This is a genomic window from Pseudomonas cavernicola (assembly GCF_003596405.1).
GTDB classification, from domain to species: domain Bacteria; phylum Pseudomonadota; class Gammaproteobacteria; order Pseudomonadales; family Pseudomonadaceae; genus Aquipseudomonas; species Aquipseudomonas cavernicola.
Map to the genome: position 1 here is coordinate 458,177 of NZ_QYUR01000006.1, position 56,457 is coordinate 514,633.

At 61.1% G+C, this 56,457-nt stretch carries 54 protein-coding genes and 2 tRNA genes (2 of these 56 only partly in view); 29 read left to right on the top strand and 27 right to left on the bottom strand.

Annotation, left to right across the window (positions count from 1 at the left end):
• The 3 genes from D3879_RS18210 to D3879_RS18220 all read right to left on the bottom strand — a co-directional run.
• Window positions 1-1,401 carry the 5' portion of a cation acetate symporter gene (locus tag D3879_RS18210; protein ID WP_119955671.1) on the bottom strand. The gene continues 258 nt to the left of window position 1, outside the view, so only the first 1,401 of its 1,659 coding nucleotides appear in the window; it begins with the start codon at window positions 1,399-1,401; its stop codon lies off the left edge, out of view.
• Complete coding sequence (locus D3879_RS18215; protein ID WP_119955672.1) at window positions 1,398-1,709, bottom strand: DUF485 domain-containing protein; 312 nt, start codon at window positions 1,707-1,709, stop codon at window positions 1,398-1,400. The genes D3879_RS18210 and D3879_RS18215 overlap by 4 nt, the downstream gene beginning before the upstream one ends.
• A gap of 191 nt (window positions 1,710-1,900) precedes the next feature.
• Complete coding sequence (locus D3879_RS18220) at window positions 1,901-2,752, bottom strand: glycine betaine ABC transporter substrate-binding protein (protein WP_119955673.1); 852 nt, start codon at window positions 2,750-2,752, stop codon at window positions 1,901-1,903.
• 331 nt (window positions 2,753-3,083) lie between these two features.
• On the opposite strand from D3879_RS18220, the gene D3879_RS18225 reads away from it, so the two are divergent.
• A complete protein-coding gene (locus tag D3879_RS18225) occupies window positions 3,084-3,308 on the top strand; it encodes a DUF2061 domain-containing protein (protein WP_119955674.1) in 225 nt (74 codons plus the stop codon).
• Between the two features lie 158 nt (window positions 3,309-3,466).
• Complete coding sequence (locus tag D3879_RS18230) at window positions 3,467-5,020, top strand: glycoside hydrolase family 17 protein (RefSeq protein WP_119955675.1); 1,554 nt, start codon at window positions 3,467-3,469, stop codon at window positions 5,018-5,020.
• Between the two features lie 104 nt (window positions 5,021-5,124).
• On the opposite strand, the gene D3879_RS18235 is transcribed toward D3879_RS18230, so the two are convergent.
• Window positions 5,125-5,496, bottom strand: coding sequence for a hypothetical protein (locus D3879_RS18235; RefSeq protein ID WP_119955676.1), 372 nt, complete (start codon window positions 5,494-5,496; stop codon window positions 5,125-5,127).
• 195 nt (window positions 5,497-5,691) lie between these two features.
• Between D3879_RS18235 and D3879_RS18240 the strand changes: the two genes are divergently transcribed.
• From D3879_RS18240 to D3879_RS18250, 3 genes are all read left to right on the top strand, one after another.
• Entirely contained in the window at window positions 5,692-6,180 is a 489-nt protein-coding gene (locus D3879_RS18240) for a GNAT family N-acetyltransferase (RefSeq protein WP_119955677.1), read from the top strand.
• Window positions 6,181-6,265: 85 nt separating this feature from the next.
• Window positions 6,266-7,564, top strand: coding sequence for an alpha/beta fold hydrolase family protein (locus D3879_RS18245; protein ID WP_119955678.1), 1,299 nt, complete (start codon window positions 6,266-6,268; stop codon window positions 7,562-7,564).
• Window positions 7,557-8,324 carry an MlaA family lipoprotein gene (locus tag D3879_RS18250; protein WP_119955679.1) on the top strand — a complete coding sequence of 256 codons (768 nt, stop codon included), beginning with the start codon at window positions 7,557-7,559 and terminating at the stop codon, window positions 8,322-8,324. The genes D3879_RS18245 and D3879_RS18250 overlap by 8 nt, the downstream gene beginning before the upstream one ends.
• Before the next feature lie 245 nt (window positions 8,325-8,569).
• Here D3879_RS18250 and D3879_RS18255 read toward each other — a convergent pair whose 3' ends face one another.
• Together D3879_RS18255 and D3879_RS18260 are read right to left on the bottom strand one after the other, a co-directional pair.
• Entirely contained in the window at window positions 8,570-9,757 is a 1,188-nt protein-coding gene (locus D3879_RS18255; protein WP_119955680.1) for a patatin-like phospholipase family protein, read from the bottom strand.
• 87 nt (window positions 9,758-9,844) lie between these two features.
• Window positions 9,845-10,777: a lipid A biosynthesis lauroyl acyltransferase gene (locus D3879_RS18260; protein ID WP_119955681.1), complete on the bottom strand. Its 933-nt coding sequence runs from the start codon at window positions 10,775-10,777 to the stop codon at window positions 9,845-9,847.
• A 334-nt stretch (window positions 10,778-11,111) separates the two neighbouring features.
• Between D3879_RS18260 and minC the strand changes: the two genes are divergently transcribed.
• The 5 genes from minC to D3879_RS18285 all read left to right on the top strand — a co-directional run bounded on the left by minC (window position 11,112) and on the right by D3879_RS18285 (window position 15,245).
• Entirely contained in the window at window positions 11,112-11,852 is a 741-nt protein-coding gene (gene minC / locus D3879_RS18265) for a septum site-determining protein MinC (protein WP_119955682.1), read from the top strand.
• Window positions 11,853-11,963: 111 nt separating this feature from the next.
• Window positions 11,964-12,776, top strand: a complete 813-nt coding sequence (gene minD / locus D3879_RS18270) for a septum site-determining protein MinD (RefSeq protein ID WP_119955683.1) — start codon at window positions 11,964-11,966, stop codon at window positions 12,774-12,776.
• Complete coding sequence (gene minE / locus D3879_RS18275; RefSeq protein WP_090447406.1) at window positions 12,776-13,030, top strand: cell division topological specificity factor MinE; 255 nt, start codon at window positions 12,776-12,778, stop codon at window positions 13,028-13,030. The genes minD and minE overlap by 1 nt, the downstream gene beginning before the upstream one ends.
• Window positions 13,031-13,122: 92 nt before the next feature.
• Window positions 13,123-13,758: an RluA family pseudouridine synthase gene (locus D3879_RS18280; protein WP_119955684.1), complete on the top strand. Its 636-nt coding sequence runs from the start codon at window positions 13,123-13,125 to the stop codon at window positions 13,756-13,758.
• 197 nt (window positions 13,759-13,955) lie between these two features.
• Entirely contained in the window at window positions 13,956-15,245 is a 1,290-nt protein-coding gene (locus D3879_RS18285; RefSeq protein ID WP_119955685.1) for a M18 family aminopeptidase, read from the top strand.
• Window positions 15,246-15,370: 125 nt separating this feature from the next.
• On the opposite strand, the gene D3879_RS18290 is transcribed toward D3879_RS18285, so the two are convergent.
• Window positions 15,371-16,333, bottom strand: coding sequence for a GlxA family transcriptional regulator (locus tag D3879_RS18290; protein ID WP_238474281.1), 963 nt, complete (start codon window positions 16,331-16,333; stop codon window positions 15,371-15,373).
• An 84-nt stretch (window positions 16,334-16,417) separates the two neighbouring features.
• On the opposite strand from D3879_RS18290, the gene D3879_RS18295 reads away from it, so the two are divergent.
• Window positions 16,418-17,239 (top strand): MBL fold metallo-hydrolase, encoded by an 822-nt coding sequence (locus tag D3879_RS18295; RefSeq protein WP_119955686.1) that lies wholly within the window; start codon window positions 16,418-16,420, stop codon window positions 17,237-17,239.
• 102 nt (window positions 17,240-17,341) lie between these two features.
• Here D3879_RS18295 and D3879_RS18300 read toward each other — a convergent pair whose 3' ends face one another.
• On the bottom strand, window positions 17,342-18,058 hold the full coding sequence (locus tag D3879_RS18300) for a UTRA domain-containing protein (RefSeq protein ID WP_119955687.1): 717 nt from the start codon (window positions 18,056-18,058) through the stop codon (window positions 17,342-17,344).
• A gap of 332 nt (window positions 18,059-18,390) precedes the next feature.
• Here D3879_RS18300 and D3879_RS18305 point away from each other — a divergent pair, with 332 nt between their 5' ends.
• The 6 genes from D3879_RS18305 to D3879_RS18330 all read left to right on the top strand — a co-directional run bounded on the left by D3879_RS18305 (window position 18,391) and on the right by D3879_RS18330 (window position 23,826).
• Window positions 18,391-19,449 carry an ABC transporter substrate-binding protein gene (locus D3879_RS18305; RefSeq protein WP_119955688.1) on the top strand — a complete coding sequence of 353 codons (1,059 nt, stop codon included), beginning with the start codon at window positions 18,391-18,393 and terminating at the stop codon, window positions 19,447-19,449.
• A 308-nt stretch (window positions 19,450-19,757) separates the two neighbouring features.
• Window positions 19,758-20,564 carry an alkaline phosphatase family protein gene (locus D3879_RS18310; RefSeq protein WP_119955689.1) on the top strand — a complete coding sequence of 269 codons (807 nt, stop codon included), beginning with the start codon at window positions 19,758-19,760 and terminating at the stop codon, window positions 20,562-20,564.
• A 5-nt stretch (window positions 20,565-20,569) separates the two neighbouring features.
• Window positions 20,570-21,403, top strand: coding sequence for an ABC transporter permease (locus D3879_RS18315; RefSeq protein ID WP_119956346.1), 834 nt, complete (start codon window positions 20,570-20,572; stop codon window positions 21,401-21,403).
• A complete protein-coding gene (locus D3879_RS18320) occupies window positions 21,390-22,187 on the top strand; it encodes an ABC transporter permease (protein WP_119955690.1) in 798 nt (265 codons plus the stop codon). The genes D3879_RS18315 and D3879_RS18320 overlap by 14 nt, the downstream gene beginning before the upstream one ends.
• Window positions 22,184-23,173, top strand: coding sequence for an ABC transporter ATP-binding protein (locus D3879_RS18325; protein ID WP_119955691.1), 990 nt, complete (start codon window positions 22,184-22,186; stop codon window positions 23,171-23,173). Before D3879_RS18320 ends, D3879_RS18325 begins: the two co-directional genes overlap by 4 nt.
• A complete protein-coding gene (locus D3879_RS18330; protein WP_119955692.1) occupies window positions 23,173-23,826 on the top strand; it encodes an HAD family hydrolase in 654 nt (217 codons plus the stop codon). Before D3879_RS18325 ends, D3879_RS18330 begins: the two co-directional genes overlap by 1 nt.
• 281 nt (window positions 23,827-24,107) lie before the next feature.
• Here D3879_RS18330 and D3879_RS18335 read toward each other — a convergent pair whose 3' ends face one another.
• Window positions 24,108-25,070 carry an NAD(P)H-quinone oxidoreductase gene (locus D3879_RS18335; RefSeq protein WP_119955693.1) on the bottom strand — a complete coding sequence of 321 codons (963 nt, stop codon included), beginning with the start codon at window positions 25,068-25,070 and terminating at the stop codon, window positions 24,108-24,110.
• Between the two features lie 138 nt (window positions 25,071-25,208).
• Here D3879_RS18335 and D3879_RS18340 point away from each other — a divergent pair, with 138 nt between their 5' ends.
• Together D3879_RS18340 and D3879_RS18345 are read left to right on the top strand one after the other, a co-directional pair.
• The gene (locus D3879_RS18340) at window positions 25,209-27,290 is read left to right on the top strand and encodes a carboxy terminal-processing peptidase (RefSeq protein ID WP_177412471.1); all 2,082 of its coding nucleotides are present in this window, start codon (window positions 25,209-25,211) and stop codon (window positions 27,288-27,290) included.
• Between the two features lie 93 nt (window positions 27,291-27,383).
• Entirely contained in the window at window positions 27,384-29,144 is a 1,761-nt protein-coding gene (locus D3879_RS18345) for a bifunctional diguanylate cyclase/phosphodiesterase (protein ID WP_119955695.1), read from the top strand.
• Window positions 29,145-29,147: 3 nt separating this feature from the next.
• On the opposite strand, the gene D3879_RS18350 is transcribed toward D3879_RS18345, so the two are convergent.
• The 7 genes from D3879_RS18350 to D3879_RS18380 all read right to left on the bottom strand — a co-directional run bounded on the left by D3879_RS18350 (window position 29,148) and on the right by D3879_RS18380 (window position 32,368).
• Window positions 29,148-29,615 (bottom strand): SEL1-like repeat protein, encoded by a 468-nt coding sequence (locus tag D3879_RS18350; protein WP_119956347.1) that lies wholly within the window; start codon window positions 29,613-29,615, stop codon window positions 29,148-29,150.
• A 3-nt stretch (window positions 29,616-29,618) separates the two neighbouring features.
• Complete coding sequence (locus D3879_RS18355) at window positions 29,619-29,984, bottom strand: hypothetical protein (RefSeq protein ID WP_119955696.1); 366 nt, start codon at window positions 29,982-29,984, stop codon at window positions 29,619-29,621.
• The gene (locus tag D3879_RS18360; protein WP_119955697.1) at window positions 29,981-30,310 is read right to left on the bottom strand and encodes a helix-turn-helix domain-containing protein; all 330 of its coding nucleotides are present in this window, start codon (window positions 30,308-30,310) and stop codon (window positions 29,981-29,983) included. Before D3879_RS18360 ends, D3879_RS18355 begins: the two co-directional genes overlap by 4 nt.
• A gap of 185 nt (window positions 30,311-30,495) precedes the next feature.
• Complete coding sequence (locus D3879_RS18365; protein WP_119955698.1) at window positions 30,496-30,930, bottom strand: YkvA family protein; 435 nt, start codon at window positions 30,928-30,930, stop codon at window positions 30,496-30,498.
• Between the two features lie 365 nt (window positions 30,931-31,295).
• Window positions 31,296-32,003: a BamJ family beta-barrel-assembly machinery protein gene (locus tag D3879_RS18370; protein WP_119955699.1), complete on the bottom strand. Its 708-nt coding sequence runs from the start codon at window positions 32,001-32,003 to the stop codon at window positions 31,296-31,298.
• Between the two features lie 194 nt (window positions 32,004-32,197).
• Window positions 32,198-32,274 (bottom strand) — tRNA-Asp (locus D3879_RS18375).
• 18 nt (window positions 32,275-32,292) lie between these two features.
• A tRNA-Val gene (locus D3879_RS18380) sits at window positions 32,293-32,368 on the bottom strand.
• Between the two features lie 160 nt (window positions 32,369-32,528).
• On the opposite strand from D3879_RS18380, the gene rdgC reads away from it, so the two are divergent.
• Window positions 32,529-33,449: a recombination-associated protein RdgC gene (rdgC, locus tag D3879_RS18385; protein ID WP_119955700.1), complete on the top strand. Its 921-nt coding sequence runs from the start codon at window positions 32,529-32,531 to the stop codon at window positions 33,447-33,449.
• Window positions 33,450-33,658: 209 nt separating this feature from the next.
• Complete coding sequence (sugE, locus tag D3879_RS18390) at window positions 33,659-33,973, top strand: quaternary ammonium compound efflux SMR transporter SugE (RefSeq protein ID WP_119955701.1); 315 nt, start codon at window positions 33,659-33,661, stop codon at window positions 33,971-33,973.
• Window positions 33,974-34,026: 53 nt separating this feature from the next.
• On the opposite strand, the gene D3879_RS18395 is transcribed toward sugE, so the two are convergent.
• From D3879_RS18395 to D3879_RS18420, 6 genes are all read right to left on the bottom strand, one after another.
• Window positions 34,027-35,901, bottom strand: a complete 1,875-nt coding sequence (locus D3879_RS18395) for an MFS transporter (protein ID WP_119955702.1) — start codon at window positions 35,899-35,901, stop codon at window positions 34,027-34,029.
• Window positions 35,902-36,048: 147 nt separating this feature from the next.
• Complete coding sequence (locus tag D3879_RS18400) at window positions 36,049-38,133, bottom strand: TonB-dependent receptor family protein (RefSeq protein WP_119955703.1); 2,085 nt, start codon at window positions 38,131-38,133, stop codon at window positions 36,049-36,051.
• A gap of 116 nt (window positions 38,134-38,249) precedes the next feature.
• Window positions 38,250-38,579 (bottom strand): AzlD domain-containing protein, encoded by a 330-nt coding sequence (locus tag D3879_RS18405; RefSeq protein WP_119955704.1) that lies wholly within the window; start codon window positions 38,577-38,579, stop codon window positions 38,250-38,252.
• Entirely contained in the window at window positions 38,579-39,292 is a 714-nt protein-coding gene (locus tag D3879_RS18410; protein ID WP_119955705.1) for an AzlC family ABC transporter permease, read from the bottom strand. Before D3879_RS18410 ends, D3879_RS18405 begins: the two co-directional genes overlap by 1 nt.
• A 328-nt stretch (window positions 39,293-39,620) precedes the next feature.
• The gene (locus tag D3879_RS18415; protein ID WP_119955706.1) at window positions 39,621-40,511 is read right to left on the bottom strand and encodes an AraC family transcriptional regulator; all 891 of its coding nucleotides are present in this window, start codon (window positions 40,509-40,511) and stop codon (window positions 39,621-39,623) included.
• A 2-nt stretch (window positions 40,512-40,513) separates the two neighbouring features.
• Window positions 40,514-41,083, bottom strand: a complete 570-nt coding sequence (locus tag D3879_RS18420) for a GNAT family N-acetyltransferase (RefSeq protein WP_119955707.1) — start codon at window positions 41,081-41,083, stop codon at window positions 40,514-40,516.
• Window positions 41,084-41,402: 319 nt separating this feature from the next.
• Between D3879_RS18420 and D3879_RS18425 the strand changes: the two genes are divergently transcribed.
• The gene (locus tag D3879_RS18425; RefSeq protein ID WP_119955708.1) at window positions 41,403-44,882 is read left to right on the top strand and encodes a hybrid sensor histidine kinase/response regulator; all 3,480 of its coding nucleotides are present in this window, start codon (window positions 41,403-41,405) and stop codon (window positions 44,880-44,882) included.
• A gap of 170 nt (window positions 44,883-45,052) precedes the next feature.
• On the opposite strand, the gene D3879_RS18430 is transcribed toward D3879_RS18425, so the two are convergent.
• Entirely contained in the window at window positions 45,053-45,865 is an 813-nt protein-coding gene (locus D3879_RS18430; RefSeq protein ID WP_119956348.1) for a MerR family transcriptional regulator, read from the bottom strand.
• A gap of 263 nt (window positions 45,866-46,128) precedes the next feature.
• On the opposite strand from D3879_RS18430, the gene D3879_RS18435 reads away from it, so the two are divergent.
• From D3879_RS18435 to D3879_RS18445, 3 genes are read left to right on the top strand one after another with little or no spacing between them, the layout of a single operon-like run.
• Window positions 46,129-47,007, top strand: a complete 879-nt coding sequence (locus tag D3879_RS18435) for a M24 family metallopeptidase (RefSeq protein ID WP_119955709.1) — start codon at window positions 46,129-46,131, stop codon at window positions 47,005-47,007.
• Entirely contained in the window at window positions 47,004-48,782 is a 1,779-nt protein-coding gene (locus tag D3879_RS18440) for an SDR family oxidoreductase (RefSeq protein WP_119955710.1), read from the top strand. Before D3879_RS18435 ends, D3879_RS18440 begins: the two co-directional genes overlap by 4 nt.
• Window positions 48,783-48,800: 18 nt before the next feature.
• On the top strand, window positions 48,801-49,688 hold the full coding sequence (locus D3879_RS18445) for a metal-dependent hydrolase (protein ID WP_119955711.1): 888 nt from the start codon (window positions 48,801-48,803) through the stop codon (window positions 49,686-49,688).
• A gap of 39 nt (window positions 49,689-49,727) precedes the next feature.
• Here D3879_RS18445 and D3879_RS18450 read toward each other — a convergent pair whose 3' ends face one another.
• The 4 genes from D3879_RS18450 to D3879_RS18465 all read right to left on the bottom strand — a co-directional run bounded on the left by D3879_RS18450 (window position 49,728) and on the right by D3879_RS18465 (window position 53,516).
• Window positions 49,728-51,215 carry a DNA recombination protein RmuC gene (locus D3879_RS18450; RefSeq protein ID WP_119955712.1) on the bottom strand — a complete coding sequence of 496 codons (1,488 nt, stop codon included), beginning with the start codon at window positions 51,213-51,215 and terminating at the stop codon, window positions 49,728-49,730.
• A gap of 53 nt (window positions 51,216-51,268) precedes the next feature.
• Window positions 51,269-51,670 (bottom strand): SEL1-like repeat protein, encoded by a 402-nt coding sequence (locus D3879_RS18455; protein ID WP_119955713.1) that lies wholly within the window; start codon window positions 51,668-51,670, stop codon window positions 51,269-51,271.
• Between the two features lie 621 nt (window positions 51,671-52,291).
• Window positions 52,292-53,044, bottom strand: coding sequence for an RES family NAD+ phosphorylase (locus tag D3879_RS18460; protein ID WP_119955714.1), 753 nt, complete (start codon window positions 53,042-53,044; stop codon window positions 52,292-52,294).
• Window positions 53,045-53,144: 100 nt separating this feature from the next.
• Complete coding sequence (locus D3879_RS18465; RefSeq protein ID WP_119955715.1) at window positions 53,145-53,516, bottom strand: antitoxin Xre/MbcA/ParS toxin-binding domain-containing protein; 372 nt, start codon at window positions 53,514-53,516, stop codon at window positions 53,145-53,147.
• Between the two features lie 280 nt (window positions 53,517-53,796).
• Between D3879_RS18465 and D3879_RS18470 the strand changes: the two genes are divergently transcribed.
• The 4 genes from D3879_RS18470 to tcyN form a co-directional block, all read left to right on the top strand.
• Window positions 53,797-54,801 (top strand): D-cysteine desulfhydrase, encoded by a 1,005-nt coding sequence (locus D3879_RS18470; RefSeq protein ID WP_119955716.1) that lies wholly within the window; start codon window positions 53,797-53,799, stop codon window positions 54,799-54,801.
• A 111-nt stretch (window positions 54,802-54,912) separates the two neighbouring features.
• The gene (tcyJ, locus tag D3879_RS18475) at window positions 54,913-55,713 is read left to right on the top strand and encodes a cystine ABC transporter substrate-binding protein (RefSeq protein WP_119955717.1); all 801 of its coding nucleotides are present in this window, start codon (window positions 54,913-54,915) and stop codon (window positions 55,711-55,713) included.
• The gene (gene tcyL, locus D3879_RS18480; protein ID WP_177412472.1) at window positions 55,713-56,378 is read left to right on the top strand and encodes a cystine ABC transporter permease; all 666 of its coding nucleotides are present in this window, start codon (window positions 55,713-55,715) and stop codon (window positions 56,376-56,378) included. Before tcyJ ends, tcyL begins: the two co-directional genes overlap by 1 nt.
• Window positions 56,379-56,385: 7 nt before the next feature.
• Window positions 56,386-56,457: the beginning of an L-cystine ABC transporter ATP-binding protein TcyN gene (tcyN, locus tag D3879_RS18485; protein ID WP_119955719.1), read on the top strand. Its footprint extends 708 nt past the window's final position; the window shows 72 of its 780 coding nt (coding positions 1-72); its start codon is at window positions 56,386-56,388; its stop codon lies beyond the right edge, outside the window.

The window sequence follows — 56,457 nt, forward strand, 5'->3', positions numbered from 1 at the left end:
GCCGATCATGGCGCCACGGGTAGTCAGGTTTTTCCAGTACATGCTGAGGAACAGCACCGGGAAGTTGCAGCTGGCGGCAATCGAGAACGCCAGGCCGACCATGAAGGCGATGTTTTGCTTCTCGAACAGGATACCCAGACCGATGGCGAGTACGCCGAGGGCCACGGTAGTGATCTTCGAGACGCGCAGTTCATCCTTCTCGTTGGCTTTGCCCTTCTTGATCACGCTGGCGTAGATGTCATGCGACACCGCCGAAGCACCAGCCAGGGTCAGGCCGGCAACCACCGCGAGGATGGTGGCGAACGCCACCGCCGAGATGAAGCCTAGGAACAGGCTGCCGCCAACGGCGTTAGCCAGGTGCACCGCTGCCATGTTGTTGCCGCCCAGCAGGGCGCCGGTCGCATCTTTAAACATCGGGTTGGTGCTGACCAGCAGGATCGCGCCGAAGCCGATGATGAAGGTCAGGATATAGAAGTAGCCGATAAAGCCAGTCGCATAGAACACGCTCTTACGGGCTTCTTTGGCGTCGCTCACGGTGAAGAAGCGCATAAGGATGTGCGGCAGACCGGCAGTACCGAACATCAATGCCAGACCGAGGGAGATCGCCGACACCGGATCTTTCACCAGCGCGCCGGGGCTCATGATGGCCTGACCTTTGGCGTGCACTTTCACCGCTTCGGAGAACAGCGTGCCGAAGTCGAAGTTAACGTGCTTCATCACCATCAACGCCATGAACGAGGCGCCGGAGAGCAGCAGCACGGCTTTGATGATCTGCACCCAGGTGGTCGCCAGCATGCCGCCGAATAGCACGTAGAGCACCATCAGGATACCAACCAGGATCACCGCGACGTGGTAGTCGAGGCCGAACAACAGTTCGATCAACTTACCGGCACCGACCATTTGCGCGATCAGGTAGAACGCCACCACCACCAACGAACCGCTGGCAGACAGGGTGCGGATTTCTTTCTGCTTCAGGCGGTAGGACGCCACGTCAGCGAAGGTGTACTTGCCGAGGTTACGCAGGCGCTCCGCGATCAGGAACAGAATGATCGGCCAGCCGACCAGAAAGCCGATCGAGTAGATCAGGCCGTCGTAGCCAGAGGTGAACACCAGGGCGGAAATACCCAGGAAGGACGCCGCCGACATGTAGTCGCCGGCAATCGCCAGACCATTCTGGAAGCCGGTGATCTTGCCGCCGGCAGCGTAGTGGTCAGCCGTCGAGTTATTGCGCTTCGAGGCCCAGTAGGTGATGAACAAGGTGGCGCCGACGAAGGCGACGAACATGACGATGGCCGAGACGTTCATCGGCTGGCGTTGAACGTCGCCGGTCAGCGCTTCGGCGGCCCAGAGAGCCGGAGCGAAGGCGAACAAGCCCAGCGTGGCAAGCAGACGCGCGATCATTTCTGCACCTCATCCAGAATGGCCTGGTTCAGCTCGTCGAATTCACCGTTGGCACGGAATACATAGATGCCAGTCAGGATGAAGGCCGAGACGATCAACCCTACTCCCACCGGAATGCCCCAGGTCGTGGTCGAGCCCGGGCTGATCGGCGTACCAAACAGCTGCGGATCGAACGCGATGATCAGGATGAAGGCCACATACAGGCCGAGCATGATGGCTGAGAGTATCCAGGCGAATCGCTCGCGCTTGGATACCAGTTCTTTGAAGCGCGGACTTTGTTCAATCCGCTCGTAGATGCTGTCGTTCATTTTGTTGTTGTCCTCCGCAGCACGGGTTGCTGGTGAGGTAACTCTAGAGCGCTTGGGTGCGCGCGACAGACGACCTTAGTCTTAGTTGAGACCATAGTCTTAGTCGCCGAAACAGCCACAAGGCCCAAAAACAAACAAGCCGCTCAGTGCAGGCACTCAGCGGCTTGGGTAACGCGTCTGTTAGCTACAGTTTATTGCAGCCATTCCTTGACCCGATCCGGGTGCTCGCTCACCCACTTCTGCGCAGCCGCCGCGGGCTTGGCGCCCTCTTCGATGGCCAGCATTACTTCGCCGATTTCACTGGGTTTCCAGGTGAATTTCTTCAGGAAGGCCACCACTGTCGGCGCCTTGGCCTCTAGACCTGGGTTGGCAATGCTGTCGACGTGCTCGGCAGCGCCGTAGACGCCTTTCGGATCGTCGAGAAAGCGCAGCTTCCACTTGGCGAACATCCAGTGTGGAATCCAGCCGGTGACGGCAATCGGCTTCTGCGACTTGATCGAACGCGCCAGCTCGGCGGTCATGGCGCTACCGGAACTGGCCTGCAGTTTGTAGTCCAGAGCGTAGTCCTTGATCGCCTGTTCGGTCTTGAGCATCACACCCGAGCCGGCATCGATGCCGACGATGCGCCCGGCAAAGCCGTCTTTCTGCCCTTGCAGGTCGGCGATGCTCTTGGCCGCGACATACTCCGGCACGATCAGGCCAATCTTCGCGTCATTGAAGTTCGGGCCGAGGTCGACCACTTGATCCTTCAACTTCTCGTAATAGGGCCCATGGGTGACCGGCAGCCAAGCCGAAAGCATGGCGTCCAACTGCCCTTTCGCCACGCCCTGCCACATGATGCCGGTGGCCACAGGCATCAACTTCACCTCATAGCCGAGCTTCTGCGTAATGATCTCAGCCGCCACATGGGTAGTCGCCACACTGTCCGACCAACCCTCCACATAGCCAATTTTGAGGGTTGGCTTTTCCGCCGCAGCTGCCAAGCCCGCACTCAGTGCCAGTGCCAGACTGGCGCCGAAACCCAAGAGCCGTCGCATTCTCATTGTTTTTCCCCGAAAGTAGCGCGCCCGACCGATGTCGAGCAGCTGGAGTGGTGTTTTCGTTTGGGATTCGCCCCCGTCACGCCCCAAGCAAGCCCTGCCTCTTATCAGTGGAGTGCTGACCGTTCGATGATCGACTTGGGGCAAAATCGCACATGCTCTGATAACGACCTCAAGCCAGCGAGAAGCGACATTTGCCCAGCAGATCGGGAACTCAAAAGACCGATGGCCATTTGTAACGCCTATAGCCGTCATACATAAGCGCCATTTCCTTCACAGCAGCGAGGTCACTAGCCTGCACACAACAAAGAATATTTCTCATTTGAGGTGCGCCATGCTCAAGACCATAACCTTCACCATGATGCACTTTTGTATTGCCTTCAGCGTGGCCTACGCGCTGACCGGCAGCATTGCTGTCGGCGGTCTGGTGGCCGCAGTCGAGCCGCTGGTGAACTCGGTGGGTTTCTACTTTCATGAGAAAATCTGGCAGCGCTTTGAACATGGCAAGAGCCTCAAGACCGAGCGCCCGGCACATGCCTGGTTACATCATCACGCCTGATTGCGCCTAGCCCGCGGCATGGCCGTTGGCGCTCAGCGTGCCGCACGCGGTCGAGGCTAGCGAGTTAGCCAACGCTGCAACTGTCCCCTGCTCAGCTATGCGCGAAATGCCGGGAATGCAGGTAAGATGCGCGGCTTTGCTCCCAGACGCGCCCGATCATGCCCGCTACCGCCCGCTTCCCCGTCCTAGCCTATTTATTCGCCTGTCTGCTCGCCCTGTTTGCCCTCACTGGGCTCTGGTATGGCCTCGGTCAGCCGATTGTCCTGCCGGATGCGGCGACGCCGACGCACAAGTTGCAGTGTGCCTCTTACACGCCGTTCGATAAGGATCAGTCGCCCTTCGACCAGCCTTTCGCCCTGCGCCCGGAGCGGATGGATGCGGATCTGGCGCTACTGGCCACGCGTTTCCACTGCATACGCACCTATTCCATGACCGGTCTCGAAGCCATTCCCGCGTTGGCTCGAAAGCATGGTTTGAAGCTGATGCTGGGTGCCTGGGTTAACGGCAACCCCCTGGACACCCAGAAAGAAGTCGAGGCGCTGATCAAGTCCGCCAACGAGAACCCCGACGTCGTACAGTCGGTGATCGTCGGCAATGAAACCCTGCTGCGCAAAGAAGTCACCGGCGCCCAACTGACAAAACTGATCGGCCAGGTGAAGGCTCAGGTCAAACAACCGGTGACCTACGCCGACGTCTGGGAGTTCTGGCTGCAGTATCCGGAAGTCGCGCCCGCCGTGGACTTCCTGACCATCCACCTGCTGCCTTACTGGGAAGACGACCCTGCGGGGATCGACAAGGCCCTGGCGCACGTCGCCGAGATCCGCCAAGTGTTTGGCAACAAATTCGCCCCGAAGGACATCCTGATCGGCGAAACCGGCTGGCCAAGCGAAGGCCGGCAGCGTGAAACCGCACTGCCGAGCCGGGTCAACGAAGCCAAATTCATCCGTGGCTTCGTCGCCATGGCTGAACAGAATGGCTGGCACTACAACCTGATCGAAGCCTTCGATCAGCCCTGGAAGCGCGTCAGCGAAGGCGCCGTGGGTGGTTATTGGGGTCTATTCGATGCCGATCGCCAAGAAAAGTCCGTACTCGCCGGCCCGGTTTCCAACCTGCCGAACTGGACTGTTTGGCTGAGCGTCGGCGGGCTGATCTTCCTCGCCACCCTGCTGCTGGCCGGGCGCCCGGCTTCCACCCGCGCCGCCCTGATTTTGCCGCTACTGGCCGCCCTCGGCGCCGCCTGCATCGGTCTCTGGGGCGAGTTGGCGCGAGTCACCAGCCGCTTTGCCGGTGAGTGGCTGTGGGCTGCGTTCCTGGTGGGCTTGAATCTTCTGGTGCTGGCACATGCCGCGCTGGCACTGTCAGCCAAAGTGGGCTGGCGCGCCCGCATCTACGCCTGGCTACAAGCACGCGGCGGCTGGTGGCTGGCCGCCGCCGGCTTCGCCGGTGCGGTACTGATGCTCAGCCTGGTATTCGACCCGCGCTACCGCAGCTTCCCCAGCGCAGCGCTGGTGCTGCCGGCCGTGGTGTACCTGTGCCGCCCGGTAGCGGGCCCACGCCGTGAAATCGCCGTACTGACCTTGATCATCGGCGCCGGCGTCATTCCGCAGCTGTACCAGGAGACCCTCGGCAACCTGCAAGCCATCGGCTGGGCGCTGGTCAGCGTGCTGCTGGTTGCGGCGCTTTGGCGCAGTTTGCGCTTCAGAACAAAGTGACTCTCACCTAGCCCGGCCTGGGGTATTCCTGGAATGCATCCGGGCCAGGGCAGGCAAAACAAAAAAGGGATGACTCAGTCATCCCTTTTTTGTTTTCAGCGGATTCAGACCATTGGACGTGGAGCCCGAACCAAACGCAGCGCGGCGAGCACCACGGCAAACACCCCCAGACTGGCGCTATACAGCACCAACGCCGGCAACGCGAACAGCAGCGCCAACACAGCCAAACCCCAACCCGGTCGACCCGGCACAAAGAAGGCCACGACCGCACAGCTCAATGCCGCCCAGGCGATCACCCGGAAGTGAATCAGCAGCCCCAGCCCGGAGCGCACTTGGCACTCCCAGCGTTGCGCCTCATCCACACACAGGCCGACCCACTGGCCATCCTCCATCAGCGCAAAACGCAGCCCATAGCTGGCGGCCAACCACAGTGGCAGTACGATCAGCAGCACGATCAAGGGCAAACGGCGGGACATAGGGTTCTCCGAGGGATGAAAACGGCGCCCAGCATAATCGCCCGCCCGCCGTATGCAAGCCTAAATCCGCGCCTTTATAGAGGCGCGGCGCTGGCGAGTGAATCGGCTCGAGCACTTCACCCTTCTGCATTAGCCTGCTTGCCGACAAGGGCTCGAGCACGGCAAGCTCAGGCATCCATCACGAAAGGAATCCGTATGTCCCGCATTCAGCTACGCCCCGCCCAGCGCGACGACATCCCACTCATCCTCGGTTTGATCCGTGAACTCGCCGAGTACGAAAAACTCAGCGAGCACGTCGTCGCCGACGCGGCGCAGATGGCCGAACACCTGTTCGGCTCGCGGCCGTTTGCCGAAGTGCTGATCGGTGAGCTGGATGGCGAGCCCGTCGGTTTTGCGCTGTTCTTCCACAACTATTCGACCTTCCTCGGCAAACCCGGCATTTATCTGGAAGACCTCTATGTGCGCAGCAGCGCCCGTGGTACGGGACTGGGCAAGGCGCTGCTGGCGGAGCTGGCGCACTTGGCCGTGAGTCGCGGTTGTGGTCGGTTGGAATGGGCTGTGTTGGATTGGAACGAGCCCGCGCTTGGCTTCTATCACAGCCTTGGCGCTCGCCCGCAGGATGATTGGACGGGCTATCGCCTGAGCGGTGCCGCCTTGAGCGAGTTGGCGCAGCACGCAGGCTAAACCTGCACCTCGGCACTCGAGAGGCTTGCAGTTGTCATAGCCAGCGTATTCACTCAGCACCTTTCTCTTCTAAAGGGACTCTGCAATGCCCCGTCTTCTAGGTCTTGCTACGCTCTTGAGCGGCCTCGCCTTGAGTGCGCCGCTGCTGGCGGCCGATATCGATGCCGCCAGCTATGGTTACCCTCTGAGCAACCCGTTCGAGGCGACCATCGCCACCACCCCGCCGGAACTACGCCCGGAGCTGCCCGCCGACGCCGATATCGACCAGGCGGACTACGACCTCAAGCTGCGCCCGGAGCGCGAGTTCGAGCTGCCGGACAACTTCTGGCCGGTGACCAAGTTGCGCTATCGCCTGGCTGAGCAGGAAGGCCCGGCGCCCCTGGTCTTCATCATCGCCGGCACCGGCGCACACTATTCCAGCAGCCTGACCGAATACCTGAAAAAGCTGTTCTACGGCGCCGGCTACCACGTGGTGCAACTGTCCTCACCGACCAGTTATGACTTCATGACGGCAGCCTCGCGCCATGCCACCCCAGGTGTCTCGACTGAGGATGCCGATGATCTGTACCGGGTCATGCAGGCCGTCCGCGCCCAGCACCCTAAGCTTGAGATTACCGATTTCTACCTGACCGGTTATAGCCTCGGTGCCCTGGATGCGGCCTTCGTCAGCCACCTCGATGAAACGCGGCGCAGCTTCAACTTCAAAAAAGTGCTGCTGCTGAACCCACCGGTCAACCTCTACACCTCGATCACCAACCTCGATCGCCTGGTGCAAACCGAGGTCAAAGGTATCAACGACAGCACCACCTTCTATGAGCTGGTCCTCGGCAAGCTGACCCGTTACTTCCAGCAAAAAGGCTATATCGACCTCAACGATGCCCTGCTCTTCGACTTCCAACAGTCCAAACAGCACTTGTCGAACGAACAAATGGCCATGCTGATCGGCACCTCGTTTCGCTTCTCCTCGGCGGATATCGCCTTTACCTCCGACCTGATCAACCGCCGTGGCCTGATCACCCCGCCGAACTACCCAATCACCGAAAGCACCAGCCTCACACCCTTCCTCAGGCGTGCGTTGCTGTGCGACTTCGACTGCTATATCGGCGAACAACTGGTGCCGATGTGGCGCGCCCGCACGGATGGCGGCAGCCTGCTGCAGTTGATCGACCAGGTCAGCCTCTACGCCCTGAAGGACTACCTGAAAACCAGCAGCAAGATCGCCGTGATGACCAACGCCGACGACCTCATCCTCGGCCCTGGCGACCTCGGCTTTCTACGCCGCACCATGGGTGAGCGCCTGACCGTCTACCCGTATGGCGGGCACTGCGGCAACCTCAACTACCGCGTCAACGCCCACGACATGCTGGAGTTCTTCCGTGGCTAAGAGATCATTCCTGCTTGCCCTGCTGCTCGCCAGCAGCCTGGCCCACGCTGAACGGACGGCTGATCCGGATGGTTTCACCGAACCGCTGAAGGAGCTGAAATTCAACCCAGGCCTCGACCAGCGTGAATTCGAGCGCTCGAGCCTCGACGCCCTGAACGTCTACGACCCCCTGGAGTCGTGGAACCTGCGCGTCTACCAATTCAACTACCGCTTCGACGAGTGGGTGTTTCTGCCCGTGGTGCACGGTTACCGCTACATCACCCCCGGTTTCCTGCGCAGCGGAGTGAGTAACTTCTTCAGCAACCTGGGCGATGTTCCCAATCTGCTCAACAGCCTGTTGCAGCTCAAAGGCCAGCGTTCGATGGAAACCACAGGGCGGCTGCTGCTCAACACCACGCTGGGAGTCGCCGGCCTGTGGGACCCGGCAACGATGATGGGCCTGCCCAAGCAGAGTGAAGACTTCGGCCAGACCCTGGGCTTCTACGGCGTGCCCGCGGGCCCTTATCTGATGCTGCCGATACTCGGCCCGTCCAACCTGCGCGACACCGGCGGGTTAGTGGCGGATTTCAGCGTGGAGAGTCAGATCAACTTCCTCAACGTCGCCGAAGTCAGTGGCGGTCACCCGGAAATCAGCGCGCTACGCGCCGTCGACAAGCGCTACACCACCAATTTCCGCTACGGCCAGACCAACTCACCGTTCGAGTACGACAAAATCCGCTACGTCTACACCGAGGCGCGCAAGCTACAAATCGCCGAATAAGACCAACCACCAAGGCACTAGTGGCCTGTGTGGCTAGTTCAATTAGTCAATTTCGGCGCCTGAAGCCCTGATACTGCGTTGCCGCGGATCAAAGTAGCCCAGCTATGACTCGTCACGGCGCCTTGTCTCAGGACTCCAGGCATCCGAACTTGAGTTAACCAACTAGGCGTACAGGCCACTAGCCTTGACCTGAGGGCCGCCCCAGACTTCCAACCTGGGCCGGCCCTTGGCTTTTCAGAAATGGCTCACGGATTGAGCGTGGCAAGCGGATCTAGACCGAGAAAGCTGACCAGCGCGGCCTTCTGCGCCATGGCATCCTGATAACCCAGCTCAATCAGCTCATTGCAGTAGCCCGGCTCGAATAGCAAATAGCTGAGCACCCCAGCGCCACTGACCTTGGTCGCGCCAGGTCCACGCAGGAACATCCGCAGCGTCCGCGGTAGCTCGTGACGATGGCGTGCGGCAATCTGATCCAGTGGCTGACTCGGGGCGATCACCAACACCTCCACCGGCTTCGGAACCAAGCCCCGCGACGGTAGCTCGGCGGGCAGCAAACGGCTCATATGATTGAGCCGCTCCAGCAGTTCGATGTCACCTTCCAAGCTGTCGATAAAGGTGCTGTTGAGCAGATGTCCGCCGATCTGCGCCAAGCTTGGCGGACGCCCGGTTTTCGGCCGGATGATGATCGCATTCGCATCGCCACTCTGCGGATTCCCGCTGACCCCGACCACCAGTACACGGTTGGCGCCCAGGTGCAGCGCCGGGCTGATCGGCGCGGACTGCCGTACAGCGCCATCGCCAAAGTATTCGCGATTGATCTTCACCGGCGGGAAAATCAGCGGGATCGAAGCACTGGCAAGCAAGTGGTCGAGCTTCAGACGGGTGGGCACGCCAACCCGGCGATGGCGAAGCCAGGGATCGATGGTCGCGCGCCCCTGATAGAAGGTCACAGCCTGGCCGGACTCATAACCGAACGCGGTGATGGCCACCGCGCGTAACTGACGCATCCGCACCGCCGCGGCGATCCCGGAAAAATCCAGCTCCCGCGCCAGCAATTCACGCAACGGCGAACTGTCGAGCAGCGCGACGGGTAAACTCTTACCCAGACCGAGCAGACTGTGACCGAGAAAACGATAGGACTGACGCAGTACACCAGGCAGATCGCTGCGATAGACATGATGGGTATGGAAGTTTTGCCAAACCTGGGTCAGCCTGCGAACCGCCTCGGTAAAGTGCAATGCGCCACACGCCAGCCCCACCGCATTCACCGCGCCGGCGGAGGTGCCGACTATTACCGGGAAGGGATTTTGCGTGGCATCCGGCAGCAGGTCGGCAATCGCCGCCAACACCCCCACCTGATAAGCCGCCCGAGCCCCACCGCCGGAGAGAATCAGCCCGGTGACCGGCTTGGCAGGGCTGTCTGCTTGATTCATCGGCGGTCTCTCGGGGCATTTTTGCGAGTATAGGAGCGGCCTGTTCAGGCGGTATAACCGAGCGCAGTAGTTTTCACACGGCCTGTGCTAACGGCGCTTTTTGTACAACGTAGGTTCACCTTCCGGCCGGGTCTTGAAACGTCGGTGAGCCCACAAATACTGCTCAGGGCATTCGCGAATAGCGCTTTCGGCCCATTGGTTGATACGCAGGCAATCGGCTTCCTCGCTCTCGCCGGGGAAATCCTCCAGCGGCGAGTGGATCACCAGGCGATAGCCAGCGCCATCATCCAGACGTTTCTGGGTGAAGGGCACGACCCGTGCCTTACCGAGCCGAGCAAACTTGGTGGTCGCGGTCACTGTCGCAGCGGAAATCCCGAACAAAGGCACGAACAGACTCTGCTTAAGGCCGTAGTCCTGATCCGGCGCATACCAGATAGCCCGCCCCGCACGCAGCACCTTGAGCATGGCGCGCACATCTTCCCGCTCGATGGCACTGGCATCCAGGTTGTGGCGCTCACGGCCACGCCGCTGGACGAAATCGAACAGCGGATTTTTGTGCTCGCGGTACATGCCATCGATGGTGTGCTGTTGACCAAGAAGCGCGGCGCCGATTTCCAGTGTGGTGAAATGCACGGCCATCAGAATCACACCCTGCCCTTCAGCCTGGGCCTGTTTCAGCTGCTCCAGCCCTTCGATATGCGCCAGCGGCGCCAGACGCTCCGTGGGCCACCACCAACTCATCGCCGTCTCGAAGAAGGCGATGCCGGTAGAGGCGAAGTTTTCTTTCAACAGGCGCTTACGCTCAACCGCAGGCAGGTCTGGAAAGCACAGCTGCAAATTACGTGCGGCAATCTGTCGACGCGAACGGGCGCCCCAATACATCAACGCGCCCAAGCCGCGCCCACACTTCAGCAACACCACGTAGGGCAATTGGGTGATCAGCCACAGCAAACCAAGGCCCAGCCACAGCAACCAGAAGCGCGGATGGAGAAAATAGGCACGAAAACGCGGACGATCCATCTCAAATTCCGGACAAACAACAAGGCCGCGCATTCTACAGGACTCCGCCTGGCTTGCGGCCCAACCGCGTTCTCGCTATAAATCCCGACTTCTTTCGCCCTCAGAGCCTGTTCAATATCTGCTGCGTTTGGTCATGCTGCGTTGAAAACAGGCTCGGAATACTCATTTACAACTCGTAAACTCCGCTTCCTCGCCTGTTTGACTCGTTACGCCTTGTGACCCATATGGATGTGGGGAATGCCGCTACCCGTAGGGAGCGGGTGCGGCCCTGACCTGCACTCGCGACGATCTTGAACAGGCTCTCAGCAAACTACCAAGGCGCATCAGGCAAACCATGAGCCAAGCCGATCTTCTCAACCAGGACCCCGTGTTCCAGCTCAAGGGCAGCATGCTTGCCATCACGGTGCTGGAGCTGGCACACAACGACCTCGCCCGCCTCGAGCTGCAACTGGCCGAAAAGGTGGCCCAGGCGCCGAACTTCTTCAGCAACACCCCGCTGGTACTGGCGCTGGACAAGCTACCAGATGGTGAAGGCCTGCTCGACCTAAGCGCACTGATGGCCGTCTGTCGCCGCCACGGCCTGCGTACCCTGGCCATCCGCGCCAGCCGCGAAGAAGACATCGCCGCCGCAACCGCTCTCGATCTGCCGGTCTTACCGCCCTCAGGTGCGCGCGAACGGCTGGTCGAGCCAGTCGAAATCATCGCCGCGCGAAAAAAAGCGGAAAAACCTGCAGAACCTGTCGCCAAGCCGACCAAAGTCATCACCACCCCGGTGCGTGGTGGCCAGCAGGTGTATGCCCAAGGCGGCGACTTGATCGTACTGGCACCCGTCAGCGCCGGCGCGGAACTTCTCGCCGATGGCAATATCCATGTTTACGCCCCGATGCGCGGTCGAGCTCTAGCCGGCGTTAAAGGCGACACTAAAGCACGAATTTTTTGCCAGCAAATGGGTGCAGAAATGCTCTCCATTGCCGGTCAATACAAGGTCTCGGAAGACCTCCGGCGCGACCCGCTATGGGGCGACGCAGTACATGTCAGCCTATCGGGTGACGTGTTGAACATCACCCGTCTTTAACGGATACTGCCGCGGATTTTTAATTTAAGTCCACAAGGGCTTTACGGGGACCCGCGCAGCCGCAATACGGCTTATGAGTTCCCGATTTATTTACATTTGGGGTGAATCACCTTGGCCAAGATCCTCGTAGTCACTTCCGGCAAGGGTGGCGTGGGTAAAACCACCACCAGCGCCGCCATCGGTACCGGCCTTGCCCTGCGCGGGCACAGGACTGTCATCGTCGACTTCGACGTCGGCCTGCGTAACCTCGACCTGATCATGGGTTGCGAACGCCGCGTGGTGTACGACTTCGTCAACGTCGTCAACGGCGAAGCGACCCTCACCCAGGCCCTGATCAAGGACAAACGCCTGGAAAACCTTTACGTCCTGGCCGCCAGTCAGACTCGCGATAAAGACGCGCTGACCCTGGAAGGCGTAGAAAAGATCATCAACGAACTGCGCGAAACCTTCGAATACGTGGTCTGCGACTCACCGGCCGGGATCGAAAAAGGTGCGCACCTGGCCATGTACTTCGCCGATGAAGCGGTTGTCGTGACCAACCCGGAAGTCTCTTCCGTACGTGACTCCGACCGTATGCTCGGCCTGCTGGCGAGCAAGTCGCGCCGTGCCGAGAAAGGCGAAGAGCCGATCAAAGAGCACCTGTTGCTGACCCGCTACAACCCAGAGCGGGTGACCAAGGGTGAAATGCTCGGTGTGGAAGACGTCGAGGAAATCCTCGCCATCCGTCTGCTCGGCGTGATTCCGGAGTCGCAAGCGGTGCTGAAAGCTTCTAACCAAGGCGTACCGGTGATCCTCGACGACCAAAGCGACGCCGGTCAGGCGTATAGCGATGCCGTCGATCGTTTACTCGGCAAGGAAGTGGGGCATCGCTTCCTCGACGTGCAGAAGAAAGGCCTCCTGCAACGCCTGTTCGGAGCTCGCTAATGAACATTTTTGACTTCTTTCGAGAACGTAAGAAGGAATCCACCGCGTCCATCGCGAAAGAGCGCCTGCAGATCATCGTCGCCCACGAGCGCGGTCAACGCAGCCAACCTGACTACCTGCCAGCCTTGCAGCAGGAACTGGTCGAGGTCATTCGCAAATACGTGAACATTGATTCGGATCAAGTACAAGTCGCACTGGAAAACCAGGGCAGCTGCTCGATTCTGGAGCTCAACATCACCCTCCCGGATCGTTGATTCAACTATCCCCCTCTCCCTCCGGGAGAGGGGCTAGGGGTGAGGGAAACACGGACTCACCGTCATCTACCCCCTCACTTCTCGCGACCCCCATGCCGCTGTCGAATATTGAAATAATCCACCAGGATGCAGCCATTCTGGTGATCAACAAGCCGACCCTGCTGCTTTCAGTGCCTGGCCGCGCCGACGATAACAAAGACTGCTTGATCACTCGGCTACAGGAACATGGTTTCCCGGAGGCCCGCATCGTCCATCGCCTGGATTGGGAAACCTCTGGGCTGATCCTCTTGGCCCGGGATGCTGACAGTCACCGCGAACTGTCACGGCAATTCCACGACCGCGAGACGGAAAAAGCCTACACCGCGCTGTGCTGGGGCGAACCGGAGTTGGACAGCGGCCGGATCGAATTGCCCTTACGTTACGACCCCCCCACCAAGCCGCGACACGTGGTCGATCACGAACTGGGGCGGCACGCCCTGACCTTCTGGCGCGTATTGGAGCGCTGCGGCCATTACAGCCGAGTCGAGCTGACCCCGATCACCGGTCGCTCGCACCAGCTACGGGTACACATGCTCTCGATCGGCCATCCGCTACTCGGTGATCGCCTGTATGCACCTGAGCAAGCCCTAGCCGCCCATGAGCGGCTATGCCTACACGCCAGCATGCTCGCCTTCAGCCACCCGCAAACCGGCGAACGCCTGCGCTTCGACTGCCCGGCGCCGTTCTGAATAGCGTCATTCCCGGATTGCATCCGGGCCACAGGCTGCCTGTGTAGGAGCGGATTTATCCGCGATACGATCCACCGCCGAGCTTCGCGGATAAATCCGCTCCTACAGGTTCACGCCGCGGAGTCCCTCGCGACGTATCCAGCCCAACGACCCAAGCCAATACGGTAAACTCCCGAGATTGCCGCCTGGAGCGCCCTATGCGTGAAGAATTGAACCAAGGCCTGATCGATTTCCTCAAGGCCTCACCCACCCCTTTTCACGCCACCGCCGGTCTGGCCCAACGCTTGGAAGCCGCTGGTTTTCAAGCGTTGGACGAGCGTGAGTCCTGGGCCACTGAGCCGGGCGGCCGTTACTACGTGACGCGCAATGACTCCTCGATCATCGCCATCAAGCTCGGCAAGCGTCCGCCGCTGGACGGCGGCCTTCGCCTGGTTGGCGCGCACACCGACAGCCCCTGCCTGCGGGTGAAACCACAACCGGAGTTGCAGCGCCAAGGCTTCCTGCAACTGGGGGTGGAAGTCTACGGCGGCGCCCTCCTCGCACCCTGGTTTGACCGCGACCTGTCGCTCGCCGGACGCGTCACCTTCCGCGAAGGCGGCAAGGTGCAGAGCCAGCTGATCGACTTCCAGCTGCCCATCGCGGTAATCCCCAATCTGGCGATCCACCTCAATCGCGAAGCCAATCAGGGCTGGCCGATCAATGCGCAGAACGAACTGCCGCCGATTCTGGCCCAGGTCGCCGGTGATGAGCCTTATGACTTCCGCGCCCTGCTGGCCGATCAGCTGAGCCGCGAACATGGCCTCAACGCCGACGCGGTGCTGGATTTCGAACTGAGCTTCTACGACACCCAAAGTGCGGCCGTGATTGGTCTGAACGGCGACTTTATCGCCGGCGCGCGACTGGACAACCTGCTGTCCTGCTATGCCGGCCTGCAAGCGCTGCTCAACAGCGAGGGCGATGAAACCTGCGTCCTGGTCAGCACCGACCACGAAGAAGTAGGCTCCTGCTCTGCCTGTGGCGCCGATGGCCCGATGCTCGAGCAAGTGCTACGGCGTTTACTGCCGGAAGGCGATGCGTTTGTGCGGATCATCCAGAAATCCTTGCTGGTATCCGCCGACAACGCCCACGGCGTACACCCGAACTACGCCGACAAACACGACGCCAACCATGGCCCCAAGCTCAACGCCGGTCCGGTGATCAAGGTCAACAGTAACCAGCGTTACGCGACCAGCAGCGAAACCGCCGGCTTCTTCCGCCACCTATGCTTGGCCGAAGAAGTGCCGGTGCAGAGCTTTGTGGTGCGTAGCGACATGGGCTGTGGCTCGACCACCGGCCCCATCACCGCCGGCCAGCTCGGTGTACGCACAGTGGATATCGGCCTGCCGACCTTCGCCATGCACTCGATCCGCGAACTAGCCGGCAGCCATGACCTGGCGCATTTGGTGAAGGTACTGACGGCGTTCTACGGCAGCGCCGAACTGTCCTGAGCGGCTTACTTCCCCACTGCACATCTGCGCAGTGGCCGGAGGACAGTGCCTGTAGGGTGCGGCTCACCGCGCCATAGCGCGCCCATCGAGCAGCGTTGGCGCGATAAATCGCCCCCTACGAACAACTACAGTTTGAACTGCTGCCGATAGGCTACCGCTGTCTGCCCGGTGACGCGCTTGAAGCTGCGGCGGAAGCTGGACTCGTCGCTGAAGCCCAGACTATCGCTGATCAGGCTGACCGAGTCGGAGGTCAGGATCAGCCGCTCGCCGGCCTGGTTGAGCTTGATCAGGCGTATCTGGTCGGCCACTGAGTTACCCGTCAGCGCCTTGATCCGGCGCGCCAGGGTGCGCGCCGTCACGGCCAGCTCATCCGCCAGTTGCTGCACGTTGAGCTGTTGCGCCGGTCGCTTTTCCACCAGCAGATGCAGCCTGCGCAACAGCGGGTCAGTCTGCTCCATCAAGCTGATGGCGCTAAAAACCGGAGCGGCTGGCTCCGGCCGCGGCAGCACCATCAGTTTCGCGATGTCGCGATAGACCGCTACCCCCAGTAGCCCCTCGATCACTGCCTTGGCGATCGGCAGGTAGCCGCTGGCCCCGGAAGCCGTGGCGGTCTGGCGGTTGAACACCTGGGTGCGCTGCAACTGCCAGTTCACTTGGGGAAAACGCGCCTGCACGCTGTCCGCCAGCCACCAGGTGGCGGTCGCCGCCTCGCCGTTCAAACGCCCGCTCTGGGCCAGCAGGCACACTCCCGTGCAATAGCTCCACAGCTGGGTCTTCTTATCCAATTGGGTCAATGCGCGGATCAATGAGCGATTGCTCTCCAGCACCCGGGCCATCTTGGCCTCCGAATCCGCCCAGAGCCCGGGGATCAGCAGGGCCGTGCAGTCTGCCTCGGCCAGCGCAGTGTCCGGCTGCAGGCGCATGCCATGAACACAGTCGACCGGCTCGCTATCCAGCCCTACCCAGCACACTTCAAAGTGCCGCTCGCCGACCCGGCGATTGGCCGAGAGCAGCAGGTCGGCAAAGGTGAACAAGCCGGCCGGCATGCAGCCGGGATAGAGCAGCAAGCCTATTTTCTGGATCGGCATGAAATGTCCGTTTTATGGCAATTTCTGCCATCCTCCCGTGACGGGCATATTTTTACAATGGCAGCACCTGAATCGGAGCTCGCCATGAAAATCACTCAGCTGCGCAACGCCACCCTTATCGTCGAATTCGGCGATGTCCGCCTGCTGGTGGACCCCATGCTGGCAGCCCAGGGTCAATTTCCCCCGCTCAAATGGCTGACCGGCAACCGCCGGCGCAACCCGCTGGTCGAGCTGCCGGATAACGCCTCCGAGCTGCTGGACCAGGTGACCCACTGCCTGATCACCCACTGCCAGAAAGGCCACTTCGACCACCTCGACCGCGCCGGCGCCCGCTGGCTGCGCGAGCGCAAGCTGCCGGTCATCTGCATGGCGGAGGACGCGGACTATCTGCGCAAACTCCGGCTCAACGTTCAGGAGTTGCCCGAGCAGCCGGCCAGCCCCTTCTTCGGCGGCAGCATCCGGCCGATTCCCTGCCTGCACGGCGAAGGATTTATCGGCCGCTTGATGGCCCATGGGCATGGCTACTTCATCCAGATCCCGGGCGAACCCAGCCTCTATCTCGCTGGCGATACAATCCTCACCGCCGAGGTGCGCCACTGCCTGACCAGGCTGGCGCCGGAGGTCAGCGTCCTCCCGGCCGGCGGGGCGGTGTTCGATATCGGCAGCCCCATCATCATGGGCAAGGCGGACATGCTCGAAGCCGCCCGACTGAGCAAAGGCATAGTCGTGGCCAACCATCTGGAGGCCCTCGACCATTGCCCAGTGACCCGCACCGAGCTGCTGCGCGAAGCCGCCCAGCAGCAGCTGGGGGATCGACTGAGGGTGCCGCTGGATGGCGAAGCCTTGGTTTTCCAGACTGTGGACGCGGAAGTCGCAGAGAAGCGGCAAGCCCTTCCGAGCCTGTAACAACGCCCCGATGAGGGCCACCCGTAGGAACGAGCTCCACTCAACACCCTAGCCTCCGATCGCCAGCAGAGCTGGCTCCTACACAAGCACTGCGGGGTGCACCTACTCCGGCACTTCGACACTCACATGAATGGCGTCGTGCCGCCAGTACTCCAAGTCACAGTCGATCAACCGCCCATGCTGGTCGCGGTTGATCCGAGTGATGCGCAGCGCCGGGCCGCCGACCGCCACCTTGAGCGCCGCAGCCGCCTCAACCTGGAGCGCAGTGGGCACCATATCGAAGCGCACCCGCCCGTAGTAGATGTCGTACTCGCTGGCGTACAACTCGGTCAGCGAGCGGGTCAGGTCGAAGTCGAGGATGCCGGGAAAATAGACCGGATTCAGGTAGTGCTCGACATACAGCACCAGCCGCCCATCGATCCGCCGCGCTCGGCGAATCTGAATCACGCTGGACAATGCCGGTAACTCCAACAGATCACAGATTGCTGCCGATGCCGGTTGCAAGCGTGCCGACAACACCTCGGTGGCGGGCTGCCGGCGCTGTTCGCCGACCATCGCGTGGAAGTGGCTACGCACCAACGGGTTGTAAGCCAGCCGTGGCGGCGAAACAAACCAGCCACGACGCTCTTCCCGATAGATAAGCCCCTGCGCCTCCAATTGCCCCAACGCCTCGCGCAGGGTGATGCGTGTGGTATCGAACAGCTCACTGAGTTTGCGCTCGGCCGGCAACTTGCTGCCTGACGACAACAATCCGTGCTCAATCTGCTCTTCCAGCGCGCGGCAGATGGCCGTCACGGCGCGGGGTGCTTCATCACGCATCAGGCCTTGCCTCTTCTGGACTAGTCCAGCCCCATTCCAGGGCCTTGATTGGCTCGCGACGAGCCCGTAACAGAGGGATGATCCTAGGCAGCCTAGATGACTATTCGATGACATCCAGCTGCATTTGCGTGCCACCTATCAGCGCAGCCCATAAATCTACAGCTGATAAATCAGCTACTTAACTATGGTCTACGCTTGCTGAGCATGCACCTTGGCGTAGCCATGTGCGGCGTGGATATACCTTGGCCGACACAAAACCGTCATCCAACCAGGCTAACTTGGCTTGGCGATTGCTGATCTAGACCAACACCCTCACCACGAAGGAGCGTCGAATGAAACGCCTGTTGCTAGCTTCACTATTAGGATCGACCATTGCCCTGGCCAACGCGGCGATGGCAGCAGAAACAGACCTTAAAAGCCTGGAACAAGCAGCCCGTGCCGAAGGGGCTGTGAATAGCGTGGGCATGCCCGATAGCTGGGCGAACTGGAAGGACACCTGGGTCGATCTCGGCAAGCTCCATGGTCTCAAGCACCTGGACACCGATATGAGTTCGGCGCAAGAGATCGCCAAGTTCGCTGCTGAAAAAGACAACGCCACCGCCGATATCGGCGACGTGGGCGCCGCGTTCGGTCCCATCGCCGTGCAACAGGGCGTGACCCTGCCCTACAAGCCGAGCACTTGGGAACAGATCCCCGCCTGGGCCAAGGATGCCGACGGCCACTGGATGCTGGCCTATACCGGCTCGATCGCCTTCATCATCAACAAGCAATTGGTGAAAGAGCCGCCGAAATCCTGGGCCGACCTGGAAAAAGGCAAATACAAGGTCGCCATCGGTGACGTCAGCTCTGCTGCGCAAGCGGTTAACGGCGTACTGGCCGCAGCCATCTCCAAGGGCGGTGACGAGAAGAACATCCAGCCGGGCCTCGATCTGTTCGCCAAGATCGCCAAGCAGGGCCGCCTGTCGCTGTCGAACCCAACCATCCAGACTCTGGAAAAGGGTGAAGTCGAAGTCGGCATCGTCTGGGACTTCAACGGTCTGAGCTATCGCGACCAGATCGATCCGAGCCGCTTCGAAGTACTGATACCGTCCGACGGCTCGGTGATCTCGGGCTACACCACCATCATCAACAAGTACGCCAAGAACCCTAACGCCGCCAAGCTGGCCCGCGAGTACATCCTCAGCGATGCCGGCCAGATCAACCTGGCCAAGGGCAATGCCCGTCCGATCCGCGCCGAGCACCTGACCTTGCCGGATGCCGTGAAAGCCAAGCTGCTGCCGAACGAGCAGTACGCAAAGGTCCAGCCGATCAAGGACGCCAAGGCCTGGGAAGAAACCTCCAAAGCCTTGCCGGGGCTGTGGCAAGAGAACGTGATCATCAACATGGAATAAGAAGTTGCTCAATCTCTGACTGCGCCTGCTTATGCTGCGTTGAAAACGGGCCTGGACGGCCGCTTGCGGGAGAACGTCCGCAGGACGGCCCGAAGGGCGAGTGAAACGAGTAATGCTCATTTACAGCCGTAAACTCCGCTTCGCTGCGTTGCGGCTGGTGACCCACATGGATGTAGGGAATGCCGCTACCCGTAGGCGACCCCATGGATGGGGGAGGTAGGAAAAATGCCGGGAGCATTTTCGAGAACGGGGTGCGGCCCTGAACTGCGCACGTCTGGACTTTGAACAACTTCTGGAGTGAAACGGTTATGAAGCACAACGTCATCCTGGTCCTGCTGGATGGCCTGAACTACGGGGTGGCCCAGCATGCGCTGGGTCATCTTCAGGCTTACTGTGGTGCGGGCCGAGCCGCACTGTACAAGCTGGAGTGCGAGCTGCCGGCGCTCTCCCGACCACTCTACGAATGCATCCTCACCGGCGTACCGCCGATCGAGAGCGGCATCGTGCATAACGATGTATCGCGCTTGTCCAACCAGCGCAGCATCTTTCACTACGCCAGCGATGCCGGGCTCAGTACCGCCGCCGCGGCCTACCACTGGGTCAGCGAGTTGTACAACCGCTCACCGTTCAATGCCGCCCGTGACCGCCATACCGAGACGCCGGAATTACCGATTCAGCACGGACACTTCTACTACGCCGACCACTATCCGGATTCGCACCTGTTCGCCGATGCGGAGAGCCTACGTGTGCGTCATGGGCCGAATTTCCTCCTGGCTCACCCGATGAACGTAGACGATGCAGGTCACAAGCACGGCCTCGACTCCTCGCAATATCGCAACAGTGCACGGGCGGCCGACATCATCCTCGCCGAATACCTGCAACGCTGGCTCGACGCCGGCTATCAGGTGCTGGTGACCGCCGACCACGGCATGAACAACGACCGCTCGCACAACGGCCTACTCGCTGAGGAGCGCGAGGTTCCGCTGTTCGTGCTGGGTGAAGCCTTCAGCCTCGACAGCTCTGCACAGCCGAAGCAGACCGAGTTGTGCGGCACCATTTGCGAGCTGCTCGGCGTGCCCCACGACAAACCTGTATGCCGGGAGCTGTTGAAGTGAATTCAATCACCCGCGGCAAATGGCTGGCCCTGCTCTGCCTGCTGCCCTTCGCCGTCTTCTTCATCGCCTTCCAGATCGCCCCGCTGGCCTGGGTGGCGATCAACAGCCTGAACAGCGCCGAGGGCTGGGGCCTGGGTAACTATGCCAAGGCCTTCAGTTCGAAGTTCTACCTGCAAGCGATCAAGCACAGCCTGCAGATCTCCTTCTGGTCGAGCCTGATCGGCATCGTCATCGCGGTCCTCGGCAGCTACTCGCTGCGCAAGGTGGACAGCAAACTGCGCGACTTCGTCATGGCCTTCTCCAACATGACCAGCAACTTCGCCGGAGTGCCGCTGGCCTTCGCCTTCATCATCCTGCTCGGTTTCAACGGCACACTGACGATCTTGCTCAAGCAGATCGGCGTGATCGAGGATTTCAACCTCTACTCGAAGACCGGGCTGATCGTGCTCTACACCTACTTTCAGATCCCCCTGGGTGTGCTACTGCTCTACCCCGCCTTCGACGCCCTGCGCGAGGACTGGCGCGAGTCGGCCGAGCTGCTCGGCGCCGGCACCTGGCAGTTCTGGCGCCACATCGGCCTGCCGGTGCTGACCCCGGCGCTGCTCGGCACCTTCATCATCCTGCTGGCCAACGCGCTGGGCGCCTACGCCACCGTTTATGCCCTGACCACCGGCAACTTCAACGTGCTGCCGATTCGCATCGCTGCGATGGTCGCTGGCGACATCGCCCTCAACCCGAACCTGGCCAGCGCCCTGGCGATGGTGCTGGTGGGCCTGATGGCGCTGATTACCGTGGTCCATCAGTGGCTGCTGAAGCGGAGTTACCATGTCGCGCATTGAGTCCAAGGCCAGCAGCCTCTATCACCGCAGCGTGGTCTACCTGCTGTTCCTGATCCTGCTCTTGCCACTGGCCGGCACCCTGCTCTACTCGCTGTCCACCAGTTGGTCGGCGACCATCCTGCCGGACGGCCTGACCTTCAAGTGGTACCTGGCGCTGTGGAGTGATGCACGCTTCCTCACTGCCTTCGGCCAGTCGCTGCTGATCTGCTTCGGCGCCCTGCTGCTCTCGGTGCTGCTGATCCTGCCGTTGCTGTTCGTGGTGCATTACCACTTCCCCAAGCTCGACGGGCTGATGAACATCCTCATCCTCCTGCCCTTCGCGATACCGCCGGTGGTGTCCTCCGTGGGCCTCCTGCAGATCTATGGCTCCGGCCCGCTGGCCATGGTCGGCACGCCGTGGATTTTGATCGGTTGCTACTTCACCGTGGCCCTGCCGTTCATGTACCGGGCGATCACCAACAACCTGCAGGCGATCAACCTGCGCGACCTGATGGACGCCGCCCACCTGCTCGGCGCCAGCACCTGGAAAGCCGCACTATTGGTGGTGCTGCCGAACCTGCGCAAGGGTCTGATGGTGTCGCTGTTCCTCTCGTTCTCCTTCCTCTTCGGCGAATTCGTCTTCGCCAATCTGCTGGTCGGCACCCGCTATGAAACCCTGCAGGTCTATCTGAACAACATGAAAAACAGCAGCGGCCACTTCAACAGCGCGCTGGTGATCTCCTACTTTTTCTTCGTGCTGCTGTTCACCTGGGCAGCCAACCGCATGAACAAGGAAAAATCATGAGTTTTCTGAGTATTCAGGGGCTGCACAAGAGCTATGCCGCCACCTCGATCTTCAGTGACATCAATTGCGAAATCGGCAAGAGCGAATTCGTCACCCTGCTCGGACCCTCCGGCTGCGGCAAATCCACCCTGCTGCGTTGCATCGCTGGCCTCACCGAGGTCAACGGCGGCAAGATCCTCCTTGATGGCCAAGACCTGGTACCACTTTCGCCGCAGAAACGAGGCATCGGCATGGTGTTCCAGAGCTATGCACTGTTTCCCAATATGACCGCACAACAGAACGTGGCTTTTGGCCTGCGCATGCAGAAAATTGCCGGCAACGCTGCAGAAAAACGCGTCAACGAAGTGCTGGAGCTGGTCGAACTCGGCGACTTCGCGAGCCGCTACCCGCATCAACTGTCCGGTGGCCAGTGCCAGCGGGTCGCCTTGGCCCGCTCGCTGGTCACTCGTCCCCGCTTGCTCTTGCTCGACGAACCGCTGTCCGCCCTGGATGCGCGGATTCGCAAACACCTGCGCGAACAGATTCGGCAGATTCAGCGTGAACTCGGCCTGACCACTATCTTCGTCACCCATGACCAGGAAGAGGCGCTGGTCATGTCCGACCGGATTTTCCTGATGAACCAGGGCCGCATCGTCCAGAGTGGCGACGCCGAAACCCTCTACACCGCACCGGCGGATGTCTTCGCCGCGGGTTTTATCGGCAACTACAACTTGCTCGACGCCGACGCCGCCAGCCGCCTGCTGCTGCGCCCGGTCAACAGCCGCATCGCCATCCGCCCGGAAGCTATCCAGCTCGGCGTTCACGGCAACATCGAAGCCGAGGTACGCAGCCACAGCCTGCTCGGCAACGTCATCCGTTATCGCGTCGAAGCCCGCGGGGTAGAATTAGTGGTCGATGTACTGAATCGCTCGGCAGCCGATCTGCATAGCAGTGGCCAACGCCTTGCACTGTCCATCGACCCCAGCGCAATTCGAGAGGTAGCCTGATGGCTCTGGCAATTTTTGATTTAGACGAAACCCTGATCAACGGCGACTGCGCCAGCTTGTGGAGCCAGCAAATGGCTAAACTAGGCTGGGTCGACGGCGAATCCTTTCTACGCCGCGATGCCGAGTTGATGGCCGCTTACGCCGAGGGCAAATTGGCCATGGAGGACTACATGGCCTTCAGCCTGAGCCCGCTGGTCGGTCGTACCCCTGAAGAAGTGGCCTTTGTGGTCGAGCCCTTCGTCGAGGAGGTGATCGAGCCGCTGATCTATGGCGACGCCTGCGCCCATCTGGCCAAGCATCGCGCGGCGGGTGATCGCCTGCTGGTGATCTCCGCGTCTGGTGTGCACCTGGTGGCTCCGATCGCCGCACGACTGGGTGTTGAGGAAATACTAGCGATCGAGCTGGAGCTACAGCACGGCTTCTACAGTGGTCACACCGAAGGTGTGCTGACCTACCGCGAGGGCAAAGTCACTCGTCTGCAGGCCTGGCTGGAAGCCGAAGGGGAATCCTTGGACGGCGCCAGTTTCTACTCCGACTCGCGCAACGATCTGCCGCTGCTGCAGTTGGTCAGTCGCCCAAACACGGTCAACCCTGATCCGGTTCTACGTCGCCATGCCGAACAAGCGGGCTGGCCGATTTTGACCTGGAGTTGAGACAACTGGCGGCTAAGAACCTGTTCAATATCTGCTGCGCCTGATCATGCTGCGTTGCGCCTTGTGACCCACATGGATGTGGAGAATGCCGCTACCCGTAGGCGACCCCATGGATGGGGGAGGTAGGAAAAATGCCAGGAGCATTTTCGAGAACGGGTGCGACCCTGACCTGCGCTCGCGACGATCTTGAACAGGTTCTAACGCCTTGGCGCTGTTCGCCCTACGCGGGAGGAAAATCCTCGCAGGGCGAATAGAGTGCGGCACGAATTGTCTGCCGTCTCTTACAGCAAGCTTTCGTCGATCAGCAACGCCAACTTGCCAGCCACCTTATTGCTCGCCAGCTCGGCGAACGCCAGCTCAACGTCTTTTATCGGAAAACTACGCTCCAGTTGCGGTTTGAGTCGCCCCTCAGCAAACAGCGGCCAAACATGCTGACTCAAATCACTGAGCAAATCGGCTTTGAACTGATCGTCGCGGTTACGCAGAGTCGAGCCAATCAGCTGTAGTCGTTTCGCCAACACCACCGCCAGATCCAACTGCGCCTCACGCCCGCCCATCAAGCCAATCAACACCCAACGACCATCCCGCGCCAACAGTTCTTGATTCAGCGCCGCATAGTTGCCACCGACCGGATCGAGGATCACATCGAAGGGGCCGTAGTCGCACAGGTTTTCCAGGTTCTCGTCGCGAGTCGCCCCGCCTTGGGCGCCCAGCGCCTCGCAATAGGCCAAGCGCTCGACCGAACCAACGCTGACCCAACAGGGATTGCCGAAGGCCTTGCATAGTTGGATCGCCGCCGAGCCGACACCACTGGCGCCAGCGTGCAAGAGCACCTTCTCACCCGGCTTGAGCCCTGCCAGCTGAAACAGGTTGAGCCAGGCGGTCGCATAGACTTCCGGCAACACCGCGGCCTCCGCCAGGGACAAGCCCTCCGGAACCGGCAGCGCGTGTCGCGCATCGACCACCACTTCTTCGGCCATTCCGCCACCGGCCAACAGGGCGCAAACCCGGTCGCCAACCTGCCAGGCGCTGCCCGCGCCAACCTCACTGACCACCCCGGAACACTCCAACCCAAGGATGTCGCTAGCCCCTGGCGGCGGCGGGTAAAGGCCGGCGCGCTGCAACAAATCGGCCCGATTGAGGCCCGCCGCCGCCACCTGAATGCGAATCTGCCCCACATCGCACGCTGGACTTGGCCGTTGCGCCCATTCCACACGTCCTTCAACGCCTTGCAATGCCTTCACGCTGCCTCCATAGTGAGTTCGGACTGGGCCCGCTGCGAAACATCGGGCTATTTGCATTATGCGGCCGGACTCGAATGGAACCGGCGCTCTCAAAGATGGCCTAATATGCGTTATCAACTGCCCCCGCGTCGACTCAGCATGCAGCGCTTCCTCCCCAGCACCGCCCTCGCCTTACTCCTCGGCTTCAGCGCTTTACCGCTGGCGGCCAGCACCGCTGCCGTCAACAGCTGGGACGGCCTACAGCCCGACCGTGAGCAGGTGATCGCCAGCCTCAATGTGGTGGAGTTGCTCAAACGCCATCATTACAGCAAACCACCGCTGAATGATGAGCGCTCGGTGATCATTTACGAGAGCTACTTGAAGCTGCTCGACCCGGCACGTAGCTACTTCACGGCCACCGATATTGCTGAATTCGACCAGTGGCGCAACAAGTTCGACGACTTGCTGAAAGGCGGCGACCTCGATCCAGGCTTCGTCATCTACAAACGCCATCTGGATCGCTTGAAGCAGCGCCTGGACTTCGCCCTGGCCCAGCTCGACAAAGGCATCGACAGCTTCGACTTCAGCGTCGATGAAAGCCTGCAAGTGAACCGTGAAAAAACTCCCTGGGCGAAGAACTCAGCGGAGTTGGACGAACTCTGGCGCAAGCGGGTGAAAGATGAAGTTCTACGGCTGAAAATCGCCGGCAAAGAGCCTAAAGCAATTCAGGAACTGCTGACCAAACGCTACAAGAATCAGCTCTCGCGTCTTGAGCAAACCCGCAGCGAAGATATCTTCCAGGCCTATATCAATGCCTTCGCGCAATCCTATGACCCGCACACCAATTACCTCTCGCCGGACAACGCGGAAAACTTCGACATCAATATGAGTTTGTCGCTCGAAGGTATCGGCGCGGTGCTGCAGAGCGACAACGACACCGTCAAAGTCGTTCGCCTGGTACCCGCTGGCCCGGCAGAAAAAAGCAAACAAATTGCACCGGCCGACAAGATCGTCGGGGTTGCCCAAGGCAACGGCGAAATGGTCGACGTGATCGGCTGGCGACTGGATGAAGTGGTCAAGCTGATCCGCGGTCCCAAAGGCTCCGTGGTGCGCCTGGAAGTGGTTCCCGCCAGCAATGGCCCGAACGATCAGACCAGCAAAATCATCGCGATCACCCGCGAGGCAGTCAAGCTGGAGGAGCAGGCCGCGAAAAAATCCATCCTCAAGCTGTCCCACGATGGCCGTGAATACAAACTCGGCGTAATCGAGATCCCGGCTTTCTATTTGGACTTCAAAGCCTTCCGCGCCGGCGACCCGGACTACAAGAGCACCACCCGCGACGTTAAGCGCCTGCTCGCCGAACTCCAGAAAGACAAAGTCGACGGCGTGGTCATCGACCTGCGTAATAACGGCGGCGGCTCCCTGCAGGAAGCCACCGAACTGACCGGCCTGTTCATCAACCAGGGCCCCACCGTCTTGGTGCGTAACAGTGACGGTCGCGTCGATGTGCTCGCCGACGAAAACCCTGGCAGCTACTACACCGGCCCACTGGCACTGTTGGTCAACCGTCTATCAGCCTCGGCTTCGGAAATCTTTGCCGGCGCCATGCAGGACTACCACCGCGCCTTGATCCTAGGCGGTCAGACCTTCGGCAAAGGCACGGTGCAAACCATCCAGCCGCTCAACCATGGTGAATTGAAGCTGACCCTGGCCAAGTTCTATCGCGTGTCCGGGCAAAGCACTCAGCACCAGGGTGTACTGCCAGATATCGCTTATCCGGCCGTCGTCGACACCAAGGAAATCGGCGAAAGCGCTCTGCCAGAAGCCATGCCATGGGACAGCATCCGCCCGGCGATCAAACCGGAAGTGGATCCGTTCAAACCCTTCTTGATCGAGCTGAAAGCCCGCCATGATGCACGCGTGGCCAAAGACCCGGACTTCGTCTTTACCCGTGACCGCCTGGAACTGGTGCAACAGCTGACCCACGAAACCACCGTCAGCCTGAATGAGGCCAAACGCCGGGCGCAACATGCCGACATCGAAACCCAACAGCTGACCATGGAAAACACTCGGCGCAAAGCCAAGGGTGAAGAGCCGCTGAAAGAGCTGAAGAAGGAAGACGAGGACGCCCTGCCGACAGAAGACGAAAAGCTCAAGCCAGAAGACGACGCCTACCTCTCGGAAACCGGGCAAATCCTGCTCGACTATTTGGGCTTGAACGCGGCGGTAGCCACACACTGATCGAGCGTCATCAAAGAGTCATCGATCTGTCGTGAAATAAGGGGCTGATAGCGATATCAGCCCCTTCGCTTTTTCAGGACACTGAGACCCACCATGACCGTCACCGAGCAGCTGAGCGCGCTAGGCCTAATCCTCGCTCACGGCGACCTGCACAGCCTGTTCCAACCGATTGTTTCACTGTCCGAGCGACGCATACTCGGCTACGAGGCCCTGACCCGTGGTCCGTCCAACAGCCCCCTGCACTCCCCGGTCAACTTGTTCGGCGTGGCTCGTCACGCAGGGCGCTTGAGTGAACTGGAACTGGCCTGCCGCAAGAGCGCCTGTCGAAGATTCAGCGAGCTCAAGCTCGACGGCAAACTGTTTCTCAACGTCTCACCAGAGTCCCTACTGGAGCCGACTCATCAACCCGGGCGCACACTGCAGCTCTTGCAGGCCTACGGCATTCCGCCGAGCCAGGTGGTTATCGAACTGACCGAGCAATCGCCCACCGAAGACTTCGCCCTGCTCGACACCGCCCTGCATCACTACCGGGCTATGGGCTTCTCCATCGCCCTCGACGACCTCGGCGCCGGCTACTCCAGCCTGCGCCTGTGGTCCGAGCTACGCCCGGATTACGTGAAAATCGACCGGCACTTTATTGATGGCATCCATCAGGACGCAGTTAAACGCGAGTTCGTCGGCTCCATTCTGCAGATGGCCAAAGCCTCACGCGCCAAGGTCATCGCCGAAGGCATCGAGCTATCCGAAGAGCTGGCGGTGTTAGCGGAAATGGGCGTCGATCTGGTCCAAGGCTATCTGCTCAGCCGTCCGCAGGAGCTGCCGCCGCGCGATACTCACAGCCTGCTGACGAAGCTGGAACCAGCAATTCCGACCCTCAGTGAGGAAGGCCGCGACCTCGGCGCTCTACTCAACAGACAACCTGCAGTCGCACAGAACACCCCGATCGCGGAAGTCTTGGAAGCCTTCCGCGCACAGGCCAACCTGAATTCGCTGGCCGTCCTCAACGAGCAGCAGCAACCGGTCGGTATCGTCCACCGCCACTCGCTTTCCGAGGCGCTGCTGAAACCTTTCGCCACTGACTTGTTCGCGCGCAAACCGATCAGCCGGCTGATGAGTACGGACTTTCTTGCCGTGGAGTTGGGCCAATCCCTGCAGAAAGTCAGCCGGCTCCTGACCAGCCGGGCACGACAACGGATCGAGGAAGACTTCATCATCACGCTGCACGGCCGTTACCACGGCCTGGGGCGCGTGATCGACGTGCTCAAGCTGATCACCGAACTGAAGATTCAGCAGGCCCGCTATGCCAACCCACTGACGCTGCTACCCGGTAATGTGCCGATTCAGCAGTGTTTGAGTCGGCTGTTACAGCAAGCCCGCGAGGCGGTGATCTGCTACGTCGATATCGACAGTTTCAAGCCGTTCAACGACCTCTACGGTTACGCCAAAGGCGACGAAGTCCTGCTCTGCCTGGCGCAGTGTCTGGGTGAGCGCGTCGACCCGGCGCGAGACTTTGTTGGCCACATCGGTGGCGACGATTTCTTGCTGGTACTGGGATCGGAAGACTGGCGCGCACGCCTGAACTATCTGCTCGAAGATTTCCAAAGCCAATGCCGGCACTTCTACAGCGCCGAGCACCTCGAAGCGGGCTGCTTTATCGCGCACAACCGTCAGGGCCAGCGGCAGGAGTTCCCGCTGCTGTCACTTTCGCTAGGGGTAGTGCATCTGCACCCGGAGAACTGCGCGCAACTGGATGCCGCGCAACTGGCCAGCCTGGCCTCGGAAGCCAAGCGGCATGCCAAGGCGGTGCCCGGCTATAGCGTGCATATCATCGATACGCAAAAGCTTTCGGCTTAAGACTCAGAGTCCCAACTCGGTCGCGCGCTGCGCATAGCGTTCGGCCTGTTCGGCATTGGCCGCTAGCCCATGGCCGCCTTGTTGATAGAGCTCGGCCAAGCGATGTGCCGCCAGCGGATGCCCTGCGCTAGCGGCCAATGCCCACCAACGCGCTGCCGCAAGCCCATCCGGGGCTGCACGGGTATCGCCAGCCAGACTGAGTACGCCCAACTGATAAGCCGCCTTGGCATCACCCGCGTTAGCCGCCAAACCCAGCAGACGAATACCTTCTTCACGCGCGCCGAAGCCGCGCCCACGAAACAACAACAGATGGCCATAGAAACTTTGCGCCACGGCATCATTCAGTGCCGCCATGCGGGCGAACTGTCCTTCCATCCAAGCCCAGGCCCGCGGTTGACGAACCAGCCACGACCAATGGAAAAGACGTCGAGCCAGGAGATAGCTCAGTCGCGCGCGCAAACGCCAAAACAGCACTCAACCCTCCTCGGAGTAGCTGTACTCGAATACCCGCACGACTTCTGCGGCATGCCAGGAGGCGGCGGCGATACCATCCGACGGGCCAGCAAAACGCCCAAGACGCACGACACACTCAAAAAAACCTGTACGCGGCAGACGGCTCGCGCCCTGACTGATGACCAGCGCGCTGCGCAGCGGCTGGTCGGCGCGGGCATCCAACGCCGCGAGATGCTCCAGGGCCGCAGTCAGCGTCTGCATGGCAGGAGTCGGTAGCTCCAAGCGCTCGATCAGCGCCCGATAGGTCAGCAGATGGCGCTGGCGGCGCGCATCTTCAAGCTCACTGAGAAGCGCCTGCCAATGCTGGCGGCTAATGCGTACGCTCAAGTCTCCGACTCCCAACCGCTAATGCCCAGCGTCCACGCCAAGGCACGACGAATAGCCGCATCCGGCTGGCGCTCGCCGCTTTCGATCATAGCGAGATAGTGCGGACTGATACCCACGGCGCGCGCCAACTCTTCGAGCGACAGCTCCTTGCCCTCGCGCAACGCACTGAGTTCAGCCAGCTTGGGCATAGCGGTCGTCGGCGCTGGTACAGCGGCAACTTGAGCCACCGCACTGCGGCCGGCGGCCTGCAGCAAGGCCTGATACTCAGGCCAGGGCAATATCGCGTACTCGGCTTCGCCGTCACGCATGATCACTTGCACATCCATTACAACTCTCCGTGGAAAGCAGTGCCGACAGCTTCAGCACCCTCCTTGCAGGCGGCCATCTTATCAGGCCAAGTACGCCACCGGGCGTGATCTCTACGGCCTTCCGCAATGTGCGCCAGCCCGGATGATGACTGCAAAGCTACTACCCAGTGCAGCCAGCACCTCCAGGCTCAGCGTGACGAAACCTATGACTCCTGTGGCGGTGCAGACGGCAACCCTTCCAATGCGATCAGCTGTTCCGGCGACTGCGTCGCTCGCCATGAGCGGAAAGCGTCCAACTCGTCACTCCAGGCACGCATCAACCAGCCCAGTACGGCGATGTCATCGATAAACCCCAGCCCCAGTAAACCGTCGGGAATCGCGTCCACAGGCGAGAGGAAATACAACAGTGCCGCCACTACCGAGAGCAAAGCCTGCGAACTGATTGCTCGGTATTCGCCTCGCCACCAAGCCATACAAAGCGCCTGCAGCACACGCAGATCCTCCTTCAATGCACCCAATCGCCCACCCTGCTCGGCGCTCTTACGCGCGACCGCAAACAGCAATGCAGGCAACCGTCCACGAGCGAGGAAACGCTGGGCTAACGGCAGGTAACGGGCAAAATTCCACGGTGTTTTCATCCTCACTCCTCGACAACCCACGTAGTGACTGGGCCCGCTGGGTTATCCACTGAAACTGTGGATAACCTTGTGAACAAATTTTCAATGAGCCAAGCAAAAGCCCAGCCCACGCGGCCTCGCTACAGATCGGGCATTTTTTAATCAGAACAAAAAAATCAATAAAATCATTAACTTAAAAACAAATAAAAGTTGGTACGAAAGTGTCACCCGAAGGCAATGCGAAAGAATCGCATAATGTGCATAACCGTAACACTCACAGCACACTCACCCTCTTTCAGACCCTATAGTCAGCTTCAGGTTCGTTTCGGGGCAGGCAGAAACAACAACGCCCCGTCGAGACGGGGCGCTGCGTAAAACCGTACTACTTATTGCTGAGCTGGGGCCTGATCTTTGATCCCCAACAGCTCCAGATCGAATACCAGTACCGAGTTAGCCGGAATAGCCGGGCTCGGGCTTTGTGCGCCGTAGGCCAGCTCGCTAGGGATGTACAGTTTGTACTTCTCGCCAACGTGCATCAGTTGCAGGCCTTCAACCCAACCCGGGATCACGCCATTGACTGGCAGATCAATCGGGCTGCCACGCTCAACAGAGCTGTCGAACACCTTCCCGTCGGTCAGCTTACCCTCGTAGTGCACAGTAACCACGTCGGTAGCTTTCGGCTGAGGGCCGTCGGCTTTCTTAACGATTTCATATTGCAGACCAGAAGCGGTAGTGGTGACACCCTCACGCTTGCCGTTCTCTTCAAGGAATTTCTTGCCGGCTGCAGCCGACTCTTCGCTGACTTTGGCCATACGCTCCTCAGCACGCTTCTGCAGATAAGCGAAAGCTTCCATCAGCTCTTCGTCTTTCAGCTTCTGCTCTTTCTTGCCGACAGCGTCTTCGATGCCCTGAGCAACAGCCTTGGAGTCCAGGTCGTCCATGCCTTCCTGAGCCAAGCTTTTGCCCATGTTCAGGCCGATGCCGTAGGAGGCTTTTTGCGCCGGGGTTTTCAGCTCTACGCTAGTCTGCGAATCGCAACCCGCGAGAACCAGGCCAACCAGGGCCACCGCCGCCGCTAAACGATGTTGTCTCATGCTATTTCCTTGTTCGTGCGCTAAAGGGCAATCGAGTGAAGACGCGAGCTTAGCAGGCTGCCGTAATCACTGGCTACCGGGATACGAACGAGAAAATGCCGATAAGTTCAGGTGTTTAAAAGAGTTTTGCGCGGATTGAAGCGAGGCAGTGCAGAACAGAAGCGGGATGATGCGGAGGCAAAGCGAGGAAAAAATGGCGCAGCGGACGGGACTCGAACCCGCGACCCCCGGCGTGACAGGCCGGTATTCTAACCGACTGAACTACCGCTGCGCGTAACCCCAAAAGTTATGGTGGGTGATGACGGGATCGAACCGCCGACCCTCTGCTTGTAAGGCAGATGCTCTCCCAGCTGAGCTAATCACCCTTCACTCTCGAAGTGGGGCGCATTCTACGGAGCGATCCACACCCTGGCAAGCGCTTTTTAAAATAATTTTTACTGCCGTTCCAAAGGCTTAGCGCAGGGTTGGCCAATGGCGCCGAGGGGGGAATAATGCGCGCTTTGCGTTAATGGAGATGTACCCCTCATGTGGTTCCGCAACCTGCTCGTCTATCGCCTTACCCAAGATCTGCCGTTCGATGCGCAAGCGCTGGAAACCGCACTGGCCGCCAAGCCAGCCCGCCCCTGCGCAAGCCAGGAGCTGACCACTTACGGCTTCATCGCCCCGTTCGGCAAAGGTGAGGATGCGCCATTGGTGCATGTCAGCCAGGACTTCATGCTGATTGCCGCGCGAAAAGAAGATCGCATCCTGCCTGGTAGCGTGGTTCGCGACGCCTTGAAGGAAAAGGTCGACGAGATCGAAGCCGAGCAGATGCGCAAGGTCTATAAGAAGGAGCGCGACCAGCTCAAGGACGAAATCATCCAGGCCTTCCTCCCGCGTGCCTTTATTCGTCGCTCGTCCACCTTTGCCGCCATCGCCCCGAAGCAAGGCCTGATTCTGGTCAACGCCTCCAGCCCGAAACGCGCCGAGGACTTGCTCTCCACGCTGCGCGAAGCCATCGGCTCGCTGCCGGTGCGTCCGCTGTCGGTGAAAGTCGCCCCCACCGCGACCCTGACCGACTGGGTGAAAACCCAGCAAGCCGCCGACAACTTCACCGTGCTCGACGAATGTGAGCTGCGCGACACCCAGGAAGACGGCGGCATCGTGCGCTGCAAACGTCAGGACCTGACCAGCGAAGAGATTCAGCTGCACCTGTCCTCCGGCAAGCTCGTGACCCAGCTGTCGCTGGCCTGGCAGGACAAGCTGTCCTTCGTGCTCGACGACAAGATGATCATCAAGCGCCTGCGCTTCGAAGACCTGCTGCAGGATCAGGCCGAGCAAGATGGAGGCGATGAGGCCCTGGGCCAGCTCGACGCCAGCTTCACCCTGATGATGCTGACATTCGGCGAGTTCCTGCCGGAGCTGTTCGAAGCCCTCGGCGGCGAAGAGATCCCGCAAGGCATCTGACTTCGGCACGTACCTGGCTGGCCGCCTTCGCCACATGCGCGCGCCAGCAGGAAAAACCCCGCAATACATCACCCTACCCGCTCATCCCACCGGACTTGCTCTGTTCGGCGGGATGTGCAAAATAACGCACAGCGTAAGGACGACCTTACCACTCGCTGAGTGACCACACGGGGACGGCCCTATCCATAGTCGTACCGTTGGAGGTCACCATGTCCTGGATCATTCTGTTTTTCGCCGGCCTGTTCGAAGTCGGCTGGGCTGTCGGCCTGAAATACACCGACGGCTTCACCCGTCCCTTGCCGACGGCGCTGACCATAGCCGCGATGATCGTCAGCCTGGCCTTGCTTGGGCTGGCTATGAAAGAACTGCCGCTGGGCACCGCCTATGCAATCTGGACCGGCGTGGGCGCGGTCGGCACCGTCATCGCCGGGATCATCCTGTTTGGTGAATCCATGGCAGTGATCCGCCTGACCAGCGTGGCGCTGATCGTCTGCGGCTTGCTCGGCCTCAAGCTCAGCCACTAATCGACGACAGATAAAAAAGCCCGCCAATTGACGGGCTTTTTCGTTTCCGACGCTTAACGAGAACTGCCGCGCAACTCGGCCACCTGCGCTTGCAGCGTCGCACGATCGGCCGCTTCCGGTGCCAGCGGAGCACCCGCCACCAGGGTGATACGCGACCACAAACGACGGAACAAGCCCTTGCTCGGATCGCGACTGAAGAAGCTGCCCCACAGTCCCTGCAACGCCATCGGAATCACCGGTACCGGGTTTTCCTCAAGGATGCGCGCGATGCCATTCTTGAACTCATTAAGCTCGCCATCGCTGGTCAACTTACCTTCGGGAAAGATGCACACCAGTTCGCCATTTTTCAGGTATTCGCCGATCTTTTTGAATGCCTGATCGTAGATCAACAGGTCTTCACTGCGCCCGGCGATCGGCACCGTACCGGCAGTGCGGAAGATGAAGTTGAGTACCGGCAGGTTGTAGATTTTGTAGTACATGACGAAGCGGATCGGCCGCCGTACTGCACCACCTACCAGCAGCGCATCGACGAAGGACACGTGGTTGCAGACCAGCACGGCCGCGCCCTCATCGGGAATCACCTGCAAACCACGGTGCTCGACACGGTACATGGAATGGCTGAGCAGCCAGATCATGAAGCGCATAGTGAATTCGGGGACGATTTTGAAGATGTAGCTGTTCACCGCGATGTTCATCAGCGACACCACCAGGAACAGTTGCGGAATCGACAGCTTGGCTACGCTCAAGAACAAAATCGAAGCAATCGCCGAGACCACCATGAACAGCGCGTTGAGGATATTGTTCGCCGCAATCACCCGCGCCCGCTCGTTCTCTGCGGTCCGCGACTGAATCAACGCGTACAACGGCACGATGTAGAAACCGCCGAACACGCCAATCCCAAGAATATCCGCGAGCACCCACCAGGCCTGGGCATGGCTCAGCACCGCGAGCCAGCTCAGCGCCTCGGTACTCTGCGGAAAATTGCCGGAGTGCCACCAAAGCAAGATGCCGAACACTGTCAGACCAATCGAGCCAAACGGCACCAAGCCGATCTCGATTTTGCGCCCCGACAACCGCTCGCACAGCATCGAGCCCAACGCGATACCGACCGAGAACACCGTGAGGATCAGCGTCACCACTGTCTCGTCGCCGTACAGCCACTCTTTGGCGTAGGCCGGAATCTGCGTCAGATAAATAGCACCGAGGAACCAAAACCAGGAATTGCCGACAATCGAGCGTGACACCGCCGGCCGCTGCCCCAAGCCCAAACGCAGAATCGCCCAGGACTGCCGAAAGATGTTCCAGTCCAAGACCAACGTCGGCAAGGCGGCCGCCGCACGTGGAATGCCGCGACTGGCCAGGTAACCGCAGCAAGCGACCAGCACAATCGCGGTTGCCACCATTGGTGCGTAAGCATGCCCCGACATCATGATGCCGGCGCTGATGGTGCCAGCGAGAATCGCCAGGAAGGTCCCCATCTCCACCAGTGCGTTGCCGCCGACCAGTTCACTCTCACGCAGCGCGGCCGGCAAGATCGAGTATTTCACCGGGCCGAACAGCGCCGAGTGGGTGCCCATGCCGAACAGCGCGATAAACATCAGCGTCAGGTTATTCAACATGAAACCGGCGGCTCCGACCGCCATGATGACAATTTCGGCCAGCTTGATCGCCCGGATCAACGCATCCTTGGCGAACTTCTCGCCGAACTGCCCACCGAGGGCGGAGAACAGGAAGAACGGCAGGATAAACAACAGTGCGCAGAGGTTGACCAATACCCCCCGATCGCCTGAAACACTAAGTTTGAAGAGGATAGCGAGGATCAGCGACTGCTTGAAGATGTTGTCGTTGAAAGCGCCGAGCAATTGCGTGATGAAGAACGGCAGGAAGCGCTTTTTACCAAGCAAAGCGAATTGCGAGTGTGTGGTCATGATCCCTGTGTACCTTTGTGAGGCCACGCTGGCCGTCCTGCATTGGACTGCAAGAGCAAGGCCAAGGCCACAGGTGGCGAAAAATTTTGCTGTCGACTGCAAAAAAAACGGGCGCTCATGGGCGCCCGTTCGATTTGTCGCCGAGGGTTAAAAGCTGACGCTGGTCTGCAGATACAGGGTGCGCGGCTGGCCCAGGTATTTGCCCAGGTTGTTGTCGGTGGAGCGGGTGTAGTACTCGCGGTTGAACAGGTTCTTCACCCCCGCCGCCAGCTTCAGGTTGGCCAGCTGCGGACCGAAGGCATATTCGCCGCGGCCGTTCCAGTAGCCAAAGCCGGGAATCTCGCCGATCGAACCGTTGGCGCTTTCCGCATCGGTGTTGGCCGCATCGGCGAACTGGCGCGACTGAGCGTAGCCGTCGACATTCCAGGTCCAGGGGCCGGTCTCGTAGCGCAGGCCAAGGGTGGCGATCTCGCGCGAATAGAACGGCAGGTCGTTGCCCTGGTTCACCCCTTCCTCGCGGGTGGCCTCGGTCAGCGTCAGCGAGGCGTAGGCGGACAGCCCCGCCAGGCGCGGATCCAGCGCGGCGAACTGGTAGCTGCCGGCCATCTCCGCGCCGCGGTGACGGGTTTCGCCGGCATTGGCCCAGGCACTCGGCGACGAGCCGGGCACTATCTCCAACTGGTCTTCGAACTTGATATGGAAGAAGGTCAGCTCGGCGCTCCAGACGCTGTCGTTGTAGCGCGTGCCAAGCTCGTAAGTCTGCGCCTTCTCCGCGCTCAGGTCGTCGTCCTGGGACAGCTGGATGTGCTGGATGCTGCCGAAGGAGGTGTTGTAGTTGGCGTACAGCTTCCAGGCATCGGACAGGTGATACAGGGCGTTGAGCGCCGGCAGCGGCTCGCTGTAGCGTTGCTGGCGGTGCTCGCCGGTCAGGCGGTTGTGCGAGCTGACCCGCACCTGCTCGTAGCGGATGCCGGGAGTGAGGGTCCAGTTGCCGATATCGATGCGGTCATCGACATAGGCGGCATGCGCCTCGGTGCCGGCGCTATTGTCGGTCGCCAGTTTCTTCGACACGCCCCAGGGGTTGGCACCGGCCTTGAAGTTGCGGTCGTAACGCTTCTCCGCGGAATCCTCTTCGATGTAGCGGTAGCCGACCCCCAGTTCGTGGCTGCTGTCGCCGGCGAGAAACAGCTGCGAATAGCGCGGTTCGATGCCGAACACCTCGTACTCGCGCGGGAACTGGCGCAGCCAGGTCATCTTGCTCGGGTTGCCATTGGTCAGGCTGCTGCCGCGATGGCTGGTGTTGTAGAAGCTGGTCAGCTCGAACTTGTGATCGGCGTCCGGGGTGCGGCTGTACTTCAGCACCGCCTGCTTGCGTTCGCCGTCGAAGCGATCGAAGGGACGGCTGCTCTGGAAGGGATCGGCCTCGAACTCGGCGGCGGTCAGCCCCCCCGGCATGTCGGCATCGGCCTCGTAGTACTGCAGGCTGGCGGACAACTCGTCGATGTCGCTGAGCCTGTAGCTGGACTTCAGCATCAGGTCGTCGATCTGAGTGTCGCTGTGATCGCGATAGGTATCGCCACGCACGCCGGAGTACAGCAGCGCCATGCCCAGGCCGTTATCGGCGGTGCCGCCGAGGAAGGCGCTGGTCCTGTTGAGGAAACCGCCCTGGGCCGGTGCCGATTCGGTCTGATAGCTGAGCTCACGGACCATTTCCTCAGGGATGCCGCGGGTGACGAAGTTGATGATGCCGCCGACGTTCTGCGGGCCATAACGTACCGCACCACCGCCGCGCACCACATCGATCGACTCGATATTGCCCAGCGACGTCGGCGCCAGCGACAGCTGAGGCTGACCGTAGGGCGCCACGGCCAGTGGCACGCCGTCCTGGAGAATGGTCGCCCGTGGCGACAGGCGCGAAGTCAGGCCTCGAGTGCCGACGTTGAGGGAGATGTCACTGCCGCCGGTACCGTTGCTGTCCTGTACCTGCAGGCCCGGCACCCGGCGCAGCACTTCGCGGACGTTGCTGGCACCGCTCTCACGGATGGTTTCTTCGCGAATTACCGTACGTGCGCCGGGGTGGTTCTTCACGTCCTCGTCGGTCGCGTCGCCGAGCCAGTCCCCCACCACTTCGACATTGCCCAGTTCCAGCGTTTCGGCAGCTGGCGCGGCCAACGAAGACAAAGCCAAAGCGACGCCCAGAGCCAGGCGCGTGTGCTTGCCGACAGACTGCATAACATGATCCCCAATAAACAGCCGAATGTCGGCCTTAAAAGGGGCGCAAATATACGCGAACTCATATCAAATGTTAATGCGAATGCTTGGCAACAACAGACATTCAGATCAGCCGCTCACAACGGCAATTGCCCCAACGCCCAACGCAGCAAAAAGAACAGCAGCAGCCCCCCGCCGATAGTCGCCAGCAGATTACGACTGAGCGCGGCAATCAGGATCGCGCCGAGGCCCGCGAGCAAATAAGCGTTGTCCAGGTTGAACGCCAAGTGCTGGCCGTCCGGCAGCAGCATGCCGGGCACGACGATGGCCGTGAGCACGGCCGCCGGCACATAGTGCAAGCCCTGCAGCACCAGCGGCGGAAAACGCAGACCTGGCCAGGCGAACAGGCTGTAGCGGATGGCGAAGGTAATCCCCGCCATCCCCAGAATCAGCAACCAGATTTCCATTACATGCCCTCCCCGAGCAGTTCTGCGTCAGCCCGTCGCTCCAGCCAAATACCGACAGCGATCCCGGCCAAGGCCGCGGCCATCAAGCCGAGCTTGTACGGCCAGGCATGCGTCAGCACCGCGACGGCACCCGCCATCAGCGCCGCCGCGACCTGCGGCCGATTGCGCAACATCGGCACGACGATACCGATAAAGGTCGCCAGCATGGCGAAGTCCAAACCCCAGCCGGCCAAACTCGGCATGGCCTGACCGAACAACACCCCCAACAGCGAAGTGGATATCCAGCACAGGTACAGCGATAACGCCACGCCGGCGTGGTACCACTGGCCCTGCTCCCCAATGCCATGGGCCAGGTAACGGCGCTGCACTACCGCGAAGGTCTCATCGGTAAGGCCAAACGCCAGGGGGACGCGCCAGCCTTGCGACAGATGGGCGATATAGGACTGCAGCGAAGCGCTGTAGAGAAGATGGCGCAGATTGACGACCAGGGTGGTAAACAGAATCACCGCCCATCCCGTTCCCGCCCCCAGCAGACTGATGGCGATAAATTGCGCCGAACCGGCATACACCAGCAGCGACATGCCCAGCGCCTGCCATAAGGTCAAGCCGGCGACGCTGGCCAGGGTGCCGTAAATAATGCCGAAAGGCGCAACGCCGACAATCATCGGAATACTGTCGCGGGCACCATAGATGAATAGTTGTGAGCGGGTCATGGAAGCTCCTCCTGCCCGCTAGCCTAAGCGACCCTGCTCAATCCGTCTTGAACGATCTTGCGCAGGTAGGGCGAATGAATTGGCTATGTCTTGACGGGCTATCGCAAAAGAGCTTTTGGAGGGGCGCACTGGCGTAGGAGCGGGCTCTGCTCGCGATGCTTTCGCGGCGATATTTTCGCGAGCAGAGCTCGCTCCTACAAAGGATAGAGGCTTGCCACAGCCTATCACTCACGCCGCAAGGGGGGGCAACCCGCTCAGCCCCAGAAACTCGGCGGGTTTCACCCGCCCTACGGAAGATTTGCATAGGTAGAGGCGAATAAATTCGCCTCTACTGGCTTTTCTCGGCGGCGATGCCAACTACCCCCGACGGCAGCAGCGTCCTGAACGATCTCGCGCAGGCGGCGCGGTATTCGCCGGGGCCGACTCCATAGGCCTGCTTGAACTGGCGGGTCAGGTGGCTCTGGTCGGCGAAGCCCAACTGCACTGCCACACTGACCGCCGAACAACCGGCCTTGAGCAAGGCACGCGCCTGCTCCAAACGCTGTTGCTTGAGCCAGGCATGGGGCGGCAAACCAGTAGCTCGGCGGAACACCCGGGCGAAATGGAAGGGCGAGAGATTGACAGCCGCCGCCAGCTCCTCCAGGGAGGGCGGCTCGGCCAGTTGGGCACGCACCAGCTCCCTGGCCCGCGCCACGCTCTGCGGCTCGCGACCCACCGTCGTCGGTTGTGCTAGCTGGGCATGCCGTTGCAGCAAGGCCAGCAACGCCTCGCGCCAGGCGGTCTGTTGTTGCAAGGCGCTGGCGCCGCTTTCCAGCAGACGATGCAGGCCACTGAAAGTCGCCACTAGATCGGCGTCGCGGTGCACGCTGCCGACGAACGCCGGCAGATCAGCCGCCGGCAATTCCAGCTCGGTCAAGATGGCTTGGATCTGCTGCGCCTCGGGATAGAACACTCGGTAGCGCCAGCCTTCGTCATGCCCCTTGGAGCCAGTATGCACCTCGCCTGGATTGATCAGCGCCAGGCTGCCGGCCGCGGCCAAGTGCTCGACCCCACGGTAGCGGTAGCGCTCGGCACCGGCCTCGACCACGGCGATCACATAGCCTTCGTGCACATGCGGGGCGAAGCGATGTTCGACGAAACGCGCAGCCAGCAGCTCCAGACCACCGAGTTCGGCGGCCTGCCAGAAGTGCGCATCCCCAGTGGACAAGTGATGCCCCATGGTCAGCCGCTGAAACGCGCCTCCAATTGGGCCTTCACCTGTGGCCACTCCTGATCGGTGATGCTGTACAACACGCTGCCGTCCAGCCGCCCATCGGCCAGGCGGCGATGGTTGCGCAATTCGCCTTCGCGCACCGCGCCAAGCTTCTCGATGGCGCGCTGCGAACGCAGGTTGCTCGCCGCGGTTTTCAGCTGCACCCGCACCATGCGCCAACTCTCGAAGGCATGCCGGAGCATCAGGTATTTGATCGTGCTGTTCAGCCCAGTGCCATGCTGGCTGCGGTCCAGCCAGGTCCAACCGATTTCGGTGGCCGGCAGGGTTGGCATAAATTCGGCAAACCGCGTAGTGCCGACCAAACGGTCGCCCAAGCGGATCACAAAGGGCAACGCCTGATCGTTGCGTTGCTGGATCAACCCGCTGCGGTACCAATCCAGGCGCAGTGGACCACTCATATGCAGCAACTCATCGCGATTGGTTTCGGCCAGAGCCACCAGCGCCGGGATATCGCCATCGACCATCGGTTCCAGACGTAGCGCACCGCGCTGCAGAGTGATCAATTGTGGCTTGAACATGAATACCATCCTCATCGACGCTTACGCGTCACGCTAACAGGGCCAAAGTGCCCGCTCAACAGGCCGTATATCCGAGCGCAATAGTTTTCACGCATCCCGTCAAGGCGGCTGCGACCTTAGTCGCGCCTGACTGAATGATACTTTGATGCGACACTGATCGGGTCCCAAGCGTTCCCTCCAGCGTCGCCTAGGAGCCAGCCCGGCCGTATGGGCTGAGCACTGCTCTGGCCACCAGCGCCGCACTCTATCGGCGGCGGGCTGCTTGGCCGCAGAATGATCCACATTAGGGGCTTCCCCACCCGGTTTGTTTGGAGTTTGCATGTCGTTGTCCAGCGGGCTGATCGCGACCGTCGCCCTGAGCTATATGGCCATCCTGTTCGCCATTGCCTTTTATGGTGATCGCCGCCGCGCACCCATGCCGCCGCGAGTCCGCGCCTGGGTCTATAGCTTGTCGCTGGCGGTGTACTGCACCAGTTGGACCTTCTTTGGCGCGGTCGGTCAGGCGGCCGGGCAGCTATGGGCGTTCCTGCCGATCTACCTGGGGCCGATCCTGCTGATGCTGTTCGCCCCCTGGGTGCTGCAGAAGATGGTGATGATCAGCAAGCAGGAGAACATCACCTCGATTGCCGACTTTATTGCCGCGCGCTATGGCAAGTCGCAGTCACTGGCGGTGGTGGTGGCGCTGATCTGCCTGGTCGGCGTGCTGCCCTATATCGCGCTGCAACTGAAGGGCATAGTGCTCGGGGTCAACCTGCTGATCGGCGCCGGCGCCGAGTCCACCGGCACCCGCGCCCAGGACACCGCGCTGATCGTGTCCCTGGTGCTGGCGCTGTTCACCATCCTCTTCGGCACCCGCAACCTCGACGCCACCGAGCACCACCACGGCATGGTCTTGGCGATCGCCTTCGAGTCGCTGGTCAAGCTGCTGGCCTTCCTCGCCGTCGGCGCCTTCGTCACCTATGGCCTGTACGACGGCTTCGGCGACCTGCTCGGCCAGGCCGAGGCCGCGCCGCCGCTCGATGCCTTCTGGGCGGAGATGGTGAACTGGCCGGCCATGCTGGTGCAGACCGGGGTGGCGATGATGGCCATCGTCTGCCTGCCGCGGCAGTTCCATATGACAGTGGTGGAAAACATCGAGCCGCGCGACCTGCGCCTGGCACGCTGGGTGTTCCCGGCCTACCTGGTGCTGGCCGCGCTGTTCGTCGTGCCCATCGCCCTGGCCGGGCGACTGCTGCTGCCGGCCGGGATGCTGCCGGACTCCTTCGTCATCAGCCTGCCGCTGGCCGAGGCCCATCCGGCCCTCGCCCTGCTGGCCTTTATCGGCGGCGCCTCGGCGGCCACCGGTATGGTCATCGTCGAGGCGGTGGCGCTGTCGACCATGGTCTCCAACGACATGCTGCTGCCCTGGCTGCTGCGCCGGCAGAACGCCGAGCGGCCGTTCGAGGTGTTCCGCCAGTGGATGCTGACGGTGCGCCGGATCAGCATCGTGGTCATCCTGCTGCTCGCCTATGTCTGCTATCGCTTGCTCGGTTCCAACGCCAGCCTGGCCACCATCGGGCAGATTTCCTTTGCCGCCGTCGCCCAGCTGGCGCCCGCGATGTTCGGCGCCCTGCTGTGGAAACAGGCCAACCGCCGTGGCGTGTTCGCCGGTCTGACAGCCGGCGCCCTGGTGTGGTTCTACACCCTGGTGCTGCCGGTGGTGGCCCGTGGCCTGGGCTGGCCGCTGGAAAGCTTCCCCGGCCTGCACAGCCTGCTCTATCAGCCGATCGGGCTGGAGGTCGACCCGCTGACCCGCGGCGTGGTGCTGTCGCTGGCCAGCAACTTCCTGCTGTTCGCCTGGGTCTCGTACTTCTCGCGCACCCGGGTTTCCGAGCACTGGCAAGCCGGGCGGTTCATCGGCCAGGAGTTCGGCAGTAAACCCAGCAGCCGCAGCCTGCTCGCCGTACAAGTGGAAGATCTGCTGATGCTGGCCAGTCGTTTTGTCGGCGAGGAGCGCGCGCGGCAGAGTTTTATCCGCTTCGCCTATCGCCAAGGCAAAGGCTTCAACCCCAGCCAGCCGGCCAACGGCGACTGGATCGCCCACACCGAACGCCTGCTCGCCGGGGTACTCGGCGCCTCGTCCACCCGCGCGGTGGTGAAAGCCGCCATTGAAGGTCGTGAGATGCAGGTCGAGGATGTGGTACGCATCGTCGATGAAGCCTCGGAGGTATTGCACTTCAACCGTGCCCTGCTGCAAGGCGCGATCGAGAACATTACCCAGGGCATCAGCGTGGTCGATCAGTCGCTGCGGCTGGTCGCCTGGAACCATCGTTATCTGGAGCTTTTCAACTACCCGGAGGGCTTGATCAGCGTCGGCCGGCCGATTGCCGACATCATTCGCTACAACGCCGAACGCGGCCTGTGCGGCCCCGGCGAGGCTGACGCGCACGTCGAACGGCGGCTGTACTGGATGCGCCAAGGCCGCGCGCATACCTCCGAACGCCTGTTTCCCAACGGCCGGGTGATCGAATTGATCGGCAACCCGATGCCCGGCGGCGGCTTCGTCATGAGCTTCACCGACATCACCGCGTTTCGCGAGGCCGAACAGGGCCTCAAAGAAGCCAACGAAGGCCTGGAGCAGCGCGTGGCCGAACGCACCCATGAACTCTCGCAACTGAACCTGGCGCTGAGCGAAGCCAAAGGCGTGGCTGAATCCGCCAACCAGTCCAAGACCCGGTTCCTCGCTGCAGTCAGTCATGACCTGATGCAGCCACTAAATGCCGCGCGACTGTTCTCGGCCGCTCTCGCCCATCAGCCGGAAGCCTTGCCGAGCGAGGCCCAACAGCTGGTACAACATCTGGACAGCTCGCTACGCTCAGCGGAAGACTTGATCAGCGATCTGCTGGATATTTCGCGCCTGGAAAGCGGTCGAATCACGCCGGATCGGCATGCCTTCCCGCTCAATGCGTTGTTCGACACCCTCGGTGCCGAATGCAAAGTCCTCGCGCAAGAGCACGGCGTGGACTTCCACCTGCGCGGCAGCCAGTTGCGGGTGGACAGCGATATCAAACTGCTACGGCGAGTGCTGCAGAACTTCCTGACCAATGCCTTCCGCTACGCCAAGGGCCATGTACTGCTCGGTGTGCGCCGCAGCGCTGGCGAGTTGCGCCTGGAGGTCTGGGATCGCGGCCCAGGCATCCCGGAAGACAAACGCACCGTCATTTTCGAAGAGTTCAAACGCCTCGACAGCCACCAAACCCGCGCCGAAAAAGGCCTCGGCCTCGGCCTCGCGATTGCTGACGGCCTCTGCCGCGTGCTCGGTCATAAGCTCGAAGTGCGTTCCTGGCCAGGTAAAGGCAGCGTCTTCAGTGTGACCGTGCCGCTCGCGCGCAGCCCGGCACCGGCCACGCTCAACGGTCTCGGCCCTGAACTTAACGGCCAAGCCTTGAACGGTACGCAAGTGCTCTGCATCGACAACGAAGACAGCATCCTGGTCGGTATGCACAGCCTGCTCTCACGCTGGGGCTGCCAGGTCTGGACGGCGCACAATCGCCTGGAGTGCGAGCACCTGCTAGATGAAGACGTGCGCCCACAACTGGCGCTGGTGGACTACCACCTGGACGAAGGCGAAACTGGCACCGAGCTGATGGCGTGGCTGCGCACCAAACTCGGTGAGCCGGTGCCGGGCGTGGTGATCAGTGCCGACGGCCGCCCCGAGCTGATCGCCGAAGTCCACGCCGCCGGCCTCGACTACCTGGCCAAACCGGTCAAACCGGCGGCACTGCGCGCCTTGCTGAGCCGACACCTGAGCTTGCGTTGAACAGCGGACTGACAGCGCCCTAGGACTTACAAAGGCAATGTAGCGGCTAACTGTTGAAGACCGATTTTGTAGGGTGGGTTAGCCGCGCAGCGGCGTAACCCACCAGCGGAGTCAGCCAGGGCGCAGCCCATAGCCGGCAGATGGCGGGTTACGCCTACGGCTAACCCACCCTACGGCTTGAGAAAACCCTTGAGCAGTTCGCCGACCCGCTCGCCCAACTCCCGATTGGCCGACAGTTGCAGGCCGCGGGCCAGTTCAGTCTCCACCACCTGCTCGACCAGCGGGCGCAGCTGCAGCAGTTGTGCGCTGAGACGCTCCAGCTCTTCGGCGCGCGGCAGAGAGTTGGCCAGCAGCGGATTGACCAGGTGCTGGACGATCATCCGCACTATGCCCGCGGACACCTGTTCGACATTGGCGCGAATCGCTGCCAGCTCATCCAGTAGCACCGGCAGCGGAATGCCGGCCTGGAACAGCTGCACCCCGGCGGCGAACAGCCGCGGACTAGGCACCCGCAGATGGTCGCCGGCGAACTCCAAGAGCCCCAGGGCCTGCGCCCGGTCGATCATCCCATCGTCCAAGGCCGTGCCGAACAACGCCTGCAACTCATCGAAACCGAGGCTGCCGGGCTCCTCCTGATTCCACGGACCGATGATCGCCTGATCCAGCCCCAACACCTGCGCCAGCCCCTGGCCTTGCTGCCAGGCCTCCAGCAGTTCGCGGATGCTGGCGATGCTGTAGCCACGCTCCAGCAGCTCGCCGATCAACTTGAGCCGGGCCAGATGCTCAGCGCTGTAAATACCCACCCGCCCACGCCGCTGCGGCGGCGGCAGCAAGCCGCGGTCCTGGTAGGCACGCAGATTACGCACGGTAGTGCCGGCCTCACGGGCCAGCTCATCGACGGTGTACTCCGCCGCTGGCTCAAGCTCGGCAGTGACCGGGGTCTGAAGCAAGAGACGCTGCAATAAGGAAGGGACGTTTTTCATGGCGGCGATCATAGCCGCCCGCATCGGCCGCCAACAACCACGTCAACCCACCCAACCTTGGGTTGGACTTGCTCGCAGCGCACGCCATAGAACCCCGCCGAAAAGTTATCCAGTCCAGCCGCAGCGCGTATCCCAGGGCAGCGGTAACACGGTAACAGGCCACAGCCGCGGCCGAGCAAGGCACTGGTCAGAGGCGCTCATCCTCACCAATACTCAATGTGACATTGAACAATGTAATAGTTGACCGCCACCGGAGAACTTCCATGCCTGCCAGCACTCCCGCCCTGACCGCTTACGACCTGACGCAATTTCGCGCCATCCAGCAACTCGCCTATCGCTGTGCGGAAAGTATCGCCAAGGAACTCAAGCCCGGCATCAGCGAGAAGGAAACCGCGGCGCTGATGAAGACCTGGCTACAGGATCACGGGGTGCAGGACTGGTTCCATCAGCCCTTCGCTTGGTTCGGCCGACGCACCGCGTTCGAGGGCTTCGACGGCCTGCGTCACCTGGGTGGCTTCAACTTGGCGTTCTATCCAGGCAAGCAGCGCTTGGAAGAAGGCATGCCCTTTATCCTCGACTGCGCGCCAACCCTCGGTGCCTATACCGCCGATATCGGCTACTCCGGCGCACTCGGCGAGAACTTGATGGTGGAGCGGCTGCTGGATGACCTGATGGCCCATCGCCAACTGATAGTCGAGCAAATCAAACAGCGCTTGCCCATGGCCCAGGTCAGCCAGGCAGTGGATCGCCTGTGCGCCGAGCAGGGCACCCTGCCGCGGCACAAGGCCTATCCGTTCGAGGTTCTGGCCCATCGGGTAGAGAAGCTCGGCGAACGCAAAAGCGGGCCCTCAGTGGCGCGGTTCGGCGTGCGCAATATCGCCACCCTGATGAAGAACGCGCTGATCACCGGCCGGCGCGAGGGTTGGTCGCCGCTCTGGTCGAGCAATGCCCGCTCGGAGCATCCACCGACGCCTGGGCTCTGGGCGGTGGAGCCGCACCTGGGCTTTCGCGGGGTCGGCGCCAAGTTCGAGGAACTGCTGGTGGTCACCGAGACCGACGCCTATTGGTTGGACGACGACCTGCCCCACGTGCGCCGCTGGCAGGCGCGTGGCCTGCTCGCAGCCAAGCCGGTGGCCGCATGAACGCGCAGCTGAAGCTCGAACCAGGGCAGCTGGAAGCGGAACATCAGCGGGTCACAGGCGATGGCGTCGAACTGGCGGCCTACCGCTGGGGCAACACTAGCGGCCCAACCCTGCTGCTGGTGCATGGCTACCCGGACAACCACGAGGTCTGGCTGCCGCTGGTGCGCGAACTGGCCGCCGACTACCGGATCTTCGCCTACGACGTGCGCGGCTTCGGTGCCTCGGACAAACCAGGCAAGCGCCTGGACTATCGGCTGGACAAACTGGCCAATGATCTGGAGGCGGTGATCCAGGCACTCAGCCCGGATCAGCCGGTACATCTGGTCGCCCATGACTGGGGCTCGATCCAGAGCTGGGAGGCAGTGACCGAACCGCGCCTGGCACCGCTGCTGGCCTCCTACACGAGCATTTCCGGGCCCTGCCTCGATCATGTCGGCCATTGGATGCGCGACCGCCTTCAGCAGAAAAGCCCACGCGCCTGGGCGCAGGTTGGCGGGCAGTTGCTGAGCTCCTGGTACATCGGCCTATTCCATACGCCCTGGCTGCCGGAATTGGCCTGGCGCGCCGGTCTGACCCGGCTCTGGCCGAAGTATCTGCAGCGGGTCGAAGGCGTACGAGGTGCCAAAGCCAGCGCCAGCCTCGCTGCCGATGGTCAGCATGGGGTCAAGTTGTACCGCGCCAACTTTATCCACAGCCTGTTCCAGCCACGCCAGCGCCATACCGAGGTGCCGGTGCAGCTAATAGTGCCGACCCGCGATCGTTATGTGCGACCACAACTGTTCGAGCAGCTGTCGCGCTGGGCACCCAAGCTGTGGCGCCGCGAGATCCGCGCCGGACACTGGCAACTGCTGGCCGAGCCCACGCAATTGGCAAGCTGGATTCGCGAGTTCGTCCGCTACCAGGAACAAGGTGAGAACAGCGAGGCCTTGCAACGGGCGCAGGTCAAACCGGATGCCGGCCCAGATGCCGGCAAGCTGGTGCTGGTCACCGGCGCCGGTGGCGGAATCGGCCGCGCCACCCTGCTCAGCTTCGCCGAGCGCGGCGCCAGCGTGCTGGCCGCCGACATCAACCTGCCCGCCGCCGAACGCAGCGCCGAACTGGCCCGGGCCCTCGGCGCCGGGGCTTACGCCTACCAGCTCGACGTCGGCGACAGCGCGGCGATGGAAGCCTTCGCCGGCTGGGTCAAGGAACGCTTCGGCAGCGTCGACATCCTGGTCAACAACGCCGGCATCGGCATGGCCGGCGCCATGCTGGACACCAGCGCGGCGGACTGGGAACGCCTGCTGCGGGTCAACCTGTGGAGCGTAATCGACGGTTGCCGGCTGTTCGCCCGGCAGATGGTCGAGGCCGGCAAGGCCGGGCATATCGTCAATATCGCCTCGGCTGCGGCCTTCGTGCCGTCGCGTAACTATCCAGCCTATGCCACCAGCAAGGCCGCAGTACTGATGCTCAGCGAATGCCTGCGGGCCGAGTTGGCCGGGCAAGGCATAGGCGTGACGGCCGTGTGCCCTGGCCTGGTCAACACCGGGATCATTCAGGCCACCCGCTTCAACGGCCTGAGTGCCGCCGCAGAAGCCAAACAAAAAGCCAAAACCCAGCGCCTCTACCGCCGCCGCAACCTCAGCCCCGAGACAGTCGCGCAACAACTGGTGCGCGCCGTGCAGCACAACAAAGCGGTGATCGCCGTCGGCGGCGAGGCGCACCTGAGTGTCGCCCAGTGGCGCTTCGCGCCTTGGCTGTCACGGTTGCTGGCCCGCCTGAATCTGGCCGCCTGATCGATAAGGAGAACAACAATGAGCGAACAACCGCATCGCCTGGAACAACGCAAAGTACGCTTCGACTTCGCCGACACCCCGCTGCACTGGGTACCCGGCGAAGCGGAGGCCTCGCACATCATGAATACCCTGCACATCCTGCTGCCGGCCGGCGAGTTCTGGTTCTGCCGGGTCTACAATCGCGCCTTGCCGTTGGTGACCGACGCACAAGTCGGCGAGGATGTACGCGGCTTTATCCGCCAAGAGGCGCAGCACGCCCGCGCCCATGACAGTGCGCTAACGCCCTATCTGGTGCGCCACGGTATCGACCACAGACCTTTCACAAAACGCCTGGAGTGGCTGTTCGAAAAGGCGTTGTGCGACTACCCGCTGGGGGAAAACAAGCTGAGCCGACTACTGCAAACCTGGTGGCTGCGCCAGCGGGTCGGGTTCATCGCCGCCGTCGAGCACTTCACCTGCGTGCTCGGTGACTGGATCATCACCACCCGCAGTCTGGATGACGCCGACCCGGTGATGCTCGACCTGCTGCGCTGGCATGGTGCCGAGGAAATCGAGCACCGCTGCGTCGCCCATGACCTGCATGTGCACCTGGGCGGCAGCATCCTGATGCGCTGGCTCTATATGTTGATTGCAGTACCGGCGCTGATCTTCCTGTTCAGCGCTGGCTCGCGGCTGATGATGCGCCAGGACCCGACGACTCGTTACCGCCCCGGCTTTTTCAAGCTCTGGTACGAGCTGGGCAAGCGCGATGTGCTGCCGCCTATGGGTGGTACTGGGCGCTCGGTGCTGCGCTACTTCCTGCCTTGGTTCCATCCGCGTAGCGAGGGGAATATCAAGGTCGCGCTGGACTATCTGCAGAACTCGCCAGCGGCGCAGCGGGCAGCGACCGAAGCGCAACGCGGTTGAACGTGAAGGCTGGGGCAGTGCTTCACCCCGCCTACAAAGCTAATCGACCGTCTCGTCGACTGCTTCATTGAAATGCGGCAGACCGGCCGCGCGCTCCAGCAAGTCCGTCGGCAGACTCTTGCTGGCGCGGGCGCCGAGCAGTTTGAGATTTTCCACGCGGCTGATGATATTACCGCGGCCATCGCTGAGCTTATTGCGTGCCGCGGCGTAGGCCTTGTCCAGCTGTTGCAGACGACTGCCGACCTCGTCCAGGTCCTGAATGAAGGCGACGAATTTGTCGTACAGCGCGCCCGCCCGCTCGGCGATCTCGCGGGCGTTCTGGCTCTGCCGCTCCTGGCGCCAGAGGCTGTCGATCACCCGCAGGGTGGCAAGCAAGGTGGTCGGGCTGACGATCACGATATTCTGCTCGAAAGCCTCCTGGAACAGCCCGGAATCGGCCTGCAACGCCGCGGCAAAAGCTGCTTCGATCGGTACGAATAGCAGCACGAAGTCCAGGCTATGCAGCCCCTCCAGGCGCTGATAATCCTTCACCGAGAGGCCTTTGAGGTGGTTGCGCAACGACAGTACATGCTGCTTCAGCGCCTGCTGGCGGAGCGGCTCATCGTCGGCGGCAACAAACTGCTGATACGCGGTCAGGCTGACCTTGGCATCCACCACCACCTGGCGGTCGCCGGGAAGCAGAATCAACACGTCCGGCTGAAAGCGGTCACCCTCAGCGCCCTTGAGACTGACCTGAGTCTGATACTCACGACCCTTCTCCAGGCCGGCATGCTCCAGTACCCGCTCCAGCACCAGCTCGCCCCAGTTACCTTGGGTCTTCTGGCCTTTCAAGGCGCGAGTCAGGTTGGTCGCCTCATCGCTCAGACGCTGGTTGAGCAGTTGCAGGCGCTCCAGCTCCTTACTCAGAGAGAAGCGCTCGCGGGCTTCCTGCTGGTAGCTCTCCTCGACGCGCTTCTCGAAGGACTGGATACGTTCCTTGAGCGGATCGAGCAACTGTCCAAGGCGCTGCTGACTGGTTTCGGCAAAGCGCTGTTCACGCTCATCGAAGATCTTCCCGGCCAGTTCGGCGAACTGCGCACGCAGCTCATCGCGGGAACCTTGCAAGTCGTTCAAGCGCTGCTGATGGCTGTCCTGCTGCTCACGCAGCTCGGCAGCCAGGCCGGCACGCTCGGCGCTCAGCTGACGCAGCTCGGCCTCTTTCTGTTCACGCTCGGCACGCCAGGCCTGGGCAGCCTCGCACGCCGTGCCACGTTCAACCTGCAGCAACTCGGTTTCGCGACGAAGGGCGGCCAGCTCGGCTTGCTGCTCGGCTTTAGTCTCGCTGAGTTCGCCGACTTCACTACGATAAGCATCGAGCTGCGCAGCCAGGCCATCCTGAGCCAGTTGCGCAGTGCTCAAGCGCTCATCGATTAATGCGCACTCCGCCTGCTTGAGAGCTAAACGCCGTTGCAGCTGCCAAGCCAGCGCCAACAGCGGTACGGCGGCTGCGGACAAACCAATCAGCAAGTTAGGCAAATCGATAGGCATAGTCGGCTCCGCGCAAGAATGCCGGGCAGTATACCCAGCCCCGCACGACACGCTTAAGAATGGGGGTGGAGGTTGTTCAGCAGCCGCTTCGCTTCCGCGGCGGCTTGTTCCAGCCAATGCCTAGCTTGTTGCGGCTCATGCTGACGTGGCTGGCTGTACAGTCGTCCCAACTCCAACTGAACTCGCCGGCCACCCGCGCGCGCGGCCTGGTGCAGCAGCTCGAGGCCAATCCGGCGGCCACGGGTATTACCGCAGTCACGACAGAGCAACTGCCCCAGACGACTTTGCGCGACTACCACACTCTGGCGGGCTGGCAGCTTGAGCAAACGCACAGCGAAACACTTAACACTGGCGACATGCCCCAGCTGTCCAACAACCTGAAAAGCTGGCCGAAGTGGCAGACGTGGGCGAACCGAGACTGGAGCGGTAGGCCGAGGGAGTGTGACGCGAGGCATAAATGACTGGAATGGTGGGAAAGGCGCGCCACACTCCACTCCTTTTTTCGGCGGTAATGACTTGCCAAAGACGCCCAACCGCGATCTAGAGCAAGCGCTCGGGACAATCCACAGAAGCTGTGGATAACTCAGTGGACAACTTGGTAGCAAGAGTCGCCAGGCCCGATGGGATGGGCCTCCAAGTCAAACTGATGCTTTTTTCACCAGCTAAAAAAATCTATATTTTTCATTGACTTAATAAATTCACAGAAAGAATCAAGAGCTTGCAGGCGCTTGCGGAAGACGCTTGACAAGCCGCTTCGCAATTGTGCACAAGTTTACGCAGAGGCACCCTGGGCGCCCCGTTTGAGGGCGTCTACGTGGCGCTTTGCTGGTTAAATCTAATAGGCATGTGCGTACTCAAACGAAGCAAGGCACAAGAAAAACGCCCCAACTCGGTCAAGCCCAGCAGGCAGGCGACAATCAGCCAGAATCGCTGGGGTTGTGCTCGGCAAAGCCGGCGCCAATCCTTGCGCCAAACCTGTGCACTGCAGCACCTCAGCATCCAGACCAAACAACTGCGAGCTACCGTCAATAGCCAATGGCCAGATGCACAGCAAGCCGCTCACTCGGTCGCTGGCATCACGCAGGCTGCGGCAACTGCCCCTCGACCAGAAAGTCGTCCCAACGAAACAACCGCGGCGTATCGGGGGCCTGCGCATGCTTGAAAGCCACGTAGGCAGCGGTGGTTTCGCACAGCCAGGGCGTCAGGTTACGCGGACGCTTTTCCGTGAAAGCTTGCGGGGTATACAGCGCGACATTGGCGCCCCCCAGCGGGCAGCGGGCGGACCGGTATTCAAAAGCCTCCACTCCGGCACCACGCATCGCCCCACCGAGCGCCTGAGTCGCTCGGTAGTGCAGCGGATCGGTCAGTTCACGCTGATGCTCGCTGAACGGCGGGTGCTGCAACTGGATACCACGCTCAACCCGATAGCGCGCCTCAAATGAAGAATGCTCGGACCAGATACGCCCGCTAGGTGGCGGGCTGAGCATGCCGTCCCACAGCACAAAACGGTAATACGCCGTCTCGGCCATGGCGGTTTCCAGACGTGTGGCCGCGTAGAACAGACTGGGCTCGTAGACGCCGCCAAAACGCGAGCCCCAGCGCAGCGGCGGATAGCGAAAAGGGGTTTTCAACAGATAATGCAGCGGTTCGGCGCTTTTCGGCAGCGGCGGTTTGCTGGACTCGATCAACTCTTCCAGCAACGCCTGCTCCGCCAGGTTGTCGACCAATTGCAGCGTCGCGACCTGCTCCTGGCTTTCCACTATGCGCACCAAACGCCCGCGTAGCGGCTTGATCTGTTCTGCACCGCGGCAGGCCTGCCAGATATCCATGGCCACTCTTCCTTAACTTGACTAAGAACCTGTAAGCGCAGGTCAGGCCAGCCGGTTTTCAACGCAACATAGCCAACCGCAGCAGATATGAAACAGGTTCTCAGACCTTGCCGCGAATGGCATCCAGGTATTCGACCACCCGCACCAGCCCTTGCACGCTCCCCATCTGCTGCAGCGGCACGCCCGCCAGATGCCGGTTTTCGGTGCGCAGAAAGTGCCGCATGTCGCCGAGATTGCCGCCGAACAAGGCGAACAAGGCCCGATAGGCACGGATCAACAACAAGGCCAGTTCACCGGTCTTGCTCTGCGGACGCAAGCCGCCGCTGTCCTGCCAGCGGGTGATCGCAGTGCGATGCACGCCAACAATCTCCGCCAACTCCTGCTGCGTCAGCCCCAGTTGTTCTCGGGTATTGAGCAAGGCCTTGGCCAGCACCGTATCGGCGTCAGGTAAGGCTTTAATGAGTGCGCTCATGGCGAAACCCCCTGTGCGTTTGCAACAATACTAATATCAAATAGCACAAACACACAAGGAAAGCCCCATTCGATAACCGAGCCCAGGCCGTGAGAGCCCAACTAACAGTGATTTGTTTAGAAGACTGGTTCGACGTTGTGGGCAAAGCAGAAAAACACCGCAAACAGTGGGTAAATCTGCACATGAGTTGCACCAAGGATTACCGCCTACCTATAGTCAACGGCATCGGTAAGCAACAGCCAGTCAACGACATCCCTCAGCGAACTTTTAGTCAGACATCATGATTAGCAAAGAGCTCAGCCGCTTTCCTCGCCTCGAACTGTTCAGCGCTCCAACACCTCTGGAGAAGCTGGCTCACCTGTCCGCCAAGCTGGGTCGTGATATCTACGTCAAGCGCGACGACACGACGCAATTCGCATTGGGCGGCAATAAGGTGCGCAAGCTGGAATATCTCGCCGCCGACGCTCTTCGCCTGGGCGCGGACACCTTGATCACCGCTGGCGCCATCCAGTCCAACCATGTGCGGCAGACCGCAGCAGTTGCCGCACGCCTGGGCCTGGGTTGTGTCGCGCTGCTGGAAAATCCGATCGGCAGCACTGACAGCAATTACCTGAGCAACGGCAATAGACTGCTGCTGGATCTGTTTGATGCGCAGGTCGAGTTGGTCGACAACCTCGACAACGCCGATGAACAGCTGCTAGCTCTCGCCGAGCGCTTGCGCGCCGAAGGCAAAACGCCCTACCTGGTACCGATTGGTGGTTCCAATCCGCTGGGCGCCTTGGGCTATGTGCGTGCGGGTGTGGAGCTCGCGGAGCAAATCAAACAGACCGGCTTGAACTTCTCTGCGCTGGTGCTCGCCTCCGGCAGCGCGGGCACTCATAGCGGCCTGGCCTTGGCCCTGACGCAGCTATTGCCGGATCTGCCGGTAATCGGAGTCACCGTTTCACGTAGCGTCGCCGCACAACTGCCGAAGGTGCAAGGTCTGGCGGAACGCACGGCTGAATTGCTCGGCATCTCCTTGCCGACAGGCTTTGCTATCGAACTGTGGGACGAATATTTCGGTCCCCGTTATGGCGAACCGAATGCCGCAGCGCTGGCAGCTATCAAGCTGCTCGCCAGCAGTGAAGGTCTGCTGCTTGACCCGGTGTATACCAGTAAAGCCATGGCTGGCCTGCTTGATGGCATTGCTCGCCAGCGCTTCTCCGGTAACGGCCCACTGTTATTTCTGCATACCGGCGGCTCACCTGCGTTATTCGCCTATCATCCAGCTGCAAGTTTGAGTTAACCGAATTAATATTCCAAAAAGTACGCACAACTAAATTTTTTATCATTTTATTACATATAAATTTTGGTTCTATAGTTACCCCACTTCTTAACAACAACACAGGGATACGCTATGAACTTCTTTGCTCTACGCCGCACCTTCTTGCTCGGCAGCCTGGGCTTTGTGCTCGGCTCCAGCTTCATCGGCAACAGTTTCGCGGCTGAAGACCTGCTGCAACAGATCAAGCAGCGCGGCTCCATCCAGATCGGCCTGGAAGGCACCTACCCGCCCTTCAACTATCAGGATGAGAATGGCAAGCTGACTGGCTTCGAAGTCGAGTTCGCCGAGGCGCTGGCCAAGGAACTGGGGGTCAAGCCGGAATTCCAGCCAACCAAGTGGGACGGCATCCTCGCCGCGCTGGAATCCAAGCGCCTGGACGTGGTGATAAATCAGGTGACCATCTCCGAGGAGCGCAAGAAGAAGTACGACTTCTCTGCGCCTTACACCGTGTCTGGCATCCAGGTGCTGACGCGCAAAGGCCAGGAAGGCCAGTTCAGCAAGCCCACAGACCTAAACGGCAAAAAAGTCGGTGTAGTGCTGGGCACCAACTATGAGCAATGGTTGAAGGACAATGTGCCGGAGGCTGACATCCGCACCTACGATGACGATGCGACCCGTAACCAGGACGTGCGTGTCGGTCGCCTCGACGCCATCCTCGGTGACCGCCTCGCCGCCTTCGAACTGATCAGCAAGACCGGCGATACGCTGGCCGTTGCAGGCAAACCTTTCGCCCCTCAGGAAGCCGGCATTGCCCTGCGCAAGGGCAACCCCGAGCTGCTTGCCGCCATCGACAAGGCCATCGCTAAACTGCGTGCCGACGGCACCCTGACGAAGATCTCCGAGAAATGGTTCAAAGCTGACGTGACCAAATGATCGAAGCAAGCCTGCAGCTTGCGCTGGACTCCGTGCCCTTTCTGCTGAAGGGCGCGATCTATACGGTGGTACTGAGCTTGGGCGGGATGTTCTTCGGACTGCTGCTCGGCTTCCTTCTGGCCCTGATGCGCCTGTCGCGCTTCAGGGTGCTCAGCTGGAGCTCGCGGATCTACGTTTCGTTCTTCCGCGGCACACCGTTGCTGGTGCAGCTCTTCATGATCTATTACGGCCTGCCGCAACTGGGAATCCAGCTGGAGCCCCTGCCTGCGGCGCTGATCGGCTTCTCGCTGAACATGGCCGCTTACACCTGCGAAATCCTCCGCGCAGCGATTGCCTCAATCGACCGCGGCCAATGGGAAGCCGCCGCCAGCATCGGCATGACGCCTGCACAAACCCTGCGTCGCGCCATCCTGCCGCAAGCCGCCCGCACCGCCCTGCCGCCACTGGGCAACAGTTTTATCTCGCTGGTCAAGGACACTGCACTGGCTGCCACCATTCAGGTGCCGGAGCTGTTCCGTCAGGCCCAACTGATCACCGCGCGAACCTTCGAGATCTTCACCATGTACCTGGCCGCAGCACTGATTTACTGGGTGCTCGCCAGCGCACTGGCAACGTTGCAAAACCACCTGGAAGCACAGGTGAACCGCCACAACCAAGAGTCATGAAACGCGCATGATTGAAGTTCGCAAGCTGAGCAAAAACTTCAAAGGCCAAACCGTACTCAACGGCATCGACCTTGATGTG

Bases quoted from the DNA above. Each gene is read 5' to 3' on its own strand.
- D3879_RS18330 (WP_119955692.1), top strand. From the start codon at position 23,173: ATGGCTCTGGCAATTTTTGATTTAGACGAAACCCTGATCAACGGCGAC.
- D3879_RS18430 (WP_119956348.1), bottom strand. From the start codon at position 45,865: ATGAAAAACGTCCCTTCCTTATTGCAGCGTCTCTTGCTTCAGACCCCG.
- D3879_RS18470 (WP_119955716.1), top strand. From the start codon at position 53,797: ATGATTAGCAAAGAGCTCAGCCGCTTTCCTCGCCTCGAACTGTTCAGC.
- D3879_RS18460 (WP_119955714.1), bottom strand. From the start codon at position 53,044: ATGGATATCTGGCAGGCCTGCCGCGGTGCAGAACAGATCAAGCCGCTA.
- D3879_RS18440 (WP_119955710.1), top strand. From the start codon at position 47,004: ATGAACGCGCAGCTGAAGCTCGAACCAGGGCAGCTGGAAGCGGAACAT.
- D3879_RS18405 (WP_119955704.1), bottom strand. From the start codon at position 38,579: ATGGAAATCTGGTTGCTGATTCTGGGGATGGCGGGGATTACCTTCGCC.
- D3879_RS18425 (WP_119955708.1), top strand. From the start codon at position 41,403: ATGTCGTTGTCCAGCGGGCTGATCGCGACCGTCGCCCTGAGCTATATG.
- D3879_RS18215 (WP_119955672.1), bottom strand. From the start codon at position 1,709: ATGAACGACAGCATCTACGAGCGGATTGAACAAAGTCCGCGCTTCAAA.
- D3879_RS18300 (WP_119955687.1), bottom strand. From the start codon at position 18,058: ATGCGTGATGAAGCACCCCGCGCCGTGACGGCCATCTGCCGCGCGCTG.
- D3879_RS18290 (WP_238474281.1), bottom strand. From the start codon at position 16,333: ATGCCGATCCAGAAAATAGGCTTGCTGCTCTATCCCGGCTGCATGCCG.
- D3879_RS18395 (WP_119955702.1), bottom strand. From the start codon at position 35,901: ATGACCACACACTCGCAATTCGCTTTGCTTGGTAAAAAGCGCTTCCTG.
- D3879_RS18435 (WP_119955709.1), top strand. From the start codon at position 46,129: ATGCCTGCCAGCACTCCCGCCCTGACCGCTTACGACCTGACGCAATTT.
- D3879_RS18465 (WP_119955715.1), bottom strand. From the start codon at position 53,516: ATGAGCGCACTCATTAAAGCCTTACCTGACGCCGATACGGTGCTGGCC.
- D3879_RS18295 (WP_119955686.1), top strand. From the start codon at position 16,418: ATGAAAATCACTCAGCTGCGCAACGCCACCCTTATCGTCGAATTCGGC.
- D3879_RS18310 (WP_119955689.1), top strand. From the start codon at position 19,758: ATGAAGCACAACGTCATCCTGGTCCTGCTGGATGGCCTGAACTACGGG.
- rdgC (WP_119955700.1), top strand. From the start codon at position 32,529: ATGTGGTTCCGCAACCTGCTCGTCTATCGCCTTACCCAAGATCTGCCG.
- D3879_RS18400 (WP_119955703.1), bottom strand. From the start codon at position 38,133: ATGCAGTCTGTCGGCAAGCACACGCGCCTGGCTCTGGGCGTCGCTTTG.
- D3879_RS18325 (WP_119955691.1), top strand. From the start codon at position 22,184: ATGAGTTTTCTGAGTATTCAGGGGCTGCACAAGAGCTATGCCGCCACC.
- sugE (WP_119955701.1), top strand. From the start codon at position 33,659: ATGTCCTGGATCATTCTGTTTTTCGCCGGCCTGTTCGAAGTCGGCTGG.
- D3879_RS18225 (WP_119955674.1), top strand. From the start codon at position 3,084: ATGCTCAAGACCATAACCTTCACCATGATGCACTTTTGTATTGCCTTC.
- D3879_RS18450 (WP_119955712.1), bottom strand. From the start codon at position 51,215: ATGCCTATCGATTTGCCTAACTTGCTGATTGGTTTGTCCGCAGCCGCC.
- D3879_RS18240 (WP_119955677.1), top strand. From the start codon at position 5,692: ATGTCCCGCATTCAGCTACGCCCCGCCCAGCGCGACGACATCCCACTC.
- D3879_RS18305 (WP_119955688.1), top strand. From the start codon at position 18,391: ATGAAACGCCTGTTGCTAGCTTCACTATTAGGATCGACCATTGCCCTG.
- D3879_RS18365 (WP_119955698.1), bottom strand. From the start codon at position 30,930: ATGAAAACACCGTGGAATTTTGCCCGTTACCTGCCGTTAGCCCAGCGT.
- D3879_RS18285 (WP_119955685.1), top strand. From the start codon at position 13,956: ATGCGTGAAGAATTGAACCAAGGCCTGATCGATTTCCTCAAGGCCTCA.
- minE (WP_090447406.1), top strand. From the start codon at position 12,776: ATGAACATTTTTGACTTCTTTCGAGAACGTAAGAAGGAATCCACCGCG.
- D3879_RS18410 (WP_119955705.1), bottom strand. From the start codon at position 39,292: ATGACCCGCTCACAACTATTCATCTATGGTGCCCGCGACAGTATTCCG.
- D3879_RS18255 (WP_119955680.1), bottom strand. From the start codon at position 9,757: ATGAATCAAGCAGACAGCCCTGCCAAGCCGGTCACCGGGCTGATTCTC.
- D3879_RS18345 (WP_119955695.1), top strand. From the start codon at position 27,384: ATGACCGTCACCGAGCAGCTGAGCGCGCTAGGCCTAATCCTCGCTCAC.
- D3879_RS18230 (WP_119955675.1), top strand. From the start codon at position 3,467: ATGCCCGCTACCGCCCGCTTCCCCGTCCTAGCCTATTTATTCGCCTGT.
- D3879_RS18420 (WP_119955707.1), bottom strand. From the start codon at position 41,083: ATGTTCAAGCCACAATTGATCACTCTGCAGCGCGGTGCGCTACGTCTG.
- D3879_RS18320 (WP_119955690.1), top strand. From the start codon at position 21,390: ATGTCGCGCATTGAGTCCAAGGCCAGCAGCCTCTATCACCGCAGCGTG.
- D3879_RS18445 (WP_119955711.1), top strand. From the start codon at position 48,801: ATGAGCGAACAACCGCATCGCCTGGAACAACGCAAAGTACGCTTCGAC.
- D3879_RS18370 (WP_119955699.1), bottom strand. From the start codon at position 32,003: ATGAGACAACATCGTTTAGCGGCGGCGGTGGCCCTGGTTGGCCTGGTT.
- D3879_RS18235 (WP_119955676.1), bottom strand. From the start codon at position 5,496: ATGTCCCGCCGTTTGCCCTTGATCGTGCTGCTGATCGTACTGCCACTG.
- tcyJ (WP_119955717.1), top strand. From the start codon at position 54,913: ATGAACTTCTTTGCTCTACGCCGCACCTTCTTGCTCGGCAGCCTGGGC.
- D3879_RS18415 (WP_119955706.1), bottom strand. From the start codon at position 40,511: ATGGGGCATCACTTGTCCACTGGGGATGCGCACTTCTGGCAGGCCGCC.
- D3879_RS18245 (WP_119955678.1), top strand. From the start codon at position 6,266: ATGCCCCGTCTTCTAGGTCTTGCTACGCTCTTGAGCGGCCTCGCCTTG.
- minC (WP_119955682.1), top strand. From the start codon at position 11,112: ATGAGCCAAGCCGATCTTCTCAACCAGGACCCCGTGTTCCAGCTCAAG.
- D3879_RS18280 (WP_119955684.1), top strand. From the start codon at position 13,123: ATGCCGCTGTCGAATATTGAAATAATCCACCAGGATGCAGCCATTCTG.
- D3879_RS18220 (WP_119955673.1), bottom strand. From the start codon at position 2,752: ATGAGAATGCGACGGCTCTTGGGTTTCGGCGCCAGTCTGGCACTGGCA.
- D3879_RS18260 (WP_119955681.1), bottom strand. From the start codon at position 10,777: ATGGATCGTCCGCGTTTTCGTGCCTATTTTCTCCATCCGCGCTTCTGG.
- D3879_RS18340 (WP_177412471.1), top strand. From the start codon at position 25,209: ATGCAGCGCTTCCTCCCCAGCACCGCCCTCGCCTTACTCCTCGGCTTC.
- D3879_RS18455 (WP_119955713.1), bottom strand. From the start codon at position 51,670: ATGCCTCGCGTCACACTCCCTCGGCCTACCGCTCCAGTCTCGGTTCGC.
- D3879_RS18360 (WP_119955697.1), bottom strand. From the start codon at position 30,310: ATGGATGTGCAAGTGATCATGCGTGACGGCGAAGCCGAGTACGCGATA.